Below are 57,671 nucleotides of genomic sequence, written 5' to 3'. Positions count from 1 at the left end.
AGCGCTCGACCGTGAGACTTTCGACTCGGCGGCGGGCCGCCTGCCCCATACGGAACCGCAGGTCATCGTCCCGGACCAGTTCCTCGACCCGACGGATCATGCCGTCGATGTCGTCACAGCCGAGCACAAAGCCCTCCAAGCCGTCGCGCACGGGCGTGCCGCTGTTCGGCGTGGTGACGACGGCAAGGCCAGTCGCCATCGCCTCCAGCACCGCGCCGGCGGAGCCTTCGCAGGCGGAAGGAAACAGGAAAAGGTCAAAGCGGTTGAGCCAGTCGCGCACCTCGGCCCGCGGCACGGCGCCGACGATCTCGACTAGTCCGCGCCGGCGCTCGATCAGGGCCGGGTCGACCGTAGCGGGGCCGACCATGACGAAGCTCACCACCTCCGGGTCGAACGCTCTTGCGATTTCGAGAAATGCCGGCGCGCCCTTGCGCAGGGAGACGGCGCCGACGAAGCCGACGACGATGGGGCCGCGCCGAGCGCGCCGGTCGTGATAGCGCAGCGCCGCCGCATCGACCGGATAGGGAATGACCGAAATCCGGTCGCGATCGATGCCTTCCGCGATCAGCCCATTGCTCACATAGTCGGACGCACAGGTGATGTGGCTCGCTGCCGCCCAGCTGCGGATCTCGACATCCCGCATGATGTCGGCGCCGTCACGGCGCTGCGGCCACCACCATTCCGGCCAGCGCTCGGCCTGGTGCTCTTCCTCGCGGAGCTCGACCGCGATCGGTGCGATCATCTGGTCGAGCACGACGGCGAGTTCATCGCGCCGCGCGGCCTCTGCCAGCGCGGGATCGACATTGCGGACGAAGCCGGCCAGGACATTGGCGTTTCGCCAGCCATCCGCGAGCACCTGGCGGGTGATCGCTTGCGAACGACGTGCAAAGATCGCCTCGGGCAGTTCTGCCCGACTCTCTCGAAGTCGCTCCCAGAGCGACGGCCATCCGGCGGCGACAACCCGGCTGTCGTCGAGCCCGGCGCAGCGCCGGGCCGCCAGCCGGCGGCCGGTCACGCCGCCAAACCGATGCATCAGCCGGGCGAACACGGCCTCGGCGGAGCGTGGCCACACGAACCAGTCCGTATGCACCGTATCGAGAATGCCGCTATGCGCCAGCGCCAGCGGCAAACCATAGTGGAGCCGCGAGCCATCCTGGACAACCGTCACGCGCGGTTCCAGGGCAGGCAGCGGCTGGCCGCGAGGGAGGCGAGGCCCGGCTTCGAGGCGGCTCATGAGAGATCGACGGTGTCTGGCCGCTCGCCCCGGCCAAGCACCCAGCGATAGACGGCCTCCATGTCCCGCGCCGCTCCGGACCAGGAAAAGCGCTGCGCGACGAGTTCCGCGCCCCGCGCGCCGATCGCCCGGCGCTCATCATCAGAGAGCGCGAATAGCTGCCGAAGCCCGACCGCGATGTTCCCTGGCTCCGGCTCGATCCGCAACGCCGCCCCATGTTCAAAGCCCGGCTCCAGATTGCATCGCGACGTCATCACCACCGGCAGCCTCGCCGCCCAGGCTTCGAGCACGGCGATCGGCAAGCCCTCGCTGACCGAGGGCAGCACGAAGGCTTCAGCGACAGCGAAACTCCGTGCCTTGGCGTCGCCAAATTGCGGCCCGACGAAATGAACCGCATCTCCCAGTTCCAGTTCGCCGACGAGGCGCTGCAACTCGTCGCGATAGCCGTCTTCGCCCCAGCCCGCGATGACGAGATGCCATTCTCGCTGCGATGCTCCCGAACTCACCTCGGCCCTCGCCGAGACGAGGCCGCGCAGCAGGTCCGGAATGCCCTTCTGTGGCGCCAGCCGACCGAGGAAGAGGAGGATTCGGGCCTGCTCCGGCACTTGGCGGCGCCAGGGCGGCGGCTCGCTTCCCCCATCTTCCCGCGCGAGGTCGACGCCGTTCGGGATGACACAGACCGGATTGACGAGACCGGCGGCGCGGATCGCTACGCGTTCCGAGGCGCAGAGCGCATGCAGGCAGGCCGCGCCGCGGAGGTGCCGCCGCTCGAAGGCCAGTCCGGCAAGTTGCTTCTTCCATCGCCGATGCGCGAGCGCCCAGGGATCCAGCATGCCGTGTGGGGTTACGACATAGGGCATGCGACGTCCCGACCAAGACATGCCGGCGACCGAGGGATACATCCAGAGCCCGTGCACATGCATCAGGTCGGGCGGGCTTGCGCGCAATGCCCGGCCGAGTTCCGGCGCATAGCCGAAGGCGGCCGGGCCGCTCACGGCAAAGGCGCGGGCCGGAACGTCCCGCTCACTCAGCCGATCGCGATCGAGGGCAGGATGATCGAGCCCGTAGACGCCGACCTCTACCCCGGGCCGGGCATGCAGTGCCGGCGCCAGCCCAGCGACGGCCTCGAACACGCCACCCGATTTTCGCGACAGATGCGCCATCACCTGGATGACCCGGATCGGCGAAGTCAGCTGGGGTTCCGGTCGCGCGATGAAACTGCTGAACATCGGCTCTCTCCCCTTCAATGTGTCGGAACATATTCCGGTAGCGCCGGCCGACTGGAGGCGCGTGGCGCCGTTTCCAGCTCGTCCAGATGCCGATCCACGGTCAGGATGTCGCCCGGCTGCAGGCGATCCTGCTCGCCGACGCGGATCTGCGTCGTTCCGTTGCGTGTCGTGCGGACGACGGCATAGGTCGCGTCTGGGACCCGCCGCACGCTACCCGTTTCCAGATCGTCATTGGCGGCCGCGACGCTAGCGGTGAGCGAGGCGATACGTTGCTCCGTCCGGGCGGCGGCCAGCTCGACGGCGCGCAACGCCGCCGCGTTCTCCGCGGCCCGCGTCTCCGTCAGCGCCGCGGCCCGCTGATCGACCTCGAGGCGGTTCTGCCGGGCGCGGGCGAGCAGGCCGATCACCTCGAGCCTGTCGCGCTTCAGGGCGGATTGCTGGCGCTGGCTGTCGCGCAGGCGCGAATAGGCGGTGAGCCCCTGGTCGGCGAGTTGCTGGGTGGCGCCAACATCCTGCGCGATCAGGACCAGGTCGCGGTCATGCAGCTTGAGGCTTTGTTGCAGGGTGTTGATCTCTTCGTCGAGGGTGCGCCGCTGCGCCTCGGAAGCCTCCTCCTGCGCAGCGATCGCATCCTTGCGCACACGGAACAGCGTGGATTCTGCCTCCACCATGTCGCGCGGCGCACCGGAGGCGACCAGTCCTTTGTCATCGAAGTCCGCGGCCTTCACCTCGGCCTCGAGGCGCCCTCGCTCGAGCCGTTGCGACCAGCGGGTGAGCCTCTCGTCGGCCAGATCCTGCCGAAGCGCCAGCAATTGCAGCGCCGCCCCAGTCACAGGGCTGGCTGGCCGGCGCAGTCCGCCGCCGAGCGCAACCAGCTCCAGCACGATCATCCCGGGTCTGTATTCGAAGCGGCCGGGTGCCTGGATATCGCCGGTGACGAAGACGGGAGCATGGCTGACGACATCGATCGTCACCGTCTGGTCGGCGGGAATTCGTCCGGCTAGCCCATCGGTGAGGCGCTGTGACGCCTCTTCCGGTGTCAACTCCGTCATCTCGATCCGCCCGAGCCGGGGATAGCGGATGGCGCCATCCGGACCGACGGCAAAGCGGCCGCTCAGCTCCTGCTGGCCGAAGACGGTGATCTGCAGCACGTCGCCGGCGCCCAGCCTGTAGGGCTCCTGCGCCAGCGCGCCACCGGCCATGAAGAGCATCCCGGCGATCCAGGCAGGCAGTCCGCCGCGCCGCAGGATCTGGAGCATGCTGCGCATCTAGGCCTCCCGGATCTGCGCGCCGGCCCGATCCGCCATGTCGGCGAAACGGCCAAGGCTCGATTTCGTCAGGCCCCTCTCGCGGAACCCTGCCCGCGACGCGTCATAGCTTTGATGTGCACGGCGCTCGACCTGGTTGAGGATGAGCGCCGGTACGGGGACACCGCAAAGGGCCAGCTTCTGAAGCGCGGCGAGCACGGCTTCCTGAGGCGTGCTCTCCCAACGGACGAGAAAGAGGACGGCATCGACGACACTGCCGATCCGAGCCGCGTCGGGGGTGGTGAGCGCGGGCGGGGCGTCGAGGATCACCACGTCGAAGCGCTCACGCAACTGCTCGACAAGCCGCTTCATTCCCGCGCCTTCAAGCTGCTCCTTCGTGTCGGCGCCAGGCCCGAGGCCGAGCACGACCTGCAGCGACGTCGCCGGGTCGCGGGTAAGAATGTCATCGATCCCCGCGCTCCTCCGGAAATACGCGTCGAGTCCATTCATGGGATCGGATCGGTGCCGCCGCGGCAAAGCCATCCGGCTCAGTCCCTGCCGGTAGGGATCCGCATCGACGAGAACGACGGATCTCCCGGCCAGCGCCACGGAACGGGCCAGCGCCAGCGCCGCCGTGGTCTTGCCCTCTCCCGGCACGGCCGAGGTGACGACGAAGGTGGCCGAGCGGCGGGTCGCCGGCGCAAGGCGCAGCATCCATTGCAGGCTGGCGATCGCCTCGGCGAAGGCATGCCCCGGCGGCTGTGCCCAGATCCCCGCCGTTCTGCGGCGGACGCGCCAGGGCAGGATAGGCAGCGAGCCCAGGACCGCGACGCCCGTCGCGGCCTCGATCGCCCGTCGCGAGCGCACACGATCGTCGAGTCGCTCGAGGATGAATGCCAGGCCGAGCCCGCCGGCAACGCCACCGAGCAGGCCCAGCGCCAGGGCGGGGCCGAGACGGAGACCGAAAGGCCGGCTCGGCGCCGTCGCCTCGGAGATAAGGCGCACGCCGGGATCCACCAGCCCGTTCTGGTCGACGATCTGCTTGGAGCGACCGAGCAGGCTCTCATAAACGGCCCGGTCGGCATTTGCCTCGCGAGTCAGCGCGTCCAGCTTCACCCGCGCCAGATCCAAAGCACCGTAATTCGCCTGGGCAATGCGAAGTTCCTCCTCCAGCGAGGCGACACGCCGGGCTGCGGCGTCGATCTCGTTGCGAAGGCTGGCGAGGATGTGCTCGACCTCCTGGTCGATCTGCCGGCGCACCGCCTCCAGTTCGGCCTGAAGGGCGGGAATCTCGGGACTCTGTGCGATGCCCGTATCCTTCAGCACACGCAGGCGGCGCTCGAACTGGGCCTGGCTGGCGCGCAGCTGCTGAATGATCGGCGAGCCAAGGACTTCACTGAAGCTGTCGAGACCGTTGCTGTCGGCGGCAAGGCGCGCTGCCGTCTTTTCGCGCGCCTCGGCCGTGGCATGGGCGGCGCGCGCCGCGATCAGTTCCGCGTTGAGCGCGCTCAGTTGCTGCGCCGCGAGGGTGACGCCGTCGATCTCCTGCAATCCGGACGAGGCGCGAAATCGTTCTGCGACCTGCTCCGAACGCTCCAGGCGCGCTGCGAGCACCTTGAGACGATCGGACAGCCAGTCGCTGACGCGCCGCGTCGCCTCCATCTGCACATCGTCCTGATAGTCGAGATAGGCCTGCGAATAGCTGTTGGCGACCCGCGCGGCGACGCCGGGATCCTCGGCGGTGTAGGCGATGTAGATCGTGTAGGAATGGCCGTCATTGACCACCTTGAGACCGGAGCGAAGTCGATCTTCTAGCGCTGCGGCCATCTTGTCCGCCGCGCTTATACCGGAAGATTGCGAGCGTGGCCGTGCGGTTGGAACGCCCCCGGTCTCAGAACCCTGCGTCTCGGCCGCGTCCAATCGCTTCGCGGCGGGCCCCGTCGCAGAGAGAGGGAACGGATCGACGCCCTCCTCTGCGAGCTTCGCCAGCACGCGGCGCGCCATGATGCGGGAGCCGATGCGGTCCAGTTCGGTGCGCAGAACGGGGTTCTCAGGCGGCAATGGCGTGACGACCTGGTCGATCGGCATGCCCTGAATGCGGCGCACGTCGAGGGCGAGGACGGCCTCGGCGCGATAGAGCCTGGGCTGCCTGGCATATAGCGCTGCGCCCAGGCCGAGGCCGGTGGTTGCAAGCAGGGCGAGCCAGACGGCCCGCCGCCGCAGCAGGGCGCCGATATCGCGCAGCGCCAGGTGTTCCCGCCCCATGGAAGGCGTGCTCTGGACGATCATCATGACCTCTGAAGACTATCCGCAGATGCACCCGAGGCGGCTCGAAGGCGTGGAGACTGCCTGACTTACGCTCGATGGGCGGGCGCGGTTCTCGGAATGCGGCCGGGCGAATGTCGAAACAGAATGGCTAGCCGTAGGCGCTTGCCGGCGACGGCTCCGGATTGGGATCCAGAAGCGATCGCAGACGGATGTTCGCACCGCCGCCCTCGCGATTGGCGGGAAGATTGAATAGGCGCGCCGTGGCCCGTCCGGCCGTCGAAAGGCTGTTAAGCTTGAAGGCGACTTCGGTTCGGTTGTGGGCCTGCAGCTTTCGCATGATGGCCCGGATGTGAACCTTGACCGTGCTTTCGCTGAGCTTGAGCTCATAGGCGATGATCTTGTTGGCCTTGCCCTGTCGCAACGCCGCGGCGACAGCCGCCTGGCGCGGGGTCAGCAGATCGTCGAGCGGGTCATCCTGCGCGCAGTCCTCCGGTGCCAGGATGATCTCGCGCGAGGCAATCAGGCTGCTCGCCGGAACGTAGGTGCCTCCTGCCCGGACCAGATTGACCACCTCCATCACGACGCGGAGGCCGATGCTGGACGGGATATATCCCCGAGCGCCGCGATCGAGCGCCATCAGAACCTGGCTCGCTTCCTCACGGTCGGCGAGCACGATGACCGGTATCCCGGCCCGCTCGCGCTCCAAGGTCGCAAGCGCGGCTCCCACCGACGGCTCATCGACGCCCTGCCCGCCAAGGCTCACAAGGACCGCAGAGACGCCGTCATGATCCGAGCCCTTTCGGATCCACTCCTCAACCGTGCCAAAGTCAAGGATGTCGAGGCTGGGTTGGCCGGAAAGCAGGCCTCGCGCCAGACATTCTCGCTCCAGCGCCCTGCGGTCGATCAGGGCGATCGTCAATCTGGATGAAGGAGGAGCCGACGGCGATGCTTCCAGCCCCGGCAATTGAACGGGTTCACTATTCCTCATGCCCGGCTCCATTTGGATGACCAGATGAAAATGGCTTATCGGCATTGCGGTATATGCAACCCTATACAACCAACCCAAGACGAATGCAACCATAAGAATGCACTCTCCCGAATCTTTGGTTGTATGGTTGTGCCAAATCTCGGCAGTGCCCCTGGGCGTCGGGTGGCCAATCTGAACGGGCCAAGTGCCATCCAGACGGTCTCTGTGGTCTGCTTGAACGGCGATTTCCGTCGATGCGGGAGGAAGCGCGTTCCGGCTCAGTCGTGGCCGCCGTCGGGCCTCGGGTGCTGGTGCCGCCATTCGGACGGCGGCATGAATCCGCCCTGCCAGATGCCGCGCTTGGCGACCCTGGCCCCCGTTTCGGCAGACTGATAGTCGCCATCCGGCGCGGTGCCGAAAACAACGGCGAAGCCGTCGCGGAGCATGGCGGCGCCGACGTCGTCGAGGCCGTTGACGCGACAGGTGGCCACCTCGCGGCCAAAGCGGTCGCGGGCGCGAGGCGAGCAGCGCAGGCCGCCCCGCGACACGATCTGATTCAAGGCTGACTTGGCGGCCTCGCCGCAGCGCCAGGGCTCGCCTTTCGCGTCGGCACAGGTCTGGCGCAACTCCGGCGCGTCGATGCCGTAGAGGCGTAGTTCGGCACGGTCGATGACGAGCGAATCGCCATCGCGAACCAAGACGAGCGAGCCATCCGCCGCGTGGATCTCGCGCAATGTCTGGTCGATATAGCCGATCAAAAGGAGGCCCAGCACCAGCAGGACCAGGAAGACCAGGGGCGGCGATTTGCTGCGGCGGTTCCGGGCGCGTCTCATGTACAGCGTCCGCTGGAGGCTGAATCAATCGGCGATTGGCTTGAAGGGCTTCGCTGTCCGCTACCTGGCGTGGGCAAGACGAGATCTCGCTCCGACTGGCCGGTCAGAATGATCGCCCCAAAAAGAAACGGGTCCGGCGCGATGACGCCGGACCCGTCTTGAACCAAAGCGAATTGGCTCAGGCGCTGCGAAGATTCGCGGCGGCCGACTTGCCGCTACGACGATCCGGCTCGACGTCGAAGCTCAGCTTCTGGCCTTCGACCAGAGCGCGCATGCCAGAACGCTCGACGGCGCTGATGTGTACGAAGACGTCGGGGCCGCCGCCATCCTGCTGAATGAAGCCATAGCCCTTCTCGGTATTGAAAAACTTGACGGTTCCAGTTGCCATTTCTCTTGTCCTTTGTGCATTGCCGTGGCCGTGGCCGCGCGGACGCCGCAGCGGCCGATCCGAGTTCCAGCGATGTCTTGGGACGAGCCGTGTGGGCTATATCAAGGCAGAGCTAAACTTTCGAATACAGTCCATATAGGCTGAAACGAACAAAACGACAAACCCGTGATGCGATCATGCACCGCCCTCCCGGCGGCAGTGATTTTGAAACAAATTTGAAGCTTTTCCGATCGCCTGCAGCTTGGCCTTCGGACTGGCTTCGCGGCGCCTCGTGGCCCGAGCAAGGACCCTCACATGCAACCATCCCGTGACATTGCCCGCCTGATCGAGATCATGGAGGCGCTACGCGATCCGGTGACGGGATGCTCCTGGGACAAGGTGCAGGATTTTCAGTCGATCGCCCCCTACACGATCGAGGAAGCCTACGAGGTTGCCGACGCGATCGAGCGCAACGATCTTGTCGATCTCGAGGAAGAGCTCGGCGATCTGCTGCTGCAGGTCGTCTACCATGCCCGCATGGCCGAGGAAGTCGGGGCTTTCGCCTTCGGCGACGTCGTCATGGCCATCACCTCGAAGATGATCCGGAGGCACCCGCATGTGTTCGGCAGCGAGGATGCGCGCAGCGCCGGGGCCGCCAAGGGCTTCTGGGACAAGATAAAGGCGGAGGAGAAGCGCCTACGGGCCGAGAAACGGCATCAGGCAGGACAATCCGACACCGAGCCGGTCAGCCTGCTCGACGACGTGCCGGTCGGCATGACGACGTTGGCCCGTGCCGTCAAGATCCAGCAGAAGGCCGGCACGGTCGGGTTTGACTGGAACGACCCGCGCGCCGTGCTCGACAAGATCAAGGAAGAGGTCGCCGAGATCGAGCAGGAACTCCACCGTACGCCGGTCTCCAAGGATCGGGTTCAGGATGAGATCGGCGACCTGCTGTTCGCTGTCGCCAACCTTGCCCGCCACGCCGAGGTCGACCCCGATGCGGCGCTTCGCGGCACCAACGAGAAATTCCGCCACCGCTTCCGCCATATCGAGGCGAGCCTGGCCGCGAAGGGCCGCAGCCCCGCCGAAGCCAGTCTCGATGAAATGGAGGCGCTCTGGGTCGAGGCCAAGTCGCGTCCGCGCGAGACGCGGTAGAGAGGCCGCGCCGGCAGAGCGGCGCAGCCTCTCATGACTTCCGGATCGGATCCCAGGGCTGCGGGTCTTTCTCCGCCTTGGCCTTCTCGGTCTCGTGCACCAGCTTGGCGCCAGGGAACTCGCGATGAAAGGCCGGCTCGTTCTTCTCGGCGACACGGATTCGCGCGATGGTGGTGCCGTCCTCCAGATCCTCGCGCGATAGCACCTCGCCGAGATCGTAGAGCCGATGAAGCCTTCCCAACGCATTGCCGCTCAGGGACAGCGAGTAGACCGGACGGTCTTCATTCAGCCGCTGCTCGACGAGATCCAGCAGCGTGCTCACGCCCTCCCCGGTCAGGGCGGAGATCGGCACGATGGCCGGCTTGCCCTTCTCGGTGTGGATGCGTCCTGCGGGTCGTGCATCCGGCGGCATCAGGTCGATCTTGTTCCAGACTTCGATCAGGCGGTCGGTCTTGCCGACCTCGACGCCAAGCTGCTCCAGCACGGACATGACGTCACGCGCCTGCGCCTCGCTGTCTTCATGCGCGATATCGCGCACATGCAGGATCAGCGTCGCCTCGATCACCTCTTCCAGCGTCGCGCGGAAGGCGGCGACGAGATGGGTCGGCAGATCGGAAATGAAACCCACCGTATCCGACAGGATCGCCTCGGTCCCATGCGGCAGCTTGAGCCGGCGCAGGGTCGGGTCGAGCGTCGCGAACAACAGGTCCTTGGCGAAAATCTCGGACTGGGTCAGCGTGTTGAACAGAGTCGACTTGCCCGCATTGGTGTAGCCGACAAGCGCCACGATCGGATGCGGGATCTTGCGGCGGTTCTCGCGCTGCAGACGGCGGGTCCGCACCACGGTTTCCAGCTCGTGTTCGATCCGCGTGATGCGTTCCTGCAGGGCGCGCCGGTCGGCCTCGATCTGGGTTTCACCGGGGCCGCCGAGGAAGCCGAAGCCGCCACGCTGACGCTCAAGGTGGGTCCAGCTGCGGACCAGCCGGCTCTTCTGGTAATTCAGATGCGCCAGCTCGACCTGAAGCGTGCCTTCCCGCGTCTGCGCCCGTTCGCCAAAGATCTCGAGGATAAGGCCCGTGCGGTCGATAACCTTGGTGCCCCATTCCTTTTCGAGGTTCTGCTGCTGCACCGGCGTCAGCGCATGGTCGACGATGACGAGGCCGACATGATCGGCCGCCACACGCTGCGCGATTTCCATCACCTTGCCCGAACCGAACAGGGTCGCCGGCTTGTACATCGGTAGGGGCACGGCAATGCCCTCGACGACGTCGAGTTCGATCGCCAGAGCGAGGCCGATGGCTTCTTCTACGCGAGCAGCCGAGCTGCGCGGGGCGCTGCGGGGATCCCCTTCGTGACGCCGCGTCCGTGCCGGACGAACCGGCACGAGAACCAGGGTGCGCTCGGGAATGCGCTTTGTTTCGATATGAGTATCGCTTGCCTCGGGCCCTTCGGCGCCTTCCGGCAGATCAGAATGGTCGGTCAATCAGGCTCCCGGCCGTTCGCCCTCTTCGCCCGGCTCGAAGAGCTGGACGGGTGCGCCCGGCATGATGGTGGAGATGGCGTGCTTGTAGACGAGCTGGGAATGGCCATCCCGACGCAACAGCACGCAGAAATTGTCGAACCAGGTTACGATGCCTTGCAGCTTGACGCCGTTCACCAGAAAAATCGTCAGTGGAATCTTGCTCTTCCGGACGTGGTTGAGAAACGTGTCCTGAAGATTCTGTGCGCGTTCTGCCATTCTATCTCTCACGCTTGCCGTTGTTGGGGACTATCGTCCCGAGGGCCGGATGCGATCCAGCCTTGCCTTCACTTTGCCCGGATAATCGCTTCGCGTCATCCAAGAAATCGAACCAGCCCTGTAGCAGTGGGCATCCCGTTGCAAGTTTTCAACCGTGCGAACGGGCCGGCGCCACAGTCGCGAACTCATGGAAACGACGGCGCAATTCCGTCGCGATCGTGCCGGGCGCGCCATTGGCGATCGGCTTGCCGTCGAGTTCTACGACCGGCATCACGACCGCCGTTGCCGCCGTGAAGAATGCCTCACGCGCGGCCTGCGCTTCCGCGATGCTGAACGGCCGCTCCTCGATCCGGTAACCGGCGGCTTTCGCCACCTCGAACAGGACCGTGCGGGTAATTCCGCGCAGGATCCCGCTCTCGGCCGGACGCGTGACCAGCTTGCCATCGGCCGTCACGATCCACGCATTGGTCGAAGAGCCCTCGGTCACCATGCCATCGGCATCGACGAACCAGGCCTCATAGGCACCCGCCTCCTTCGCCGCCTGCTTGGCCAGCACGTTCGGCAACAGCGACACGGTCTTGATATCGACCCGCTCCCAGCGATTGTCGGGCACGCTGATGACCGAAACGCCCTTCTCCGCCTTGCTGTCGCCGGCGCGGCTCGGCGCGGATTTCGCGGTGACCACGATCGACGGCGGCGTGCCCTCGGCCGGGAACAGATGGATGCGCGGCGCCACGCCGCGCGTGACCTGCAGATAGACCAAGCCTTCGCGCACCCGGTTGCGGCGCACCACTTCTCGCATCACCACGCCGAGCGCGGGCAGGCTCATGGGCATCGTGATGCGAAGCTCCCGGAGCGAGCGCTCCAGCCGCGCCATGTGCAGCGCCTCGTCTATCAGCCGGCCATTGCGGATTTCGCAGACTTCATAGACGCCATCCGCGAACTGGTAGCCGCGATCCTCGACGTGAACGACGGCCTCCGCATGACGGAGATAGAGGCCGTTCACATAGGCGAAGCGCGACATGGCATTCCTGCAGGGCGGTTAGAATCAGGCATCGGTCCCGCGAGCGGGGCCGTTATCGGACAGCGCAAGGGCTGCCGCGTCAACCAACGCCGAGCGATTTCAACTTGCGATGCAGCGCCGAGCGCTCCATGCCCACGAACTCCGCCGTGCGCGAGATGTTGCCCCCGAAGCGGTTCACCTGTGCCGTCAGATATTCGCGCTCGAAGATCTCGCGCGCATCCCGCAGCGGCAGCGACATCAGGTGCTCGCCGCCGCGATTGGGCGTGGTGGGCAGCATCTCGCCGACTTCCGGCGGCAGCATGTCGGCGGAGATGGCCTGACTCTCGTCACCACGCGCCAGAATCAACAGGCGCTCGATGTTGTTGCGAAGCTGGCGGATATTGCCAGGCCAGTCATGCGCCTGCAGAACGGCGAGAGCGTCCGAGCCGACGGTTCGGATCGGCAGGCCCGTCGAGCGGGAGATCTGCTCGATGAAGTGATTGACCAGTTCCGGGACGTCGTCGCGACGCTCGGCGAGAGCCGGGACCCGCAGCGGCACGACCGAGAGACGGTGGAACAGATCCTCGCGGAAGCTGCCTTCCGAAATCTCGTGCTCGAGGTCCCGCGCGGTCGAGGAAATGATGCGGACGTCGACATTGACCTTGGCCGTGCCGTTGACGCGCTGGAAGCTCTGGTCGATCAGCACGCGCAGGATCTTGCCCTGCGTCTCGCGCGGCATGTCGGCGATCTCGTCGAGATAGAGCGTGCCCCCATGCGCTTCCTCGAGCGCGCCGACGCTGCGGGCGGCCCCGGTGCCGTTCTCGGTGCCGAACAGCTCATGCTCCATGCGGTCGGGCGTGATCGCCGCCGCATTCAGTACCACGAACGGACCATCCATGCGCAGCGACGACGCGTGGATGGCGCGCGCCACCAGTTCCTTGCCCGAGCCCGACGGGCCCGAGATCATGATCCGGCTATTGGTCGGCGCCACGCGCTCGATCGTCTGGCGCAGATGGCTCATGGCGATCGAGGATCCGATCAGCCGGCCGGCGTCGCCGGCCCGCTCGCGGAGGTCGCGGACTTCGCGGCGAAGCTTGGATGCCTCCAGCGCCCGCTCGGCGATCATCAGCAGGCTGTCGGCCTTGAACGGCTTCTCGATGTAGTCATAGGCGCCGCGCCGGATGGCGGAGACCGCAGTCTCGATGTTGCCATGGCCGGAAATCATCACCACCGGCAGGTCGGGATGCTGGCCCTTGATGATGTCGAGCAGGGTCAGACCGTCGATCCGGCTGCCGGTCAGCCAGATGTCGAGGAAGATCAGGGTCGGACGGCGCTTTTCGATTTCGGCCAGCGCGGTGTCGGTATCGCCTGCGGTACGGGTGCCATGTCCCTCGTCCTCGAGGATACCGGCAACGAGCCCGCGGATGTCAGCTTCATCATCGATGATCAGAATATCGGACGGCATGATCTCTATCTTCGTCAGGCGTCTACGGGATTGGTCTGGTGATCTGCGGCAGCGCTGCCATCGCCGCCGTCATGATGGGGCCTTGGCAGTGTGATCCGCACCATGGCCCCGCGCCCCCCTGTGGCGACGGCGGGCGAATCGAGCAGATCGAGCTGCCCGCCATGTTCCTCAATGATCTTGCTGACGATCGCGAGGCCGAGGCCGGTGCCCTTTTCGCGGGTCGTCATATACGGCTCGAGCAGGCGATGCCGGTTCTCATTCGGCAGGCCGATGCCCGTATCGATGAACTCGACGATGTTCGATTCGCCTTCGATCCTGCCCCGGACCGTGATCTTGGCGCCGACAGCCTGCTCCGGCGGCAGTGCTTCGATCGCCTCGGTGGCGTTCTTCACCAGGTTGGTGAAGGCCTGCGAGATCAGACGCGGATCGAAGCGGCCGATCAGCGGTTCCTCCGGAAGATCGACCTCGAAGGCGATGTTCGGATTGGCGACTTCCATGAGGAACACCGCCTCGCGCGCCGCCTCGCCGAGATTGCGCTCTTCGAAGGTCGGCTTCGGCATCCGCGCGAAAGACGAGAACTCGTCCACCATGCGTCCGATATCGCCCACCTGGCGAACGATCGTGTCTGTGCACTGGTCGAAGATTTCGCGCCCTTCGACGATGTGCTTGCCGAAGCGGCGCTTGAGGCGCTCGGCCGAAAGCTGGATCGGCGTCAGCGGGTTCTTGATCTCATGCGCGATGCGACGGGCGATATCGGCCCACGCGGCGCTACGCTGCGCGGAAACAAGGTCGGTGATGTCGTCGAGGGTGATAACGTAGCCATGCTCGGCCGTGTCGGATTCCTCGGTCGTGACGCGGACGTTCACTGTCCGCTCGCGGCCGTCGCGCACGACGGAAACCTGGTCGCGATGCTCCGCGCGATGCGGCTCGTTCAGCGAGGCCTGGACCACGTTCTTCAGCTCCGGCGCCACCTCGCTCACCGATTGTCCGATCGGCGCGCTGTCGTGCAGTCCGAGAAGCCGCATGGCGCCGCGATTGGCAATCGTGACCACGCCCTGCGCATCGATGCCGACCACGCCGGCGCTAACGCCGGCCAGAACCGCCTCGGTGAACCGACGGCGGCTGTCGATCTGCTCGCTGGCGGCGACTAGCTCGTACCGCTGGTTGCGCAGCTCGGTCGTCATCGTATTGAAGGTCGCGCCCAGCGCGCCGAGATCGCCGTCAGCGCTACGGAACGGCACATGCACTTCGAGATTGCCGCGTCCGATCTCGTCGGCGGCATCGATCAGGCGCCGGATCGGCGCGACGAGCCTATTGGCGAAGCCGATGCCGAGCCAGACGGCCGAAAGCAGCACCACGAGCGCCAGTCCAAGATAGAGGAGCCCGAAGGCGATCTGGATGCCCCAACGGGTGGCCTCAAGGCTCTTGTACTCGTTCACGCTCGCGGTCGTGTCCGAGATGTAACGAATGACCTTCGGGTCGATCTCGCGGGTGATGTAGAGATAGACGTCGGTGTAGTTGTCGAGGCGCGCTATGGCGCCGACGACGTTGGTCGCGCCGGGCGCGATCAGGATGGGATCGGAACCGGCCTTGGCGGCCCGGTTCAGCGCGTCGATAGGCGGCGGCAGGTAGTTGGTCGAAAACTGGAAATTCGCCTGCGCGATCAACGAGCCGTCCGGCTTGACCAGGAAAACGCCCGGAATGCCGCGCAACGCCGCGATCGAGTTCATGAATGCCTGGAATCTGTCCGGATTCTGCTCCAGCAGCGTCTGCGCGCGCTCGAAATCCGACTTGAGCCCGAGAATATCGACTTTCAGCGTCCGGGCGTGCTCTTCGGCATAGGCCTGCGCGATCGACAGCGAAGTGGCGACGATGGCGCGCGTGCGCTCGGAGAACCAGTGATCGAGACCGCGATTGAGGGTGATCGAGGCGACGACGGCGATGAGGATCGCCGGCACGACCGCAACGATGCTGAACAGGCCGACAATACGGATATGGAGCCTGGCCGCGGCGCGCCCGCGCCGCCGGGCGCGGATCAGCAGCGCCACTTCCAGCACGAGTTCTATGACCAGCAGGCCCGTCAGCAGGCCGTTGACGGCCAGCGCCCAGAAGACGACCTGCTCGGAAGGCTGGATCGGCGTCAGCCCCATCAACAGGAAGAAGCTGAAGCAGGCGCAGGTCAGCGCCAGAATGACGGTGATGTATCCCGCTGCGCGCAGCGTGAAACGACGCCGACGGCGCTCGGAAACGTCGTTCATTTCAGCGGCTGGCCGCGTTGGTCCGGCGGTTGCGATCACCTCGCGCCCCCGTCGAATCGACAAGCCCGGCTGATTCTATTTCGGTCGTATGAGCCCTTCATGAACCGGACCCTGGGACCGAATTGCAACAGCATTGTGGCGAGCGAGCAACAGCCCGCCCGCCATCCCGGGGTTGTCAGCGCGAGTTGCGGATCACCTGGACGTCGAGATCGCGGATCTTCTTGCGCAGCGTGTTACGATTAACGCCGAGAAGCTCCGCCGCCTTGATCTGGTTGCCGCGCGTGGCCGCCAGCGCCGTGCTGATCAGCGGGTATTCGACGTCGCGCAAAATGCGATGATAAAGGCCGGGTGGCGGCAATCCGTCGCCGAAACCGTGGAAATAGGTCGAGAGATGCCGCTCGACCGAGCTCATCAACGTGTCTTCCATCTCGGCCCCGTTCGAGGCAAGCACGGCGGCCGGCTGGTCCAGCTCGGCGTCGATGATGTTCTCGGTGATGGTGTCCTGCGGATAGAGCGCCGCCAGACGGCGGATCAGGTTTTCCAGCTCGCGGACGTTGCCCGGCCAGCGATAGCGCTTCAGGCGCTCGACAGCGGCGGTCTCGATCTGCTTGTGCGGCAGGCCTTCCTTCTCCACCAGGGCGAAGAAGTGCCGGACGAGGTCGGGAATATCCTCCGAACGCTCTCGCAGCGCCGGCAGGCGGATCGGCACGACGTTCAGGCGGAAGAACAGGTCCTCGCGGAACAGGCCCTGGTTGATCAGGATGCGCAGGTCCTTGTTGGTCGCGGCGACGATGCGCACGTCGGTCTTGATCGGCGTGCGGCCGCCAACCGTGGTGTATTCGCCCTGCTGCAGGACGCGGAGCAGTCGGGTCTGCGCCTCCATCGGCATGTCGCCGATTTCGTCGAGGAAGAGCGTCCCACCCTCGGCCTGCTCGAAGCGGCCGGCTGAGCGTGCCTGCGCGCCGGTGAACGCGCCCTTCTCGTGGCCGAAGAGTTCGCTTTCGATCAGGTCCCGCGGGATGGCGGCCATGTTGATGGCGACGAACGGTCCGGTGCGGCGCTTGCCGTAATCGTGCAGGGCGCGCGCGACGAGTTCCTTGCCCGTACCGGATTCGCCCGCGATCATCACGGTCAGGTCCGTCTGCATCAGGCGCGCCAGCACGCGGTAGATATCCTGCATGGCCGGCGAGCGGCCGACGAGCGGGATGTTCTCGTTGCCGTCGTCCAGTTGCGCGTCCTTGCCGCGCAACTTCGGCTCGGCCAGCGCCCGGCCGACGATCGAAATCAACTCCTTCAGGTCGAAGGGCTTCGGCAGATATTCATAGGCGCCCCGTTCCGAAGCGCGGATCGCCGTCATGAAGGTGTTCTGCGCGCTCATGACGATGACCGGCAGTTCCGGCCGGGCGCGCTTCATGCGGGGTAGCAGGTCGAAGGCGTTCTCGTCCGGCATCACCACGTCGGTGATGACCAGATCTCCCTCCCCCTGGCTGACCCAGCGCCAAAGGGTCGCGGCATTCGAGGTAAGCCGTACTTCGTAGCCCGCCCGCGACAGGGCCTGGTTCAGAACCGTTCGGATGGCCGCATCGTCATCGGCCACGAGGATGGTGCCGCTCGCCATATCAATCGTCCTTGTCTGCGGGCATGGCGCCCGGGAAAGCCGGCATCAGCACCCGGAAGGTGGTGCGGTTCTGCTGGGAGTCACATTCGATCACGCCGCCATGGTCACCGATGATCTTGGCGACGAGCGCCAGACCGAGGCCCGTGCCGTTGGTCTTGGTGGTGACGAAGGGGTCGAACAGATGCGGCAGCATGTCGGCGGGAACACCCGGCCCGTTGTCACGCACCGTGAATTCCAGCGGCAGCGTCACCCGGTTGGTCGAGCCCGGCACGGAAAGCCGGATGCCCGGCTTGAAGGCTGTCGAGAGCAGGATCTCGCCATCGTCGACATTGCCGATCGCCTCTGCGGCGTTCTTCACGAGGTTCAGGAAGACCTGAACCAGCTGGTCGCGATTGGCGTAGACCGGCGGCAGCGAAGGGTCATATTCTTCGATGATGCGGATGTTGCGGGCAAAGCCGGACTGTGCCAGCCGCTTCACATGCTCCAGCACGACATGGATGTTGACCGGGGCACGCTCGACGGGGCGCTCATCGGAGAAAACCTCCATGCGATCGACCAGCTTCACGATCCGGTCGGTCTCGTCGCAGATCAGGCGGGTCAGCGCCCGGTCGTCGTCGTCGACGGAGGATTCAAGCAGCTGCGCGGCGCCGCGAATTCCGGAAAGCGGATTCTTGATCTCGTGGGCGAGCATGGCCGCCAGGCCCGTGACCGAGCGGGCGGCGCCGCGATGGGTCAATTGCCGGTCGATCTTCTCGGCCATCGTCTTTTCCTGCAGCAGGACGACGACGGCATTCGGTCGCTCAGGAACCGGCGAGGCATAGATGTCGACGATACGGTCGGCGCCGTTACGCGGCGTTCCAACATCGACGCGATATTCGTTGACCGCGGCGCCGCGCGTGCGGACCTGTTCGATCAGGGCGAGGAGCGGGCTGCCGAAAGGGACGAAATGCTCCAGCGGCTGACGTCGCAGGACGGCGATCGATGCCTGGAAGAAATCCTGCGCGGCGCTATTCGCCTCGGCGACGTGGCCGGCGCCGTCGATCATGATGATGGGGTGGGGCAGCGCGTCCAGCAGCATGGATGCAGGGCCATTGCCGCTGGCGATGCTGGTGTCGATGGGCGCCAAGTTCTTGTTCACGCGGCTCTCCTCATTTCGGCCTCGCCAAGGTGCCGGCGCAGGAGCGCGACGACGCGCTCCGGTTGGTGTTCCGTCAGGATGGCGAGGCGGGCCGACGGCTCGATGACATCGCTGCCGAGCGCCTCAAAAGTCCAACTCAGATGCTTGCGGGCGTTGCGCACGCCGAGGATCGGCCCATAGAGGGCGATCATCTCCTCGAAATGGCTTACCACCAGCTCGATCAGCGCGTCGCCGCGCGGCGCCTCGGGCATGACGCCGGTCGCGGCGAAGCTCGCGAGATGCCCGGGCAGCCAGGGACGGCCATAGGAACCGCGGCCGACCATGACGCCGTCGGCACCGGATTGGCTGAGCATCGGGCCAAGGCTTTCCGGGCTCAGGCAATCGCCATTGGCGATCAGCGGGATCGACACCGCCGCCTTGACGGCCGCGATCGCCGCCCAGTCGGCGGTGCCCTTGTAGAATTGGCAGCGGGTGCGGCCATGCACGGTGACCATCGACACGCCGGCCGCCTCAGCGCGCCGCGCAAGCTCGGGCGCATTGATCGTCTTGTCATCCCAGCCGAGCCGCATTTTAAGCGTTACGGGGACAGGGCTGGCGCCGACCGTCGCCTCGACCAGCGTCAGCGCATGGTCGAGATCGCGCATCAGCGCCGAACCGGAATAGCCGGTGGTGACCCGTTTCGCCGGGCAGCCCATGTTGATATCGATGATGTCGGCGCCGGCATCTGCGGCAGCGCGCGCGCCCTCCGCCATCCAGTGCGCCTCGCGCCCCGCAAGCTGGACAACATGCAGACCGTTGCCCGTCGCCTCGGCGCGCATGGCGGTTTCCGCATTGCCGCTGGCGAGCTCCTCGCTGGCGACCATCTCGGATACGACGAGGCCGGCGCCGAACGACGCCGCGACGCGCCGAAACGGCCGATCGGAAACCCCGGACATAGGCGCGAGCAGCACGCGATTGGCGATGGTGACGTCGCCAATGTCGAGAGGCTCTGCCAGGCGGGAGATCGGATTGGAAAGGTCAGACAATTGACTATCGAATAGGCACGGGTTCAGATGCCTACATATTAGTCACAGATCGAGTGACGGCAAGAGACTTGTTGCGTTGCGAAGTGGAATCTCCGATCCATGCGGTCGATGTCGCGCCGGACCGGTCGGGGTCCGGTCCCAGCCGAGGATCCCTCGCCCATGACCGAAACCATCCCCTCTCCGCGCTTTGCGGCTTTGATCGTCGCGGCGGGACGGGGCGTGCGCGCCGGCGGAGAGGTGCCGAAGCAGTATCGCAAGCTGGCCGGCCAGGCGATCCTGGAGCGAACCACGGCGCGCTTCTTGTCGCACCCTCGGATCGACGAGGTGCTCGTCGTCATCCATGCCGACGATGCGGCGCTCTATGAGGCGGCCGTCGGCGGCCAGCCGGGCCTGCTTCCCTTCGTAACCGGCGGTGCCACGCGGCAGGAATCGGTCCGTCGCGGGCTCGAGGCGCTGGCGGAGCGCGGCATCACGCATGTCCTGATCCATGATGCCGTTCGACCGTTCGCCTCCCCTGCCCTGATCGACCGCGTCATCGACGGTCTCGCCGCCTCCGACGCCGTGCTCGCCGCCTCGCCCGTCACAGACACGCTGAAGCGGGCCGACGCCGGCGCCATCGTCAGCGGAACCGTGTCACGCGACAATCTCCACGCCGCCGAGACGCCGCAGGGCTTCCGCCTCGCAGCGATCCTGGATGCGCATCGCCGCGCGGCGAGCGCGCCGGAGCATTTCACGGACGACGCCGGCATCGCCGAGTGGGCCGGCATTCCGGTCAGGCTCGTGCTGGGCGAGCGCTCCAACATCAAGCTGACCCTGCCGGAGGACATCGAGGTGGCCGATACCCGCCTGCGCATGGAAGAGCAATTGCGGGCCGGCGAAACCCGCGTCGGCACCGGCTACGACGTCCATTCCTTCACGGAAGGTTCGTCCGTCTGGCTCGGGGGCGTCGAGATCCCGCATGATCGCAAGCTCTCCGGCCATTCCGACGCCGATGTCGCCCTGCATGCGCTGACGGATGCCGTGCTCGGCGCGATCGCCGACGGCGACATCGGCGATCATTTCCCGCCCTCCGACCCGCAATGGCGCGGCGCCTCCTCGGATCGGTTCCTCGCCTTCGCGGCCGAGCGGGTGCGCGCCCGCGGCGGAGTCATCGTCAATCTCGACCTCGCCATCATCGCCGAGGAACCCCGGATCGGCCCGCATCGCGACGCCATGCGGGCGCGGATCGCCGAAATCGCCGGGATCGGCGCCGGCCGCGTCGGCGTGAAGGCGACGACGAACGAGAAGATGGGCTTTATCGGCCGCGGCGAAGGCATCGCCGCGATCGCGACCGCCGCGATCCGCCTGCCCTTCACGGAGGAAGACGCATGACCGACCTCACGCCCCTGCAGGGCGATGCCCAGGCGCTGATCGAGCTTTGCATCGCCCGCGGCCTGAAGATCGCCACGGCCGAATCCTGCACCGGCGGCCTGATCGCCGGCGTACTGACAGAGATCTCCGGCTCCTCCGCCGTCGTCGATCGAGGCTTCGTCACCTATTCCAACGCGGCGAAGGCCGAGATGCTCGGCGTGCCGAAGGAACTGATCGAGCGTGTCGGCGCCGTCAGCCAGGAAGTCGCGCTCGCCATGGCGGCTGGCGCGCTGGCGAAATCCGGCGCGGACCTTGCCATCGCCGTCACCGGCATTGCCGGCCCCACCGGCGGCTCGGCCGAGAAGCCGGTCGGCCTCGTCCATTTCGGCGTCATGCGGCGCGGCGCTCCGGCGCGTCATGCAGTGCGTGTCTTCGCCGACCGCGACCGTTCCGGCGTGCGCTTCGCGACCGTCGCGGAGGCTTTGAAGCTGTTGCGCGAAACGGCAGCCCAAGAGGCCTGAACCGATGATCGTCCGCGAGCGCCCGAACTGGTTCGGCATGATGCTGGTGTGGCGCGGGTCGGTGCTGCCGGTGATCCTACCGCAGCTTCTTCTGACCGCCGCATTCGCCACGCTGGTGACGCTGCTGCACGGCCAGTTGTTCTCGTTCAAGGTGACGCTGACCTTCGTGCCGTTCTCGCTGATCGGCATCGCCATCGCGATCTTCCTCGGCTTCCGCAATAGCGCCAGCTACGACCGTTTCTGGGAAGCGCGCAAACAATGGGGCGCGCTGCTTATCCATGCCCGCTCGCTCGCCCGCCAGGCGATGACGCTGCAGGACGACCCCGAGGCGGCGCGCGCCATCATCCGCGCGACGATCGCCTTCACCCACGCGCTGCGCCATCAGCTGCGCCGCACCGATCCGCTGCCGGAACTGCGCGCCTTCCTGCCGGCAGATTTCGTCGATGGCGAGCTGGCGCGGGCCCAATTCCGCCCGGCCCTCATCCTGCTCCACATCGGCAGAGAGATCGCCGACCTCCGCCGCTCGGGAAAGATCGATCCGATCCTCGTCGCGGCTATGGAGCGGCATCTCGATGCGCTGTCGGACGTGCTCGGCGCCTGCGAACGTCTCGCCGGCACGCCGCTGCCCTTCACCTATTCGGTGATCCTGCACCGCACGATCTATCTCTACTGCTTCCTGCTGCCCTTCGGCCTGGTCGATTCGATCGGCGTGCTGACGCCGCTGATCGTCGCGTTCCTCGCCTATACCTTCTACGCGCTGGAAGCGCTCAGCGACCAGCTGGAGGAGCCCTTCGGCACGGATGCCAACGATCTCGCCCTCGACGGCATGGCGACCATGATCGAGACGACGCTTAAGGAGATGCAGGGCGAGACCGAGCTGCCGGCACCGGTCAAGCCGGTCGGCTATGTGCTGACTTGAGGCGGGTTAGTCCGCGAGGAAGCCGACCAGGCGGTTGGTGACGGCGAGCCGGCGCGACAACAGCGCCGCCATGGCCGTGTGGAAGCCGACCGCGGCCTCGGGAAGATCGGACGCCAGACGCTCGAGATCCTCGCGGGAGAAGCGCCAAGCGACGAGGGCATTTCGCGCCACGATCGACGCCGTGCGCGGCTCGTGCAGATAAAAAGAGATCTCGCCCACGGCGTCCCCCGGACCGACCGTCGCCAGCGATACCGAGATGCCACCATCGCCGGCCATTTCGACCGTGGCGGTGCCGGATTCGATGAAGAAGATGTCGCTCGACGCCCCGCCCTGCACGATCAGCGGATCCCCCTCCGCAATGTCGAGCTTCTGGCAATAGGCGCCGATCGTCGTCGCGAGCGTATCCCGTTTGAGGAAGGCGCGCAGCAGACTGTGGAGTGTCCAGCCTTCGGCGGGGACCAGAACGGCTCCCAGCTCCGACAGCAAGGCGTCCTCGCTCCAGCGCAGCCCTCTTTCCAGATCTGGCTCGATTCGAACGGAGCTGCCTGCCCCGATGGCGAGGCCGTTGCGGATCAACGCTTGTCGCAGCCGTTCCGAAACGCCGGTCAGGATGACGGTGAACTCGCGCTTCGAGGCCACCTGGCTCAGGCGGATGAAGCTCTGGACGGCCGAGGAATCCATGCCGGAAACGCGGTGGAAGTCGATAAGGAGGAAACGGCCGCCGTCCTCCATCCGGCCCTGGACCCGTTTGCGCAACCGATCGGCGGTGCCGAAGAACAGGAAGCCCTGCAGGCGGACAATCACGATGCCCGCGCCATGCTGGCGCAGCAATTGCTGCCGCTCGCCGGATACCTGCCCGCTGGTGTGCCAGTCGGCGCCCGTCAGCTCGTGGCGGACGATATCGACCCGGCCATACTGGAAGGCGAACAGGAAGATCGCCGCGATCAGGCCGACCAGGATGCCGACGGGAAAGCTGACCAGCACGATGACGAGCGCGATCAGGAGGATCACGGCATATTCGAACGGGTCGAGCCGCCGCCGGGCGCGCACGAGCCAGTCATACATGAGAGACCCGCCGACCCAGACCAGCACAGCGCCGAGCAGCAGCGCCGGCACGGCGGCTATGAGGACGCTACCGAACCACAGCGCCGAAAGCATCATCACCACGACGATGACGCCGACCCAGCGGCTGACCGCGTTGAGCTGGTGGATGATCAAGGTCAGCGAGACCGAGGAATAACCGGGCAAGCCGCCGCCGAGGCCGACAAGAAGATTCATCAGACCGTTGGAGCGCATCTCCTGATTGAGATCCATGTCGCGGTCGGCATGGAGTTCAATCCCGGTCGTATTCATCAGGAGAGCAACGATGGTGATGACGATCATGATCGGCAGCGTGATCATGCCGTGGAGGACGGCGTACCAATCGACCGAAGCCAGAGCGGAGAGCCGGACCGGTGGCCAGAACTTTCCGGCCTCCGGCATTCGGATCAGCCAGCCGGCCGCCCGGAACGGCTCGTAGCCCTCGCCGCGCGCCAAGACGACAAGATTGAAGATGACGAGCACCGCGAGCAGCACGGCCGGCACGGCGAAGACGTTCTTGAACAACCGTTCGGTCGCGAACAGCACGACGACGAGCGCGATCATCAGCCCGAACTGCAGCATCAGCGGCGGTTGCAGAAGTTGCGGCAGCAGCGAAAAGGAAGGCGTCTGATTGGTGGTGACGCTGATGCCGCCGAGCAGGATCAGCCAGCCGGTACCGGTGAGAAACCCGGCGATGACCGGATAGGGCGCAAAGCGGATCAGGCCGCCAAGCCGGCAATAGCCCAGGATGAGCGTCACAAGCGCCGTCGCCATCGTGGTCACCGCCACGGCCGCGAAGATCGTCGCCGCCCTTGCCTCGCCCGAGACGGTGGGATCGATCGCCGCGGCAACCGCCGAGACGATCGAGACCATGGCGACGATGGGAATCTCCTGGGCGATCGGGATGATGTCGCTCTTCGAACCGCCCAGCACGGCGAAGATCGTCATCACCGTCGTCGAGAAGAGCGCCAGCCCGAGGGCTATCGGCATCAAGCCCTGCAGCTCACCTGAGAACAGCAGGCTGCCATGGCCGATCGTCACGACAACCGCCAGAAACCCACACACGATTCCGGCGACAAGCACCGAGACGAAACGACCGGAGGATGACTGATTCATTTGGCTTCGGACCGGAGGACGAGCACGGCTGAATTTGTCTGGGACAAATCCGGGCAAGTCAATGACGTGCACGTAAGCTCGCGCAAAAGCTTTGCGCCTGCCCGAGGCCGGTCCATCGGGCCGCTGGGTCATTCCGTGTTTCATGGAAAAACGGAATGACTCTAGCTCTTTGTCGGGTCGCGTTGTCTTCACGCGAACCGCTATCCACTTCGCTCGAAAACGCTCTAGGCGGAAGGCAGCACTGCCGCCCCGTAGATCGCGTCGGCGCGCTTTTCGAAGGCGTCGGCGAACTTGCGGAACGCCTTGTCGAAGACGGTGCCCATCAGTGCCGAAAGCGTGCGCGAACGAAACTCGTAGTCGATCGTGAAGCTGATGTTGCTGTGGCCGCCGTCGAGCGCGGCGAAGGTCCACAGATTGTCGAGATGCTTGAACGGACCGTCGAGATATTCGGCCCGGATCGTGCCAGCATCGCGGTCGAGCACCACCTTGGTGGTGAAGGTCTCGCGGACGATCTTGTAGGCGACCGTCATGTCGGCGATCAGCACCTCGCGGGCGCCATCCGGCTTGCGGCCGCGGATGACAAGCCGCTCGCAGAGCGGAACGAACTGCGGATACTTCTCGACATCCGCGACGAGCGCGAACATCTCCTCGGCGGAGTGACCGACACGTCGTTCGGTCGCAAAGCTCGGCATCGTCGACCTCAGCCCTGGTGCTGCGCCCGACGGGCCGCACGCAGACGATCGAAATCCTCGCCAGCATGATGCGAGGACCGCGTCAGCGGGCTCGACGAAACCATCAGGAAGCCCTTGGCATAGGCGATCGTCTCGAAGGACTTGAACTCCTCCGGCGTGACGAAGCGGATGACCGGGTGATGCTTGCGGCTCGGCTGCAGATACTGGCCGATGGTCATGAAATCGACCTCGGCGACGCGCAGATCGTCCATCAGCTGCAGGATCTCGTTCCGCTCCTCGCCGAGGCCGACCATGATGCCGGACTTGGTGAACATGTTGGGATCGAGTTCCTTCACCCGCTGCAGCAGGCGGAGCGAGTGGAAATACCGGGCGCCGGGCCGAACCTTCAGGTACTTCGACGGCACGGTCTCGAGATTGTGGTTGAAGACATCCGGACGGGCCTCGACGACGACTTCCAGCGCGCCGGGCTTGCGGAGGAAGTCGGGCGTCAGGATCTCGATCGTCGTGCCGGGCGCGGCGCGGCGAATGGCATAGATCACGTCGGCGAAATGCTGCGCGCCGCCATCGGCGAGATCGTCGCGATCGACCGAGGTGATGACGACATGCTGAAGGCCGAGCTTGGCGACCGCCTCGGCGACCTTCTCCGGCTCGGCGCGATCAAGCGCCTCGGGCATGCCGGTGCGAACGTTGCAGAAGGCACAAGCGCGCGTGCAGGTGTCGCCCATGATCATGAAGGTGGCGTGCTTTTTCGACCAGCACTCACCGATATTCGGGCAGCCGGCCTCCTCGCAGACCGTCACGAGGCCGTTCTTCTTCACGATATCCTGGGTCTCGCGGTAGACGGGCGACCCCGGCGCGCGAACACGGATCCATTCGGGCTTGCGCAGCAGCGGCGTTTCCGGCCGGTTGGCCTTTTCCGGGTGGCGAGGGCGAAGGTCCTTGCCGGGACGGGTATCCAGAACGACGACCATGGAAACTCCGATCTTCCCTTACGCGCGGCGTAGGAGGCTGAGCAGGAACAGGAGAACGATCGCGCCAACCGTCGAGACGACGAGGCTGCCGACGAAGCCAGCAAAATGGATGTTGAAAGCCCCGGCCAGCGCGGCGCCGATCCAGGCGCCGACGAGACCGACGATCAGGTTGATGATCAGGCCTTGGCGGCGCTCCATGACACGGGACGCGATCCAGCCGGCGAGAATGCCGATCAAGATCGTCGCAAAGATGCCGACACCGTTCATGCTGAGCCCTGGCCGTTCCTGTTTCAGAACATATGGTGGAAGTCCATGCGCAACACCAGCTTTGTGTCGCGCATGGCCGTCATGCAATCAGTTTGGCGATTCCGACGACGATGACCGCGCCAACCGCCGCGATCACGATCTGGTTGACGAACTCGTTGCCGAGATCGACCGGGATGTTGAAGTAGCGGACGAGGAACCCGCCCACCACGGCCCCGATCAGCCCCGTGATGATGTTGCGGATGAAGCCGCCGCCTCCGACGACGATGCTGGCGAGCCAGCCGGCGATCAGGCCGATGGCGACCCAGATCAGGATCGCCTTCATTTGAGGGTCCATCGCGCCGCGTGCCTAGATGTGGATCGCCCGGCCATACGCCGCCAGCACGCTCTCGTGCATCGTCTCCGACAGGGTCGGATGCGGGAACACGGCGTAAATCAGCTCTTCCTCGGTGGTTTCGAGGTTCATGGCGATGACGAAGCCCTGGATCAGCTCGGTCACTTCCGCGCCGACGAGATGGGCGCCGAGCAACTGGCCGGTCTTCTTGTCGAAGACAGTCTTGACCAGGCCCTCGGGCTCGCCGAGCGCGATCGCCTTGCCGTTGCCAATGAAGGGAAACTTGCCGACGCGCACGTCGTAGCCGGCTTCCTTCGCCTTCTTCTCGGTCAAGCCGACCGACGCGATCTGCGGGTTGCAGTAGGTGCAGCCCGGGATCTTGGCCTTGTCCATCAGGTGCGGATGCAGGCCGGCGATGGCCTCGACGGCGATGACGCCCTCGTGCTCCGCCTTGTGCGCCAGCATCGGCGGGCCGGCGACGTCGCCGATCGCCCAGATGCCGGGGACATTGGTCTTGCCGATGCCGTCGATGACGACGCAGCCGCGGTCCGTCTTGACGCCGAGCTTCTCGAGGCCGAGGCCCTCGATGTTGCCGACGACTCCGACCGCCGAGATCATCTTTTCGGTGGTGATGTCCTGCGTCTTGCCGTCCGCCGTCTCGATCGTGGCGGTAACGGAATTGGCCGTCTTGGTAACCTTGGTCACCTTGGCGCCGGTCAGGATCTTGATGCCCTGCTTCTCGAAGCGCTTGCGGGCATGCGCCGCGATTTCCTCGTCCTCGACGGGCAGGATCTGCGGCAGCACCTCAACCACGGTCACGTCGGAGCCCATGGTGCGATAGAACGAGGCGAACTCGATGCCGATCGCGCCGGAGCCCATGACCAGCAGCGACTTCGGCAGGCTGTCGGGCACCATGGCCTCGAAATAGGTCCAGATCTGCTTCTTGTCCGGCTCGATGCCCGGCAGCGCGCGCGGACGGGCGCCCGTCGCGACGATGATGTTCTTGGCCTCGTAGTCACCGCCACCCAGCGCGTTCTTCGGCGGGTTCTCGGCCGCCTTGACGCTGATCTTGCCGGGAGCCGTGATTTCGGCCGTACCCCAGATGACGTCGACCTTGTTCTTTTTCAGCAGGCCGGTGACGCCCTGGTTCAGCTGGCCGGCGACGCCGCGCGAACGCTTGGTGATGGCGGCCATGTCGTAGCCGACCTTGTCGGCCGAGAGGCCGTAGTCGGAGGCGTGCTCGAAATAGTGGTAGACCTCGGCCGAGCGCAGCAGCGCCTTGGTCGGGATGCAGCCCCAGTTCAGGCAGATGCCGCCCAGATGGCTCTTCTCGACAACGGCCGTCTTGAGGCCGAGCTGGGCTGCGCGGATGGCGGCGACATAGCCGCCCGGGCCGGATCCGATGATGATGACGTCGTAGGCCATGTTCGTCTCGCTGCGCGTTGAAGGTCTTGCGGCCCCCTTCCCGCCTGGAGAAGGGAGCCGGAACGACGGTGTTGGCTAGACCAGCATCGCCATGGGCTTCTCGATGTAGCCCTTGAAGGCCTGCAGAAGCTCGGCCCCGAGCGCGCCGTCGACGACGCGGTGGTCGGTCGAGAGCGTGACCGACATGACGGTCGCGACCTTGATCTCGCCATTGCGCACGACCGGCTGCTGGATACCCGCGCCGACCGCCAGGATCGTCGCATGGGGCGGGTTGATGATCGCCGCGAAATCCTTGACGCCGAACATGCCGAGGTTGGAGACCGAGGTGGTGCCGCCCTGGTATTCTTCGGGCTTCAGCTTGCGATCGCGCGCCCGCTTCGCCAGATCCTTCATCTCGTTCGAGATGGTGGACAGCGACTTCTGGTCGGCGTTGCGCACGACCGGCGTGATCAGGCCACCGGGGATCGAGACGGCGACGCCGACATCGACGACCTTGTGGACGAGCATGCCGCCATCGGTCCAGGAGGCGTTGGCGCCCGGAACCTTCTTCAGCGCCAGCGCCATGGCCTTGATGACCATGTCGTTGACGGAGACCTTGTAGCCGGGCTTGCCGTCGGCATCCTTCGGCGCGGCGCCGTTGATCTGCTCGCGCAGCGCCAGCAGCGCGTCGAGATCGCAATCGACGGTGACGTAGAAGTGCGGGACGTTCTGCTTCGATTCCGTCAGGCGGCGGGCGATCGTCTTGCGCATGTTGTCATGCGGCACGAGATCGTAGGAGCCTTCGGCGAAGAGCTTGAGCGTCTGCGCGTCGGTCGGTCCGGCGTGAGCGGGAGCCGCCGGGGCGGCAGCCGCCGGAGCCACGGCGGCAGAAGCCGGCGCAGCCTTGGCGGCGCCGCCCTTCTTGGCTGCCTCGACGTCGGCCTGGACGACACGGCCATGCGGACCGGTGCCGGCAACCTTGGCGATATCGATACCGGCTTCCTTGGCGATGCGGCGCGCCAACGGCGAGGCGAACACGCGCTCGCCCGAAGCGGCGGCAGGAACAGCCGCCGGGGCCGGTGCGGCAGCAGGCGCCGGCGCAGCGGCGGGAGCCGGAGCGACCGCAGGCGCAGCAGCCGGAACCGCGGCAGCGGCCGGAGCAGCCGCGGGCGCCGGAGCGGCGGCAGGCGCGGCGCCGATGGCGCTCGCATCCTCGCCATCGGCGAGCAGCACGGCGATCAGCGCATTGACCTTCACGCCCTGCGCGCCTTCCGGCACGAGAAGCTGGCCAACGGTGCCTTCATCGATGGATTCGACTTCCATCGTCGCCTTGTCGGTCTCGATCTCGGCGATGACGTCGCCCGACTTGACCTTGTCGCCAACCTTCACGTTCCACTTGGCGAGGTTGCCCTCTTCCATGGTCGGCGAAAGCGCGGGCATCAGAATATTGATCGGCATAAAGCACCTATTGGCGTGTGTCTGTCGTGCCCAGATCGGTCGGACGGTCCCATTCCGCGTCGAACATGGCCTTGATCTGTTCCAGCGCCTGCTCTTCCGAGCAGACGCCGTCCCTGGCAAAGCCGTGCGCCACGTGACGAGCTATGTCGACCAGCAGGATGCCCCAAGTAGACGGGCTGTCAAAGGCCGTGCGGAAGCTGACATCCAGCCCCTTGTCGACGATCCAGGCGCGGAACACCTCCGCCGCATCTTCCGATTCCAGGGCGCCGGGCGGGATTTCCAGCTCGCGTTTGTGACCGGCCATGACGCTACCGGTACGTTACGGCTTTGACGGCCGCGATCACTTCGCCGACGTTCGGCAGCGCGAGCTTCTCGAGGTTCGCGGCGTAGGGCATCGGAACGTCCTTGCCGGTGACCTTGAGAACCGGCGCGTCGAGGAAATCGAACGCCTTTTCCATCAGCTCGGACGCGATGTGCGAACCAATCGAGTTCTGCGGCCAGCCCTCTTCCACCGTCACGCAGCGGCCGGTCTTCTTGACCGACTCGATGACCGTGTCGATGTCGAGCGGACGGAGCGTCCTGAGGTCGATCAGCTCGGCGTCGATGCCCTGCTCGGCGAGCTCGGCCACGGCCTTGGTCGCATAGGTCATGCCGATACCGAACGAGACGATCGTCACGTCCTTGCCTGTCTTGTGGATGCGCGCCTTGCCGATCGGCAGGACGAAGTCATCCAGCTGCGGCACGTCGAACGAGTGACCGTAGAGGATCTCGTTCTCGAGGAAGATCACCGGGTTCGGATCGCGGATCGCCGCCTTGAGCAAGCCCTTGGCGTCGGCCGCCGTGTAGGGGACGATGACCTTGAGGCCCGGGATGTGGCTGTACCAGGACGAATAATCCTGGCTGTGCTGGGCCGCGACGCGGGCCGCGGCGCCGTTCGGGCCACGGAACACCATCTGCGCGCCGAGCTGGCCGCCCGACATGTAGAGCGTCTTGGCGGCCGAGTTGATGATCTGGTCGATCGCCTGCATGGCGAAGTTGAACGTCATGAACTCGACGATCGGCTTCAGGCCGGCGAGCGCCGCACCCGTCGCGAGGCCGGCGAAGCCGTGCTCGGTGATGGGGGTGTCGATGACGCGGTCGTCGCCGAATTCCTGCAACAGGCCCTGCGTGATCTTGTAGGCGCCCTGGTACTCGGCGACTTCCTCGCCCATGACGAAGACGTCGGCGTCGCGGCGCATTTCCTCGGCCATCGCGTCGCGCAGCGCTTCGCGGACCGTGGTCGAGACGAAGGTGGTGCCGGCGGGGATGGCCGGGTCGGCTGCGACCTGGACAGCGATCGGCGCGGCGGCGACAGGCGCAGGCGCAGGCGCGGCGGCCGGAGCCGGGGCGGCAGCGGGAGCCTCGGCGGTAGGCGCAGCGACAGGCTGCGGCGCCGGCTGGGCGCTGGCGGCGGCCGAAACGTCCTCGCCGTCGGCGGCGATCACGGCGATCGGCGTGTTCACCTTCACGTTCTCGGTGCCTTCCGGCACCAGAAGCTTGGCGATCGTGCCTTCGTCGATGGCTTCGACTTCCATCGTCGCCTTGTCGGTCTCGATCTCGGCGATCACATCACCGGACTTGACCTTGTCGCCTTCCTTCTTGAGCCATTTGGAGAGCGTACCCTCCTCCATGGTCGGCGAGAGGGCCGGCATCAGAATATCGATGGGCATGGCTGTCTCCCGACCTTACTTCACGATGTCCGTCCAGAGCTCGGATGCATCCGGCTCCGGATCGTTCTGGGCGAATTCCGCCGCGTTGTTGACGATGTCACGCACCTCGGCGTCGAGCTTCTTCAGCTCGTCCTCGGTCGCCCAGCCCTTCTCCAGCAGGCGCGAACGCACCTGCTCGATCGGATCGTGCTCGTTGCGCATCTTCTGGACTTCGTCCTTCGACCGGTACTTGGCCGGGTCGGACATGGAGTGGCCGCGATAGCGGTAGGTTTCCATCTCGAGGATATAGGGGCCCTTGCCGGCGCGGCACCAGGCGACGGCTTTGTCGCCGGCGGCCTTGACGGCGCGGACGTCCATGCCGTCCACCTTCTCGCCAGGGATGCCGAAGGAGAGACCGCGACGGGAGAAGTCGGTCTGCGCAGAGGAGCGCGACACGGACGTGCCCATGGCGTAGCGGTTGTTCTCGATGATGTAGACGACGGGCAGCTTCCAGAGCTGCGCCATGTTGAAGCTCTCGTAGACCTGGCCCTGGTTCGCGGCGCCGTCGCCGAAATAGGTCAGGCAGACATTGTCGTTCTTGCGGTAGCGGTTGGCGAAGGCGAGGCCGGTGCCGAGCGATACCTGGCCGCCGACGATGCCGTGGCCGCCGAAGAACTGCTTCTCAATCGAGAACATGTGCATCGAGCCGCCCTTGCCGCGCGAATATCCGCCGCGCCGGCCGGTCAGCTCCGCCATCACGCCATTCGCGTCCATGCCCGCGACGAGCATGTGGCCGTGATCGCGATATCCGGTGATGGTCTGATCTTCACCCGTCCGAATCGCCATCTGCATGCCGACGACGACAGCTTCCTGGCCGATATAGAGGTGACAGAAGCCGCCGATGAGGCCCATGCCATACATCTGGCCGGCCTTTTCCTCGAAGCGGCGGATAAGGAGCATTTCGCGGTAGGCGAAAAGTTCCTGCTCCTTGGAGAAATTATCTGCAGGCGCCGGCTTCGCCGACTTTACCGCTGCAGTCTTCCGTCCGGCGGCCGGCGCAGATTTGCTGCCGACTTTCGCTTTGGCTACGGCCATGCCTTGTTCTCCGGGGCGTGTCCCAAACTGATGCGGGACGTTAGCCGAAGCCGATTGGCATTCCAAGATGCACGCCAAGCATCGGAGCCATGCGCCAACTACATGACTTGACTACCAAAATCCTAATGAACTGAAATTTGGTTCATCGCATATTTAGCCACCGCTTCAATGCTGCGGGGTCTATTGCGATGCAGCAATCCCGATCACCAATTCGTCCGCCTGGACGACATTGAGCTTGGCACGGGCCCTCTCGTCGATCATGTCGGGATCAAGGCTCTCCGGCCGGAGGAGCTGCGCGCGCGCCGCCAGCGACAGCCGCTCCGCCTTCATTTCCGCCAATTCCTTTTCGAGGCCAATGGCTTCGCGCTCCATGCGCTCGCGTGACCAGATGCCGTAATCGCCGTTGAAGGAATGATAGGCGAAGTAGCCCATCACGGCGAGCGAGCCGAGCGGCAGAATGAGTCGCCGGAGCTTCGAATGCTTGCGCTGTTTGGTCGTCATGCGAGGATCTGAACGCGGTGCAACATGATGAATAAAGCATGGCGCAAGACGATTAACGCCGGGTTTCCGTCCATGGTCGCCGCGTCTGCGACGGGAGGAAAAAGAGGTCGAGGCGGGATACGCACCGCTTTCTTCCGGCGGATCCCACGCCGAAACGCCCTTCCCTATCGCAGCCATGCGTTGAAGCGCCCCCTCCTAGAACCGTCCCTGCCATAGAGAATCCTTGGCTATTGGCCCCACTCAGAGTATGGGAGGGCCAACTCGCATTCCGCATGACCCTTCACCGCTCGCGATCCAACCGGTCGCGGCCCGGAATGCTTCTCCAATTTCAGGCTTCCGTTCCTTATGGTTTCGCTCGTCCAGAATCCGGCCCTCGCCCGCGCCATCGCGGAAAAAGGCTATCAGTCCCTCACCCCGGTCCAGGCGGCCGTCGTCGAGCCGCAGGTCGGCGAGAGCGACCTGCTCGTCTCGGCCCAGACCGGCTCGGGCAAGACAGTCGCTTATGGCCTTGCCTTCGCAACCACTCTGCTCGGCACGGAAGAGCGCTTCGGCGCGGCGAACGAGCCGCTGGCGCTCGTCATCGCCCCGACGCGTGAACTCGCGCTTCAGGTGCAGCGCGAACTCGCCTGGCTCTATGGCGAGACGGGCGTGAAGATCGCCTCCTGCGTCGGCGGCATGGATGTTCGTCGCGAAGCACGCGCGCTGGACATGGGCGCGCATATCGTTGTCGGCACGCCCGGCCGCCTGCGCGACCATCTGGAACGCGGCCGCCTCGACATCTCCAAGCTCAAGGTCGTCGTGCTCGACGAGGCGGACGAGATGCTCGATCTCGGCTTCCGCGAGGATCTCGAGCTCATCCTCGACGCCGCGCCGCAGGAGCGCCGCACCCTGCTCTTCTCCGCGACCCTGCCGCGCGAGATCGTCCGCCTGGCGCGCCAGTATCAGCGCGACGCCATGCGCATCGACACGATCGACCAGAGCCAGCCGCATGGCGACATCGAATATCGCGCCTTCCGCGTCGCTCCGAACGAAATCGACCTCGCCGTCGTCAACGTGCTGCGCTTCTATGACCAGCCCGCCGCCCTCGTCTTCTGCTCGACGCGCGAATCGGTGAAGCGCGTTCATGCCGGCCTGCAGGAGCGTGGCTTCCAGGTTGTCGCCCTTTCGGGTGAGCTGAGCCAGACCGAGCGCATGCATGCGCTGCAGGCGCTGCGCGACGGCCGGGCACGCGTCTGCGTCGCGACCGACGTCGCCGCCCGCGGCCTCGACCTGCCCGATCTCGGCCTGGTCATTCACGCCGAGTTGCCGACCGGCCCCGCCGTGCTGCTGCATCGTTCGGGCCGCACTGGCCGCGCCGGCCGCAAGGGCGTCTCGGCGATGCTCGTGCCCTACACGAATCGCTCGAAGGCGCTCCGCCTGATCAACGCCGCCGGCGTCGACGCCTACTGGACCGCCGCGCCTTCGGCCGACGAGATCCGCGCCAAGGACCACGAGCGGCTGCTCGAAAGCGTGCTGCGCGTCGAGCCACCGTCCGAGGAGGATGCGGTTCTGGTGCGCGAGCTGGTCGGCCAGCGCTCGGCCGAGGAGATCGCCGGCGCGCTCATCCGCATGCACCGCGCCCGCCTGGCGGCACCGGAAGATCTGTTCGATCCCGGCCCGCAGCAGGAGCGTCGTCCGCCGCGCGAAGGCCGGGAAGGCAAGCCGCGCCGGCACGAGCGGGAGGAACGCTATGGCGACGCACCGCGCGAGCGTGGTCCGCGCCCGCCGCGCGAGCGCGACGGCGGCTGGCCCGAAGGCGGCCCCGGCAGCCAGGGCGGCCGGCCCGAGCGCCCGCAGCAGGACATGGTCTGGTTCCGCATGAGCGTCGGCCACCAGAAGAACGCCGATCCCAAGTGGCTGCTGCCGCTGATCTGCCGTCGTGGCCACGTCACCAAGAACGAGATCGGCGCGATCAAGATCTTCGAGCGCGATACGCGCTTCGAGATCGTCGCCGAGGCGGCTGAGAGATTCACTGTCGCGCTGCGTCGTGGCGGCGAGGAAGAGATCCGCATCGAGCCGGCCGATGGCGCCCCGGCGGGCGGCGGCGGCAAGCGTCCGCCCCGTGGCGACGGCCCCGGCAAGCCGCGCGGCGGCTTCAAGCCGGGTGGCAAGCCCGGTTTCAAGGGCGGCTTCAAGGCCGGCGGCAAGAAGCGCGACCGCGCCGAAGGCTGAGCCGGCCCGACATAGTTGAATACAAGGAAGCCCGCGACATCGTCGCGGGCTTCTTTTTTTTCGGCGGGGGCGATCCTCGTAAAGAAAAGGCCCCGCTCGCGGACGAGCGGGGCCTTTTCAGTTCGGTTCGGCGGAACGGATCAGTCCTTCAGGCGCTCCAGGGCGGCCTTGATCTTCGCCGTCAGCTCCTGCGCCTCGGCGAGACGCTCGCGCTGCTCCTCGATCACCTCTTCCGGCGCGCGCGAAACGAAGTTCTCGTTGCCGAGCTTTGCCTCGATCTTGGCGATCTCCTTGGCGGCCTTGTCGAGCTCCTTGCCGAGGCGGCCGCGTTCGGCATCGAGATCGATGACGCCGGCGAGCGGCAGCGCGATCGTCGCTTCGCCAAGCACGGTCTGCACGGCGCCCTTCGGCGCCGCGTCGGCGGCGGTGATCTCCGACGCGCGGGCGAGACGCTTGATCAGCGCGTCATGTGTGGCGAGACGGGTCGACGTCTCGGCCGAGGCCCCGACGATGATCAGCGGCACCATGGCGCCTGGCGGCACGTTGATCTCGGAGCGGACCGAGCGGACCGACGAGATGAGGTCGACGAGCCAGTTGATCTCGGCCGCGGCCGCCTCGTCCTCGAAATCGAGCGACGGCCATTCGGTCAGGACCAGGAGCTGGTCGCGGCTGGATCCCTCGTCCACCGTGCGGTCCCAGAGCTCTTCAGTGATGAAGGGCATGAACGGGTGCAACAGCGTGACGATGCGGTCGAGCGTCCAGCCGATCGTGGCGCGGGTCTCGGCCTTGGCGGCCTCGTCCTCGCCGTTCAGCACCGGCTTGACCAGCTCGAGATACCAGTCGCAGAACGAGTTCCAGACGAAGCGGTAGAGCGCGTTGGCGGCGTCGTTGAAGCGATAGGCCTCGAGCGCCTCGGTGACGGCGCGCGCGGTGCGCGTCGTCTCGGTGGCGATCCAGCGGTTCAGCCGCTCCTTGGCCGTCGAGGGCTCGAAGCCGGCAACGCGCGTCGCGCCGTTCATCTCGGCGAAGCGCGAAGCGTTCCAGAGCTTGGTCGCGAAGTTGCGATAGCCCTCGACGCGCGAGGTCGCCAGCTTGATATCGCGCCCCTGCGCCGCCATGGCGGTCAGCGTGAAGCGGAGCGCGTCGGCGCCGTATTCGTCGATCAGCGTCAGCGGATCGATGACGTTGCCCTTCGACTTCGACATCTTGGCGCCCTTCTCGTCGCGGACGAGGGCGTGGATGTAGACGTCCTTGAAGGGCTCGACCGGCGTGCCGTTCTCGTCCTTCATGAAGTGCAGGCCCATCATCATCATCCGGGCGACCCAGAAGAAGATGATGTCGAAACCGGTGATCAGCACGCTGGTCGGATAATAGCGGGCGAGTTCGTTGGTTTCGTCCGGCCAGCCGAGCGTCGAGAAAGGCCACAGCGCCGACGAGAACCAGGTGTCGAGCACGTCCTCGTCGCGCGTCAACGCAACTGTCGAGCCATAATGCGCGGTTGCGAACGACGCCGCCTCGGCCTCGTCATAGGCGACGAAGACCTTGCCGTCCGGGCCGTACCAGGCCGGGATCTGATGGCCCCACCAAAGCTGGCGCGAGATGCACCAGGGCTGGATGTTTTCCATCCACTCGAAGTAGGTCTTTTCCCAGTTCTTGGGCACGAAGTCGGTGCGGCCCTCGCGAACCGAGGCGATCGCCGGCTGCGCCAGCGTATGCGCGTCGACATACCACTGCTCGGTCAGGAACGGTTCGATCGGCACGCCGCCACGGTCGCCATGCGGCACGGTGTGGCCGTGGTCCTCGATCTCGGCGAGATAGCCCTGCTCTTCCAGCATCGCGACGACGGCGTTGCGCGCCGCGAAGCGGTCGAGGCCGTCGAGCGCCGCGATGGTGTCGGAAAGCGCCGCCGTCTTCGGCAGATCGGCGAGGAAATCGGCATTGCCGGCGATGATAATGTTCGCCTGGCGGTCGAGCACCGAGATCATCGGCAGGTTGTGCCGCTTGCCGACCTCGAAATCGTTGAAGTCGTGCGCCGGCGTGATCTTGACTGCGCCCGAGCCCTTCTCGGGATCGGAATATTCGTCGGCGACGATCGGAATACGCCGGCCGACGAGCGGCAGGATCGCATGCGCTCCGGCCGCAACGAAGGCCTGGTAACGCTCGTCTTCCGGATGCACGGCAACCGCCGTATCGCCCAGCATCGTCTCCGGACGCGTGGTCGCAACGGTAATGTAGGTGGTCGCATCGTCCGGATCGAAGGTCTTGCCCTCGATCGGATAGCGGAAGTGATAGAGCTTGCCCTTGGTCTCGACCTGGATGACCTCGAGGTCGGAGATCGCCGTCTCCAGCTTCGGGTCCCAGTTGACGAGGCGCTTGTCCTTGTAGATCAGGCCGCCGCGATAGAGCTCGACGAACACCTTGAGAACGGCCTTCGAAAGGCCCTCGTCCATGGTGAATCGCTCACGCGACCAGTCGGCCGAGGCGCCGAGGCGCTTCAACTGCCCGATGATCGTGCCGCCGGATTCGGCCTTCCACTTCCAGACCTTCTCGACGAAGGCGTCGCGGCCGATATCGCGCCGGTTCGGCTCCTGCCGCTCGGCCATCTGACGTTCGACGACCATCTGCGTCGCAATGCCGGCATGGTCGAGGCCGACCTGCCAGAGCACGTCCTTGCCGCGCATCCGCTCGAAGCGGACGAGAACGTCCTGCAGCGTGTTGTTGAGCGCGTGGCCCATATGCAGCGAGCCGGTGACGTTCGGCGGCGGGATCACGATGGAGAAGGGCTTGGCGCCGGGCTTCGCGCCCGCGCCGGCCTTGAAGGCACCCTGGCCTTCCCAAGTCTCATAGATGCGCGGCTCGACCGCGGCCGCGTCATAGTTCTTGTCGAGCATGACCGTTTCCGGATGAGGAATTTGAACTGGTGTAAATCGGATGGCCGAGGGTGAGTCAACCGCGCTGCGGCGGAAGCCAAGCACCGCCTGCGTCAGATCCTGCATTTAGGGAGCTGGACTGCGTTCGGGAAGGGCGACCGCGATCCCCCCGAAACGACGTTCGGCTGCGCCGACTCAGCGGCCGCGCGAAACCCGCTCGATCTCGTCCCGTACCAGCCGTTCGACGAGCGGCGGCAGGTTGGTGTCGAGCCAGCTCTTCAGCATCGGCCGCAGCATGTCCTTGACGAGATCTTCGAGCGTGCGGGCATTGCCGGCGAGAACGGTGCTGGCGAGGCTGCCAAAGGCGGAACTCACGATCGCGTCGGCGGCCGGCGACAGCAGCGGCGCACCGGCCGGCAATTCATCGACGGGCGACGCGGCGGGGCGAACCGGGAGCGTGGCGCGCGGCGGCTCGGCCGCCCGGACCGGCTCGGGAGCGCGCGCGGGCACATGGGAAACGGAGGGCGGCGCAACCGGGCGCAGCATGCGCGGTTCGCTCAGCGGGGCCTGCGCAGGCTCCGGCTCGATGCGCGGCAGATCGACCCGAAGCTCGGGCGCTGGCTGTGGCGCGGCGAACTCGGCCACGCGAGCGCTGAACAGCGCGTCGATATCGGCGGCGGAAACGGGAACGCTCGGAAGCGTGGACGGCACGGGCGCCGGATCCGGCGCCTTCGGCACCACGGCTGCAGAAGCGCCGAGGCCGAGCTCATCTTCGGAGATGATGCGGCGGATGGAGGCGAGGATCTCCTCCATCGAAGGCTCTTGTGCCGCACTGACTTTGGCCATCGCTACCCCACAACCCACCGAACCCTGGCGAATCGCCCAGAAAATCAGACGATTTCACGGGCCAGAGTAGCGAAAAGGACGACCGGCCGGAACAAGGCCGGTCGCTTTTCCCCGACTGGAGAACCGACTAGCGACCGTCCGGCGTACGCAAGCCGATCCACTTATCGCGGACAGCCTGGTAGTGCTGCTTCGGCTCGTAGCGCTGGACCTTGAGGCCGAGATTATCGGCCGAGAGCGAGCCCGTCGTCGACATCAGCGTATAGGAAGCGACCACTTCGGTGCGCTGCGCCAGGATCAGTGTCTCGCGCGCCTGCAGCAGCGACTGCTGCTGGTTCAGCACGTCGAGCGTGGTGCGCTGACCAACCTTCTGCTCCTCGATCACGCCCTCGAGAGCGAGCTGCGAGGCGCGGATCTGCTCCTGAGCCGAGGTGATCGAAGCGCGTGCGGCTTCGAGCTGGCCGAAGGCCGAGACGCCGGCGGCGCGAACCTGATCACGGGCCGAGTCGAGCTGGATGCGATACTGGCCCAGCGTTTCCTTGGCCTGTCGGGTCTGCGAGTAGACCACGCCGCCTTCATAGATTGGCACCGTCAGATTCGCGGTGATCGTGGCCGAATCGCCGAAAGAGCCGGTCAGCGACGAATCGTCCGTATGCGCCAGCTGGCCCTGCAGCGACACGGTCGGCAGCAGCTGTCCCTCGATGACCTTCACGTTGAAGGCGGCGGTGTCGACGTTGTAGCTCGCAGCGCGGATTGTCGGATGCCGCGACTGGCCGGCGGAAACCGTGGCGCTCTCGGACTTCGGCAGGAGGCGCGAGTTGACCGACGGAATCTGAAGGCTCTTCGGCGCGGTGCCGATGATCTGGACATAGGTCGCGTTGGCCGAGTTCAGGTTCGCGATCGCCACGTCGTATTCGGTCTGCCCCTGACTCAGGGCGGCGTCGGTCTGCGCGAGGTCGGTGCGCGTGCCTTCGCCGACCTTCAGGCGATCGGCAGCGGCGCGCTGCTGCTCGCGCAGGAAGGCGATGTTCTGCTCGCGAAGGCTGACGATGCCCTTGTAGTAGAGGACGTTGGTGTAGGCCGCAACCGCATCCAGCAGCACATCCTGCTCGGTCGAGCGAAGAAGCTCGCGCCCGGCCAGAACCGCCGATTCAGCCTGCTTCACGGAGTTCTGGGTACGGAATCCGCGAAAGATCGGCTGTTCGATGGTGAGGCTGTAACCGCGCGGCCAGGTCGTCGACGAACTGACCGGAAGCTGAGACGAGGAACGACCCCGTGCATAGGACGGACCGACATAGGCATTGCCCGTGAGCACAGGGCGATAGCCCGACAGCGCCTGGGGAACGTTTTCGTCGGTCGCGCGCAGCTGGGCGCGCATCGCATTCAGCGTGGGGTTGTTGTTATACGTCTGCGAAAGAGCGGATGTCAGAGTTTCGGCATACACCGAGGGGGCAGCTACGATAACCGCAGCCATAGCTACGGTTGCCAGATAGACCCGGGAAAAAACCACGTTCGAAACCTCGGCGTTGCGAGGCGACGCCCCCCTACCGGACGTCCACCGTCGGACAATACATCGTTAATTTACGCGAGCCCCGGTGACGGTCAAATGGCATGGGGCTCGAACAGTTCGATAATGCGCGCCGTGCGACGGGAAAGCCACAGCTGCCGCCCAAAATAATAAGCGGCAACTATGACTTATCCGATTGTTTTAAAAGGGGAATTAGAATACGAACGCCTTGGGTCTGGCAAAGCCGGGCAGCGTGCGGACAGAGGTGTTGAAGGCGGGACGACCGCTGACGGAACCACCGGAACGGGTATAGATCGTGGCTTTCGCCGCCAGACCGTTCGCCCCGACAACGGCGATGATTCGTCCACCCTCGCCGATCTGGTCGATCAGCGCCTGCGGCAGGACTTCGATCGCGCCTTCCAGCAGAATCACGTCGAAGGGCGCCTTGCCGGCAAGGCCGGCTTCCATCGGGCCGACCACGACCTCTACATTCGAGACGCCGAGAGAGGCAAGATTCTCACGCGCGGCGGCCGCGAGACCCTCGTCCGATTCGAGCGCGACCACCGAGGCGGCGAGATGGCTCAGGATGGCGGCGGAGTAGCCGGTCGTCGAACCGATATCGAGCACGCGATCCGTAGGCCCCACCTCGGCGAGCTGAACCAGCTTGGCCAGCGGTCCCGGTTCCATGACGTAGCGCGGCGTCGCGCCGGGGGCGGACACGAGGATATCCTCGTCGATATAGGCAAGCGGCTTCAGATGATCCGGCGCGAAGACTTCGCGCGGCACGGCCGAGAACGCGTCGAGCACATCGTACTCGGTGACGTCGACGGTGCGAATCTGACAGTCCACCATCGTGGTTCGCGCCTTGGCGAAATCGACCATGATTCCGGACCCTTTATCGTATGTGGCAATGGACGATCCAATACCGGGCGTTCGGCAAGGTGACAAGCCATTCCGCGCGGCGCTGGCGCCGCAGCACGTCGCGGATCCGCTATCAGATCCCCCTCGCCATCGACCATCATCGTCCTGTTACATGGGCTGTCCATACGACGCCGTGAAACGACGCGTAGAGATCCCCGGATGCACGGCCGTCGTTCGATCAGGCTAATCTGAAAAAGGATAGAGACGATGGTACGCAAGACACTGTATGGCGCCGCATTTGCCCTCCTGAGCCTTTCCACCATCCAGGCTGCTGTTGCAGAGCCGAAGATCGACAATAGTGCACTTGAATCGACTGATTTTCGTCCGCACGCGCGCACGTTCGGCCTCGTCTATACGATGCCGGCCGAGGTCAACGAGACCTTGCACCGCTCGCTCGGCGGCATGCTGAACGAAAGGCTGCTGACGCTCGGCCTCGAGACGGAGGCGATCCGCACCAACATCCCGCATGTGACGGTCGTCCACATCCACAACGCCGACCCGACCACGCCGGCCAAGATGCTGGAAGCGTTGCCGACGCCGCCGAAGCCGCTCAACGTCACGCTCAAGAAGTTCTACACCACCGAAGCCGCCAAGGGCGCCGGCCAGCCCTGGTGGCTCGATCTCGGCGTCGTCAAGGAAGGCGACGGCTTCGAGCAGATGATGGCCTACAACACTGCCGCCACCGCCGCCCTCACCCCGCTGCGCGACGGCCCGCTGCCGCGTGTCACCGGCCCTGTCTTCGGCAAGATGGCGGATGCCGGCAAGGAACTGGTCAAGACCGTCGGCGTCAGCGGCGTCAATGTGGTGAAGAACGGCGAGGAAGTCCGCTCGCACAATCCGCACAACACGCTCGTCTACAGCACCAAGACGTTCTCGCCGGAAATCCAGGCCTCGATGGGCGAACTGGCGGATGAGTTCAACCAGATCCTCCCGGAAGGCATCCCGGCAACCTTCAAGACGGTCTCGATCGTCGAGCTTGCCTTCTCGGGCAACGTCACGCGCGAGATCTACCGCGTCGACCTCGAGACCGGCGCCGTGCTCGACGTCGCCACCGGCAAGACGGTCACGCGCTGATCGCCTTCCGGCGGGGCGGGGCGGTCGCGGATCGCCCTGCCTTTCCGGCTGCCGCCGGCGGCTTCGGCCGGCGATTTCCTCCACAGCCTTGCGACGGCGTCGTCGACGTTCGGACTAGACGCCGCCGCCGCGAGCTTGTAGAAGCCGCCAGACGGTCTCGGAAGCTTGGTTTCCGGATCGACACGCAGCTCGGGTGGCCCGTTTGCTTCCTGGCGCTGTGCCTGCCGGACAGGTCGTTCGAAATCGGATTTCGGATGGACTGTCAGCGAGATGGCCTCGTGGCGGAATGGTTACGCAGAGGACTGCAAATCCTTGCATCCCGGTTCGATTCCGGGCGAGGCCTCCACTCTCCGATCAGGCGGAATTTACGGCTCCTGATCCCCCAGCGCTCCGCAATCCCGACACCGGTTTTCCCCCGCATGCCTGCGCTTTGAAACGGCTGCGTTGGTTTTTGACCTTCCCGTACGAGAAGGAGGGCGATAACGGCGATTGCATGCCGCGTCGCCCGAGGCGATAAGTCGGCCATGCTCGATCCGGACCTTGCTCCTCGCCATGGCGGCGCTCTCGCGGCGGCTTCCCAACGCTACGGCGTCGCGGTCGGGGAGTGGCTCGACCTGTCGACCGGCATCAACCCGCACCCCTACCCCGTCCCCGCGTTCCCGCCCGCCGACTTCCACCGCCTGCCCGATCCGGCTGGCCTGGGCACGCTCGTCGATGTCGCCCGGGGCGCCTATGGCGTCCCGCCGGCCAGCGCGATCGCGGCGGTGCCCGGCTCGGACTTCGCGCTCCGGCTGCTGCCGCTCCTCTGCCCGGCCGGCGACGTCGCGATCCTGTCGCCGACCTATTCCGGCCATGCCGAGGCCTGGCGCCTGGCCGGGAGGACGGTCAGCGCCGTCGCCTCGCTGGAAGACGGTTCTCGCCGCGCTCCGATCGTCGTCGTCGTCAATCCGAACAATCCGGATGGTCGGATCGTCGAAGCCGATGCACTCGTCGCGACCGCGCGGACGCTGGCCGCGCGCGGCGGCGTCCTGATCGTCGACGAGGCCTTTGGCGACGTCGACCCGGCCCCCGGCGTCCTGCCGCGAAGCGCGGGCGAACGAATCGTCGTGCTGCGCTCGTTCGGCAAGTTCTACGGGTTGGCGGGCCTGCGGCTCGGCTTCGTCGTCGGTCCCGACGACATCGTGGGCCGGTTGCAGGCACTTGTCGGGGACTGGCCCGTCTCGGGACCTGCGATCACGCTCGGATGCCGGGCCCTGCTGGACACTGCCTGGCAGGCGCAAACGCGGATCCGGCTGCGGGCGACACGCCTGCGGCTCGAAAACTGTCTTCGGGCGAGTGGCCTGGATGTCGTCGGCGGCACCGACCTATTCGTCCTCGTCGACACCCCGCGCGCGGTGCCTTTGCACGAAGCGCTCGCCCGGCAGGGCATCTGGACCCGAATCTTCTCCGACCAGCCGGGACGGATCCGTTTCGGTGTGCCCGACGAGATCGGCCTCGCGCGGCTGGAGAAGGCACTGGCGCTGCGCTAGACGCGCTGCCCGACCAGAAGGTTTAGAGCGCGGCCTGCGGCGTGACGATCAGCCGTCCCTCGAGGGTCTCGATGGCGGCGCGGATGCCGAAGGTCGCCGCCAGGTTTTCGTGGGTTAGAACCGCCGCCGGCGCCCCTTCCGCCGCGATCCGCCCGTCCTTCATCAAGACGATCCGATCGCCATAACGGGCGGCCAGCGAAAGATCGTGCAGGACGGCGACGATGGCGGCGCCCGCCTTGGCGCGGGCCCGCAGGAGATCGAGCACGAGGAACTGGTAGCGCGCGTCGAGGGCGGCCACCGGCTCGTCGGCGAGGATGATCTGCGGCTCGCCGGCCAGCACGCGCGCCAGCGCCACGCGGGCGCGCTCGCCGCCGGAGAGCATCGTCACCGTGCGGTCGGCGAGGTCAAGCGTGCCCGTCGCCTCCAGAGCGGCCAGCACGGCGACGCGATCCTCGCCGCCGAGTTCGCCGGCGCCGGTTCCATGCGGAATGCGGCCGAGCGCCACCACATCGGCGACCGAAAGCGGCCAGTGGAAGACATGGCCCTGCGGCAGATAGCCGATCTTGCGGGCCCGCAGCCGCGGCGCGACTGCCTCGACCTTCTGGTCGCCTAGATAGACAGCTCCATCGCCGTCGAGCAGGCCTGCCAAGCGCCGCACCAGCGTGGTCTTGCCGGCGCCGTTCGGTCCGATCACCACCACCATCTCGCCGGCCGCAACGGACAGATCGACACTGCCGAGGATGGGGCGATGGCCCAGCGTGGCGCCGACGTTCACGGCGCGCAGGAGAGCGCTCATCACGCCACCTCCCCGGTCAGCCCACGGCGATGGCGGAAGACGAGCACGATGAAGAGCGGCGCGCCGATCAGCGCCGTCACCACACCAACCTTGATCTCGTTCTGCGCCGGAATGATGCGGACCAGGATATCGGCCGCCGTCAGCAGCGCCGCTCCGGAAAGCGCTGCCGGCCACATCAGCCGCGCCGGGTCATGGCGCACGAAGGGGCGCACGAGATGCGGCGCGACGAGACCGACGAAGCCGATCGTGCCGGCGACCGCGACACCGCCGCCAACCGCCAGTGCCACGCCGAGCACGACGCGCAGCCGCACCCGGTTCAGCCTTATGCCGAGGCTCGCCGCCGCGTCCTCGCCCAACGTCAGGGCGCGGAAGGCACGGCCATCGATGGAAAGCAAGATGCAGCCGGCAATGATGAAGGGCAGCGCGATGAAGACATGCTGCATGCTGCGATCCTCCAGCGAACCGAGCAGCCAGAAGGCGATTTCCAGCGCCGCGAAGGGATTGGGCGCCAGGTTCAACGCCAGAGACGTCGCGGCGCCCGCTAGGCTCGAAATTGCAAGACCGGCGAGGATGATGACGAGCAGGCTGGCGCGCGGGCCGGCAATCAGCAGCAGAAGGCCGACCGAGAGCAGCGCGCCCAGCATCGCCGCCATCGGCAGGAAAAACGACAGCGCATCGAACACGCCGAAGGCGATGACCAGCACCGCTCCGAAGGCGGCGGCCGAGGGCGCGCCGAACAGCGACGGCGACGCCAGCGGATTGCGCAGCAGCCCCTGCAGCGCGGCGCCGGACAGGCCGAGCGAGAAGCCGATCGCCACCGCCAGAATGGCGCGCGGCAGACGGATCTCGCGGACGATCAGGCGGGATGCCTCATCGCCGGTGCCGAGCAGCCCGTCCACCACCGCGCGGAGTGACAGCAGAACCGGCCCGACACCGAGCGACAGCAGGAACAGGACGATCACGAGCGCGACGAGGCCGGGCACGAGCCAGCGGCTCGCAGCCCTCGCTCGCAACAGATCCGGCCTCGCTGCGGTCAATGCGTCCATCTCAATCCGACATAGCCTGAACGGCCGGCATTGTTGTAGCCGAACGCGTCCTGGTATTCGACGTTCGTCAGGTTCTCCAGCCGCGCATAGAGCGTCGTCTCGGGATTGAGCTTGTAGGACGCGGTCAGATCAACCTTGGTGTAGGCATCGAGCGGAACCAGAGCCGCAGCCGTCTTCGCGTCATTGTTGTAGCGGTCGCCGACATAGGTCGCGATGACGCCGAACTCGAAATCCTCGATGCCGGTATAGGTCAGCGTCAGCGAGCCGCTATTCTCCGGCCGCCGCGAAAGCGGCAGGTTAGTGTCAAGATTGACGGCGTGCAGATAGGTGTAGGAGCCCGTCGCCTTCAGCACGGATGGCCAGAGGATCGCATCGGCCGACAGTTCGAGGCCCGATGTCTCGGCGCTCTTGATGTTGTAGTAGCCCGACTTCGGATAGTCCGGCAGCAGCTTCGACTGATACTCGATCAGGTTGGTGAAGTTGTTGTAGAAGCCGGTTGCCGAGAAGGTCAGCCGGCCGTCGAACAGCTCCTGATCGATGCCGACGTCGCCGCCATAGCTCTGCTCGTCGACGAGATCGGGATTGCCATATTGGCCGTCGAACAGCTGGAACATCGTCGGCCGCTTGGCGGCGTTGCCGAAGCTGCCGCGAAACTTCGTGCCGGTCTCGTCGATCAGATAGGCCGCCGTGGCGCGCCCGGTCAGGAATCCCTGCCCGTCGACGTCTTCGTCATAGCGCCCGCCGAGCGACAGGTTCAGCCGGTCGAACAGGGTGAACTGCTGCATCGCGAAGACGGCGAGCAGCGTGCGCTCCATGTCGAAGCTGCTGGCGGTCGCGACGCTGGTGGTCGTGCTTTGCGTCGCCGCCTCCTGCTCGGCGCGGGCGCCCCAGATCAACGTGCCCGCCTGTCCCATGTCGAGCGTGCCCTGATATTCGAGGCCGACATCGCTGCCGTCCGTATCGGTCGAGCGCGGGTTCGGCTCGATATAGGCGCTGGTCGTCTGGGAGCCGAAGAACGAGAACTGGTTGTTGAGCTTGCCGTCGTAGCCCTCGAAATTGAAGCGGGCAAAGCCGGTGAGAACATCGCGGTCGCGCTCATAGCCCGGCAAGTCATACTTGGCGGCCGAGCCGCCATCGACCTCGGACTTCTGGTGATAGGCGGTGACCCCGAAATCGAACGCCTGCCCCTCGCCCGAATTGTAGCTGGTGCGCGCGGTGCCGGCGAACTTCTTGGTGCCGTCCGCCTCGCCATTGTCGCGGTCGCCGACGCGGGAGAAGCCGTTGGTGTCGAACAGCGTGCCGCTGACCGAGAGGCTGACCGGACCGATGCTGCCGCCCGCCGCGGCGTTGCCGCCGAAGGTGTTGTAGCTGCCGCCCTCGGCCGCGACCGTCATCGACATGGCGCCGGTGCGCTTGCGGGTGATGATGTTGATCACGCCGCCCAGTGCATCCGAGCCATAGAGCGCGCTCTGTGGTCCGCGCAGGATCTCGATTCGCTCGATGTCGGTCGGCGAGAAGACGGCAAAGTCGAAGCTGTTGCGGGCGCTGGCGGGATCGTTGACGCGGACGCCGTCGATCATGACGAGGGTATGGCCCGCCTCGGCGCCGCGGATGCTCACTTCGGTCGTGCCGCCAGGGCCGCCCGACTGGGTGACCGTGACGCCTGGCACCTGGCGCAGGACATCGACCAGCGAGCCGGGCGAGGCGTTGTTGATCTTGTCGCCCGGGATGACCGTGATCGCGCTGCCGGACTTGGTGATATCGGTCGGGCTGCGATAGGCCGTCACGACGATCTCTTCCAGATCGTCGGCGCGGGCCGCATGGGCGGCCAGAAGAATGGGAAGAGTAGCAAGAAGCGAAAGAGCGGCGCGCCCCCGGCGCCGTTCAAGAAAACTCATCAGGCAGACCTCGGTTTGGATCGATCTGGTCGTCGCGCCCGTCACGTTTGTGTACCGGACCCCGCGCGGCGGCTTTGCCGCCCGCTCGAGAAGCGGTAGACGAGGACCCATGTCACTGCAAGCGGGAGCGCACCTCATGCGCGCATGGGTCAACAGGTTCGGTCTGATTGTGGCCGCATGGGCACTCTCCAGCTCCGCGCCGGCCGAATCGGCACCCGCCCCCGCGCCACAGCGGATCGTCTCGATCAACGCCTGCGCCGACCAACTGCTGCTGGCGCTCGCCGACCCGGCGCAGATCGCGGCGCTGTCGATCTATGCGACGGACCCGGCCTATTCCTATCTCGCCGACCAGGCGAAGGCGTTTCCGCACGATGCCGGCGTGGCGGAGACGGTGATCCAGCACGAGCCCGACCTCGTCTTCGCCGGCCGCTTCACCAAGCGCGAGACGCGGTCGATGCTGAAGCGCCTCGGCTTCAAGGTGGTCGAGCTCGACACGGTCAAGTCCGTCGACGATTCGATCCAGCAGATCCGCGACGTCGCAGCCATGCTCGGCCACCCCGAGCGCGGCGACGCCCTGATCGCCCGCATCGTAGACGCGCGGGCGAAGGCGGCGGCAGCCGTTCCCGCCGGCGCCCGGGAGCCGACCGTCGCCGTCTACCAGCGCCGCGGCTATGTCACCGGCCAGAACACGCTGACGGGCGAGTTGCTGCGCCTTGCCGGCTTCGCCGACATGGGCGGCCAGCTCGCCGGCAAGACAGGCGGCTTCGTGCCGCTCGAACGCATCGTCTCCTCCAGGCCGGATCTCCTGGTCGTCGCCGACCCGCATGTCGTCGCCGCCGATCAGGGCAGCGCGCTGCTGGCCCATCCGGCGCTGCGCGAGCTCTATCCGCCCGAGCGGCGCATCGCCCTGCCCGGCCGGCTGACGATCTGCGCGGGGCCGTCGCTGCCCGAAGCGATCGAGACGCTGGCGGCCGAACGCGCGCGCCTTGGCGGCGGTTCGTGACGGCATGACCGAATTTCCCTTCGACATCCGGCTGCTACTCCTGATCGCCGCCATTGCCATCGACGGTCTCGTCGGCGATCCCGACTGGCTGTGGCGCCGCCTGCCGCATCCGGTCACCTGGTTCGGCGCGCTCATCGGCTTCTGCGACCGGACGTTCAATCGCGACACGGCCGCTTCGGGCGTTCGCCGCGCCGCCGGCGTGGCCGTGGTGATCGTCCTCGTCGCCATCGCCTGGTTCGCCGGCGTCGCGATCGAACGCGTCCTCGCCGGCGTCCCCTATGGCGTCGTGCTGGTCCCGCTCATCGCCTCGGTGTTCCTCGCCAGCCGCAGCCTCTACGACCATGTCGCCCGGGTGCTGAACGCGTTTCATTCCGGCGGCCTCGAGGCTGCGCGGCAAGCCGTGTCGATGATCGTCGGCCGCGACCCCGACAGCCTCGACAGGGCCGGCGTCGCCCGCGCCGCCATCGAATCGACGGCCGAGAACTTCTCCGACGGCGTCGTCGCGCCGGCTTTCTGGTTTGCCGTCTTCGGACTGCCGGGCCTGTTCACCTACAAGATGATCAATACGGCCGATTCGATGATCGGCCATCGCTCGGCCCGGCATGAGGCCTTTGGCTGGGCCGCCGCCCGGCTGGACGATCTGGTCAATCTGCCGGCCAGTCGCCTTGCCGGCTTCCTGATCGCGATGGCCGCGCCCTTCGCCGGTGGCACCATCCGGCAATCCGCGCTCGCCATGCTGGACGATGCGCGCAAGCATCGTTCACCCAATGCCGGCTGGCCGGAGGCGGCAATGGCTGGCGCGCTCGGCATCGCGCTTGCCGGTCCGCGCCGCTATGGCGAGAGGGTGGTCGAAGATCCCTATCTGAACGATGCCGGCCGGCATGAGGCCGGCCCCGGCGATATCGGCCGCGCGCTGAAGGTGCTACGTGCGGCGACGGTGCTCGGCGGCACCACCGTGCTCATGCTGTGGCTTTGGCTGAAATCCTGAGGATCGCCTCGGTATCGAGATGCTCCTCGAGGTGATCGGCGAGCCGGTCGAGCGTGCGGTCAACCTCTCGTTCGTAAGCAAGATCAGAGGTTTCCGCGCCGATCTTCGCAAGAAAATCACGACGGAAGGCGTCATCGCCGAAGACGCCATGCACATAGCTGCCGCGCACGCGGCCATCCGGCGAGACCGCCCCTTCGCCAAGTCCGTCGTGTTGCAGCCACGGGCGCGCGCAATCGGCCCCCTCGGTGCGGCCGAGATGGATCTCATATCCCGACACGGCGAGACCGGAGGCCGCGTCGCGGCCGGAGAACGGCGCCGTGGTCTTGTCAGCGGCGAGCGTGGTTTGGACGTCGAGCAGACCGAGGCCGGGCACGCTCGCAACCGGCCCTTCCAGCCCGTCGGGATCGGAAATCGTCTGTCCCAGCATCTGATAGCCGCCGCAGAGGCCGATGACACGGCCGCCGCGCCGCCGATGCGCCAGGATGTCGATGTCCCAGCCCTGCGCGCGCAGGAACGCCATGTCGGCGATGGTCGATTTCGAGCCGGGAATGAGGACGAGATCGCAGACCGGGATCGGCTCGCCCGCCCGCACCAGCACCACCGAGACACCGGGTTCCAGCGTGAGCGGATCGAGATCATCGAAATTGGCGATGCGCGGCAGGACCGGCACGGCGACCGTCAGCGTGCCCGGCCGCGCCGCCCCGCCGGAGAGATCGAGGATATCCTCCGCCGGCAGCCGGTGCGCCTCGGCGAACCACGGCACGACTCCGAGCGACGGCCAGCCAGTCGCGGCGCGGATCGCGGCGACGCCGTCATCGAACAGCCTGGCGTCGCCGCGCATCTTGTTGACGAGGAAGGCCTTGATCCGGTCTCGGTCCGCCTGCGGCAGCACGGCGCGCGTGCCGACGAGGCTGGCGATGACGCCGCCGCGATCGATGTCGCCGATCAGCACCACCGGCAGGTCGGCAGCTTCGGCAAAGCCCATATTGGCGATGTCGCCGACGCGAAGGTTGATCTCGGCCGGGCTGCCGGCGCCTTCAACGAGGATCAGGTCGGCGTCCTGCTTCAGCCGTTCGAAGCTTTCGAGGATGCTCGGCAAAAGCTCGCGCTTTCGCTGGCCGAACTCGCGCGCCCGCATGGTGCCGAAGCGACGGCCCTGCAGGATGACCTGCGAGCCGGTGTCGCTCTCCGGCTTCAGCAGGACCGGGTTCATGTGAACAGTGGGGAGCAGGCCGGCGGCACGCGCCTGCAGCGCCTGCGCCCGACCGATCTCGCCGCCATCCGCCGTCACGGCGGCGTTGTTGGACATGTTCTGCGGCTTGAACGGCGCGACACGAATGCCCTTCCGGGCATAGAGCCGCGCCAGGCCTGCGACGAGCACCGACTTGCCGACATTCGAGCCGGTGCCCTGGAACATGATCGCCGCGGTCATGGGGTCTAGTCCGCCACGAAGGAAGCTAGCCCCTCACCCAACCCTCTCCCGCAAGCGGGCGAGGGCTTTTCCGCCGCGCCTGTGACCGACCTCGCGGCCGATCGTTGGCGCCCCCTCTCTCGCGAGCGGGAGAGGGTCGGGATGAGGGTCTTGCTCAAACTCAAAACTCGATGCCCTGCTGCGCCTTCACGCCGGAGCGGAACGGGTGCTTCACCAGCTCCATTTCGGTGACGAGATCGGCGACCTCGATCAGCGCCTCGGGCGCGTTGCGGCCGGTGATGACGACATGCACGTCGGCCGGCTTCTCGGTCGTCAGGAATTGGACCACCTCGTCGACCGAGAGATAGTCATAGCGCAGCACGATGTTGAGTTCGTCGAGCAGCACCAGGTGATAGGCGCCGCTCCGGATCAGCTCCTTGGCCGTTTCCCAGGCATGCTTCGCGGCGGCGATGTCGCGCTGGCGGTCCTGCGTCTCCCAGGTGAAGCCCTCGCCGAGCCGGTTGATCGAGACGAGATCACCGAAACGCTCCAACGCCATGCGCTCGCCCGTATCGATCGCGCCCTTGACGAACTGGACGACGGCGACCGGCAGGCCGTGGCCGAGCGAGCGGAACGCCATGCCGAAGGCGGCCGTCGACTTGCCCTTGCCCTTGCCGGTATGGACGATGATCAGGCCCTTCTCGACATTCTTCGAGGCGAGGATCTTGTCGCGCACGACCTTCTTCTTGCGCATCTTCTCGGCATGACGGGCATTCAGCTCTTCTTCTGTCATTTCGATGGTCATGCGATTTCCTTTCCTGCGTCGCGGCGGGAAGCGAGCGCTGCCAGCCGTTCATACGCGCTGTTGGCGCGGGGCGACCAGAGGCCGCGATCCATGGCTTCGAGAAAGCGGTCTGCCATCTCGGTGAGGGCGGGTTCGTTGGCGTCGGCGATGAAATCGCGCACGCCGTCATCGGCGATATAGGCGTCGTAGAGCGCATCGAAATGATGATCGCCGACGGCGTGGGTCGTGGCGGCGAAGGCGAAGAGATAGTCGAGCGTCGCCGCCATCTCGAAGGCGCCCTTGTAGCCGTGGCGCATGCAGCCCGCGATCCACTTCGGATTGATCGCCCGTCCGCGCACCACGCGGCCGATCTCCTCCGCCAAGGGCCGCACGACCGGGCTTTCGGGGCGCGAATGATCGCCGTGATAGAGGCGGGGCGCGACACCCTTCAGCGCTTCGATCGAGGCCGCGAGACCGCCCTGGAACTGGTAGTAGTCGTCGCTGTCGAGGATGTCGTGCTCGCGATTGTCCTGGTTGTGCACGACGGCGTCGGTCGCGGCCAGCCGCGCGCGCAACCGGTCGCCGGCCGCCTCTCCCTCGGCGCCGCCGCCATAGGCGAAGCTGGACCAGGCGAGAAAGGCCTCGCCGAGATCGGCGCGGCTGTCCCAGATATTCTCATCGATCATCGCCTGCACGCCGGCGCCATAGGCGCCCGGCTTGGCGCCGAAGATGCGGGCGAGATCCTGCCCTGCCCCATGCGCCGCCGCGATCGGGTTGGCGTCGGCCGGTTCCTCGCGCGCGGCGATGGCGCGGATGGCGGAATCGATCAGGTCGATCTGTTCCGGGAAGGCGTCGCGGAACATGCCGGAAATCCGCAGCGTGACATCGACGCGAGGACGTTTCAGCTCGGAGAGCGTGAGCACGCGAAAGCCGGTGACGCGGCCGGTGCCGGTTTCCCAGACCGGCTCGGCGCCGATCAGCGCCAGCACCTGCGCGATGTCGTCGCCGCCGGTGCGCATGTTGGCGGTGCCCCAGGCGGAAATCGCCACCGAACGCGGCCACTCGCCCTCATCCTGCATGTAGCGCAGCACCAGCGCCTCGGCCGCCAGCTTGCCGATACGCCACGCCGCAGCGGTCGGCACGGCGCGGGTATCGACGGAGTAGAAATTCCTGCCCGTTGGCAACACCTCCGGCCGGCCACGCGACGGCGCGCCGGAAGGTCCGGGGGCTACGAAACGGCCATTGAGCGCAGTCAGGCAGGAGGCGATCTCCTCGCCGCCGCTTCGATCCAGCGACGGCGCGAGGGATTCGCTGATCCAGCCGAGCACGGGCGCGGTGTCGGGACCGGGCGCAGAGGCGGATGTATCGCCGCTCAGGAATGATCGGACCGCCTGCCTGGCTGCCAACTCGATCCGCTCGACCGTATCCCCATTCGTCCGCCAGGGCGCGTCGGTGGCACGCAGCAGCGTTTCCGGCCGGCTGCCAGCCCAATCGTCGGAGAGATTGCAGGCGAGCGGATCGAAACAGTCGAGGCCGAGATCGGTCGCGATGGCTCGATGCAGCGAGGCATCTTCCGGCCGGCCGCCGGAGCGCGGAATGCGGGCAATGGCGATCAGCGTGTCCAGGCGGTGCTCGTCCTGCGGCGAACTGCCGAAGATGTGCAGCCCGTCGCGAATCTGCAGTTCCTTGATCTCGCAGAGATGCGCGTCGATGGCGCGCAGCGCGCTGCCCTGATCGGCGTCGCCGCCAATGCCGAGGTCGCGGTCGATGCCATGGCGCACCGCCTGATCGAGGATCTCGCGTTCGAGATGATCGCGGCGACGCGGGTCGGCGCCTAGCGCCAGGTGATATTCGTCGATCAGCGTCTCGATCTCGGCGAAGGCGCCATGCGCCTCGGCCCGCGTCAGCGCCGGCATCAGGTGATCGACGACGACGGCCGAGGCGCGGCGCTTGGCCTGCGCGCCCTCGCCGGGATCGTTGACGATGAAGGGATAGATCAGCGGCGTCGGGCCGAGCACGACCTCCGGCCAGCAGGCATTCGACAGGCCGAGCGCCTTGCCGGGCAGCCATTCGAGATTGCCGTGCTTGCCGACATGGACGATGGCGTCGACGTCGAAGCTCCGCCGCAGCCAGGCATGGAAGGCCAGATAGTGGTGCGGCGGCACGAGATCGGGATCGTGATAGGTCGATTTCGGATCGATGCCATAGCCACGCGCCGGCTGGATGCCGACGACGACATTGCCGAAGCGATGGATGGCGAGCCGGAAAGCGCCATCGGCAAAGAACGGATCGGATTCGGCATCGCCCCAGCGCTCGGCGAGGCTGTCCTTTACGCTGTCCGGCAGCGCGTCATGAAAATCGCGGTAGTCGGCGAGGGAAAGGGATACCCCTTCACCTCTTCCAGAGGGAGAGGTCGACGGCGAAGCCGGCGGGTGAGGGGTTTCGCACTCACTGGACAGGTCCGAACCCCTGACCCGGCCCTGCGGGCCGACCTCTCCCTCTGGGAGAGGTGAAGATGAGCCCTCACCGACCCGCTTCGCCAGCGCATTGGTCGGGCCGGAGAGCAGCAGTTCCATCAGCGCCCTGCCCGTCTCCGGGAAATCAGGCAACGCATAACCGGCGGCCTTCATGGCGGTTGCGATGCGCGCGGCACTCTCCGGCGTATCGAGGCCGACGCCATTGGCGAGCCGGCCGTCGCGGTCAGGATAGTTGGAAAGCACGAGCGCGATCCTGCGATCGCACGGTGCCGCCGCGCCAAGCCGGATCCAGCGCTTCGCCTGCGCCGCCACGAAGGCGATGCGCTCGCGGTCGGCGCGATAGACGACGATGCGGCTGTCGGTCCGGCCGTCGCTCTCGATCTCCTCCTTGAAGGAGACAGCGCGGGTGCCGATGCGGCCATCCACCTCCGGCAGCACGACATTCATGATCAGGTCGCGCGGACCGAGCCCCCGGCTCGATTCCAGCCACGCCTCGCGGCTGGTGCCGGCGAAGACGACCTGCAGCACCGGCCGCCCGGCGCGGTCGAGCACGGTTGTCTCGTGTGCGCGGCCGGGACGCGAGATGGCAAAGGCCGTGGCATTGAGCACGATCGAAGGCGCGAGATCGTCGACCGCCTTTTCGACGAAGGCGGCGGCCGCCTCGTTCTTCAGGCTGGAGGCGAAGATCGCCGCGGTCGAAATCCCCTCGCGGTCGAGCGCCTCGATCAGCGCGTCGACGGGCTCGGTCGAGCCGCCGGGAATGACGGAGCGATAGAAGGTCAGCAGCGCCACGGGCCGGCCGGCCTCGCTGTGGCGCAAGGGCTCCGAGACCACGCCCTCGCCCGGCCGGTAGAAGCCGACTTCCGGCAGAACCTGCGGCTCCGGCGGCTGTTCGCCCTCGCCGATGACGTGTCTGCAATAGGCGAGCGCCCGGCCGATATTGACCGCGCCGCCCTCGGCGCAATAGCGCCAGAGTTTTTGAGCGATCTCCGGCGCCACGGTCGTGTAGGCCTCCAGCGCCGCGTCCCAGCGATCCTCACCCGGCACGACGACCATCTGCGGCCCGCCGGCGCGCGAAAGCGCCCGCAATGCCTCCAGCCCATAGGGCCAGTAGCCGACGCCGCCCATCATGCGGATGAAGACGAGCTTCGCCTTGGTGACCGTCTTTTCGAGGTAGAGATCGACCGAATAGGGATGCGTCAGCTGCATCAGATTGGCGAGACGCAGCGACGGCCCTTCCGGCTCGCGCGCGAAGGCCGAGGCGAAGGCGGCGAGTTCCGTATCCGCCGCCGACAGGATGATGATGTCGCCGGGCGACTGGTCGAGATCGACGGCGCTGCCGCCATCGTCGATCCGCTCCATTTCGCCGGCGACAAGATGCATGGCTCAGGCCTTGAAATGGGCCGAGATGGAAGCCGCGTCGAGGCCGCGCTCGCCGATCACCACGAGACGGCCGGCATTGCCGCCCGGCGCGAAATAGGTGTCGACGCGGGGGCCGACGGCCTGCACGACGGCGGGCGCCGCCTTGCCGGCGACCGACGCCCGGCCCTTGATGCGCAGCACGCCCTTTTCCGCCATGGCAGCGCGGACGCGACTGCCCAGCGCCTCGATCGACGGCAGTTCGGCGACATCGACGATGAAGGTGTCGAAATCGTCGTGATCGTGCTCCTCCCCTTCAAGGTCGTGATGGCTCTTGCGCTCGAAGGCGTCGTCTTCCGCCGCCGCCCCCACGCCGAGCAGCACCGATGCCGGCAGGCCCGATGCATTGGCATGAACGACGCGCGCTTCCTTGCGGGCATCGCGGGCGACGATCTCGGCCACTTCCTCGATCTGTTTGGCGTCGACCAGATCGGTCTTGGAAAAGACGATCAGATCGGCGCAGGAGAGCTGGTCTTCAAAGAGTTCCTCGATCGGATCCTCGTGATCGAGGGATTCGTCGGCGGCGCGCTGGGCGGCCACGGCCTCCTCGTCATGGGCGAAGCGGCCGGCCGCGACGGCCTCGGCATCGACGACGGTGATGACGCCGTCGATGGTGACGCGATGGCGGACGGTCGGCCAGGTGAAGGCGCGCACGAGCGGCTGCGGCAATGCCAGCCCGGATGTCTCGATGACGATGTGATCGGGCGCCGGCTCGCGGGCGAGCAGTTGCTCGATCGTCGGCAGGAAATCGTCGGCGACGGTGCAGCAGATGCAGCCATTGGTGAGCTCGATCACCGTATCCGGCTTGCAGTCGTCGTCGTCGCAATCCGACAGCAGCGAGCCGTCAAAGCCCATGTCGCCGAATTCGTTGACGATCAGCGCGATGCGGCGGCCTTCGGCGCCGGCGATCAGGTTGCGGATCAGCGTGGTCTTGCCGGCTCCCAGGAAGCCGGTGACGATGGTGGCGGGAATACGGGCGGTCAAAGGACGAACTCCGGGTTCGGATTGGGTTTCAGGCGCACCGGGAGGCCAGCGGCCACAAGAAAGACGGTCTGCACGGCGGCGGCGATCTTCTGGTTGAGGCGCCCCTGCTCATCGGCGAAGCGGCGGGCGAGCGCGTTCATCGGCACGATGCCGGAACCGACCTCGTTGGAGACCAACACGACCGGTCCCCTCGCTTCGGCGAGCGCGGCCGCCAGCGCGTCGCCCTCACTGACGACGTCACGTTCCGCTTCCATCAGGTTGGAGAGCCAGAGCGTCAGGCAATCGACGAGGATGACGCGGCCGGGATCGGCGAGATCAGCCAGCCGGGCTGTCAGGTCGAGCGGCTCTTCCACCGTCGTCCAGTCGAGGCCTCGCCGGTCGCGATGCGCCGAAATCCGCGCCTGCATTTCAACATCGCGGATCTCGGCGGTGGCGAGGTAGGTGGCCGGCAACCCGGTGCGGGCCACCAGTTCCTCGGCGAAGCGGCTCTTGCCGGAGCGGGCGCCGCCGAGGACGAGCGCCGTGCGCGGCGCGGAAGGTGCCACGATCTCAGGCCGTCCGGGACAGGCGCTGATAGAGCCAGCCGGAGAAGAGGCCCGACAGCGCCCATAGCAGCGCGCTGACCACCAGCGAGGCCGCGACGAACTCGCCGCCGAGGCCAGCCGGATAGGAGGCTTCGAGCGTCGGCGGCACGGGTGCGCCGATCACATGCGGCAGCACGCCGATGACAAGGCCGGCAGCCTTCAGCAGCCACGAACCGCTGAAAACGATCAGCGCAAGGCCGATCGCCGAGGCAGCGACGGTCGAGAGCCACCAGACCTGCCGCGAGGTGACCTCGGCGGCTGCCGTGCCGGGAAGCTCCGGCGACAGGCCGAGCGACGGCAGCAGCGATGCGGCGAAGAAGCCGGCCACGCCCCAGAGCACGCCGGTGCGCGCGTCGATCTTGCCGCCGCGGATCGACATCAGGCCGAG

Annotated in this window: 48 protein-coding genes and 1 tRNA gene (2 of these 49 running past the window's edge); 10 read left to right on the top strand and 39 right to left on the bottom strand. The window is 66.3% G+C overall.

Annotated features, from left to right (window positions below):
* The 7 genes from WFK98_RS08065 to WFK98_RS08035 form a co-directional block, all read right to left on the bottom strand.
* Positions 1-1,168, bottom strand: the 5' portion of a protein-coding gene (locus WFK98_RS08065) for a glycosyltransferase family 4 protein (protein WP_336799860.1). It extends 53 nt beyond the left edge of the window; 1,168 of the gene's 1,221 nt are visible here — the first part of the coding sequence; its start codon is at positions 1,166-1,168; the stop codon falls past the left edge of the window.
* A 62-nt stretch (positions 1,169-1,230) separates the two neighbouring features.
* A complete protein-coding gene (locus WFK98_RS08060; RefSeq protein ID WP_336799859.1) occupies positions 1,231-2,463 on the bottom strand; it encodes a glycosyltransferase in 1,233 nt (410 codons plus the stop codon).
* A gap of 14 nt (positions 2,464-2,477) precedes the next feature.
* Positions 2,478-3,731 (bottom strand): polysaccharide biosynthesis/export family protein, encoded by a 1,254-nt coding sequence (locus tag WFK98_RS08055; RefSeq protein WP_336799858.1) that lies wholly within the window; start codon positions 3,729-3,731, stop codon positions 2,478-2,480.
* The gene (locus WFK98_RS08050) at positions 3,732-6,002 is read right to left on the bottom strand and encodes a GumC family protein (RefSeq protein ID WP_336799857.1); all 2,271 of its coding nucleotides are present in this window, start codon (positions 6,000-6,002) and stop codon (positions 3,732-3,734) included.
* Between the two features lie 124 nt (positions 6,003-6,126).
* Positions 6,127-7,059 (bottom strand): response regulator transcription factor, encoded by a 933-nt coding sequence (locus WFK98_RS08045; protein ID WP_336799856.1) that lies wholly within the window; start codon positions 7,057-7,059, stop codon positions 6,127-6,129.
* Between the two features lie 164 nt (positions 7,060-7,223).
* Entirely contained in the window at positions 7,224-7,703 is a 480-nt protein-coding gene (locus tag WFK98_RS08040; protein ID WP_336799855.1) for a thermonuclease family protein, read from the bottom strand.
* A 253-nt stretch (positions 7,704-7,956) separates the two neighbouring features.
* A complete protein-coding gene (locus WFK98_RS08035) occupies positions 7,957-8,166 on the bottom strand; it encodes a cold-shock protein (RefSeq protein WP_266337491.1) in 210 nt (69 codons plus the stop codon).
* A gap of 294 nt (positions 8,167-8,460) precedes the next feature.
* Here WFK98_RS08035 and mazG point away from each other — a divergent pair, with 294 nt between their 5' ends.
* Entirely contained in the window at positions 8,461-9,300 is an 840-nt protein-coding gene (gene mazG / locus WFK98_RS08030; protein WP_336799854.1) for a nucleoside triphosphate pyrophosphohydrolase, read from the top strand.
* A gap of 31 nt (positions 9,301-9,331) precedes the next feature.
* Here mazG and hflX read toward each other — a convergent pair whose 3' ends face one another.
* The 8 genes from hflX to dusB form a co-directional block, all read right to left on the bottom strand.
* Positions 9,332-10,783, bottom strand: a complete 1,452-nt coding sequence (gene hflX, locus WFK98_RS08025) for a GTPase HflX (protein ID WP_442907387.1) — start codon at positions 10,781-10,783, stop codon at positions 9,332-9,334.
* Positions 10,784-11,038: an RNA chaperone Hfq gene (gene hfq / locus WFK98_RS08020; RefSeq protein ID WP_018181607.1), complete on the bottom strand. Its 255-nt coding sequence runs from the start codon at positions 11,036-11,038 to the stop codon at positions 10,784-10,786.
* Positions 11,039-11,186: 148 nt separating this feature from the next.
* The gene (locus tag WFK98_RS08015; RefSeq protein WP_336799853.1) at positions 11,187-12,062 is read right to left on the bottom strand and encodes a D-amino-acid transaminase; all 876 of its coding nucleotides are present in this window, start codon (positions 12,060-12,062) and stop codon (positions 11,187-11,189) included.
* Positions 12,063-12,141: 79 nt separating this feature from the next.
* Positions 12,142-13,506 carry a nitrogen assimilation response regulator NtrX gene (gene ntrX / locus WFK98_RS08010; protein ID WP_266337488.1) on the bottom strand — a complete coding sequence of 455 codons (1,365 nt, stop codon included), beginning with the start codon at positions 13,504-13,506 and terminating at the stop codon, positions 12,142-12,144.
* A 14-nt stretch (positions 13,507-13,520) separates the two neighbouring features.
* On the bottom strand, positions 13,521-15,764 hold the full coding sequence (locus tag WFK98_RS08005) for a sensor histidine kinase NtrY-like (RefSeq protein WP_266337487.1): 2,244 nt from the start codon (positions 15,762-15,764) through the stop codon (positions 13,521-13,523).
* A gap of 175 nt (positions 15,765-15,939) precedes the next feature.
* The gene (gene ntrC / locus WFK98_RS08000) at positions 15,940-17,382 is read right to left on the bottom strand and encodes a nitrogen regulation protein NR(I) (RefSeq protein ID WP_266337486.1); all 1,443 of its coding nucleotides are present in this window, start codon (positions 17,380-17,382) and stop codon (positions 15,940-15,942) included.
* A 1-nt stretch (position 17,383) separates the two neighbouring features.
* Entirely contained in the window at positions 17,384-18,460 is a 1,077-nt protein-coding gene (locus WFK98_RS07995; protein ID WP_266338169.1) for a two-component system sensor histidine kinase NtrB, read from the bottom strand.
* A gap of 56 nt (positions 18,461-18,516) precedes the next feature.
* Positions 18,517-19,545: a tRNA dihydrouridine synthase DusB gene (gene dusB / locus WFK98_RS07990; protein WP_336799852.1), complete on the bottom strand. Its 1,029-nt coding sequence runs from the start codon at positions 19,543-19,545 to the stop codon at positions 18,517-18,519.
* A gap of 159 nt (positions 19,546-19,704) precedes the next feature.
* On the opposite strand from dusB, the gene WFK98_RS07985 reads away from it, so the two are divergent.
* The 3 genes from WFK98_RS07985 to WFK98_RS07975 are packed head-to-tail and all read left to right on the top strand — an operon-like array spanning position 19,705 to position 22,335.
* Positions 19,705-20,916: a bifunctional 2-C-methyl-D-erythritol 4-phosphate cytidylyltransferase/2-C-methyl-D-erythritol 2,4-cyclodiphosphate synthase gene (locus WFK98_RS07985; RefSeq protein WP_336799851.1), complete on the top strand. Its 1,212-nt coding sequence runs from the start codon at positions 19,705-19,707 to the stop codon at positions 20,914-20,916.
* Entirely contained in the window at positions 20,913-21,416 is a 504-nt protein-coding gene (locus WFK98_RS07980) for a CinA family protein (protein ID WP_336799850.1), read from the top strand. The genes WFK98_RS07985 and WFK98_RS07980 overlap by 4 nt, the downstream gene beginning before the upstream one ends.
* Before the next feature lie 4 nt (positions 21,417-21,420).
* Positions 21,421-22,335, top strand: coding sequence for a bestrophin family protein (locus WFK98_RS07975; RefSeq protein ID WP_266337482.1), 915 nt, complete (start codon positions 21,421-21,423; stop codon positions 22,333-22,335).
* A 6-nt stretch (positions 22,336-22,341) separates the two neighbouring features.
* Here the strand turns inward: WFK98_RS07975 and WFK98_RS07970 are convergent, their stop codons facing one another.
* From WFK98_RS07970 to WFK98_RS07920, 11 genes are all read right to left on the bottom strand, one after another.
* A complete protein-coding gene (locus tag WFK98_RS07970; RefSeq protein WP_336799849.1) occupies positions 22,342-24,531 on the bottom strand; it encodes a SulP family inorganic anion transporter in 2,190 nt (729 codons plus the stop codon).
* Positions 24,532-24,755: 224 nt separating this feature from the next.
* A complete protein-coding gene (locus WFK98_RS07965) occupies positions 24,756-25,223 on the bottom strand; it encodes a type II toxin-antitoxin system RatA family toxin (RefSeq protein WP_266337480.1) in 468 nt (155 codons plus the stop codon).
* 8 nt (positions 25,224-25,231) lie between these two features.
* Positions 25,232-26,194, bottom strand: coding sequence for a lipoyl synthase (lipA, locus tag WFK98_RS07960; protein WP_266337479.1), 963 nt, complete (start codon positions 26,192-26,194; stop codon positions 25,232-25,234).
* An 18-nt stretch (positions 26,195-26,212) separates the two neighbouring features.
* Positions 26,213-26,461, bottom strand: coding sequence for a GlsB/YeaQ/YmgE family stress response membrane protein (locus tag WFK98_RS07955; RefSeq protein ID WP_336799848.1), 249 nt, complete (start codon positions 26,459-26,461; stop codon positions 26,213-26,215).
* Between the two features lie 79 nt (positions 26,462-26,540).
* Entirely contained in the window at positions 26,541-26,783 is a 243-nt protein-coding gene (locus WFK98_RS07950; protein WP_420909598.1) for a GlsB/YeaQ/YmgE family stress response membrane protein, read from the bottom strand.
* 24 nt (positions 26,784-26,807) lie between these two features.
* Entirely contained in the window at positions 26,808-28,217 is a 1,410-nt protein-coding gene (gene lpdA / locus WFK98_RS07945; protein WP_336799847.1) for a dihydrolipoyl dehydrogenase, read from the bottom strand.
* A gap of 75 nt (positions 28,218-28,292) precedes the next feature.
* Positions 28,293-29,654 (bottom strand): pyruvate dehydrogenase complex dihydrolipoamide acetyltransferase, encoded by a 1,362-nt coding sequence (locus WFK98_RS07940; protein ID WP_336799846.1) that lies wholly within the window; start codon positions 29,652-29,654, stop codon positions 28,293-28,295.
* A gap of 7 nt (positions 29,655-29,661) precedes the next feature.
* Positions 29,662-29,958, bottom strand: coding sequence for a DUF5076 domain-containing protein (locus tag WFK98_RS07935; RefSeq protein WP_266337474.1), 297 nt, complete (start codon positions 29,956-29,958; stop codon positions 29,662-29,664).
* Positions 29,959-29,962: 4 nt separating this feature from the next.
* Positions 29,963-31,363 (bottom strand): pyruvate dehydrogenase complex E1 component subunit beta, encoded by a 1,401-nt coding sequence (locus WFK98_RS07930; protein WP_336799845.1) that lies wholly within the window; start codon positions 31,361-31,363, stop codon positions 29,963-29,965.
* Between the two features lie 15 nt (positions 31,364-31,378).
* Positions 31,379-32,437, bottom strand: coding sequence for a pyruvate dehydrogenase (acetyl-transferring) E1 component subunit alpha (gene pdhA / locus WFK98_RS07925; protein WP_266337472.1), 1,059 nt, complete (start codon positions 32,435-32,437; stop codon positions 31,379-31,381).
* 180 nt (positions 32,438-32,617) lie between these two features.
* A complete protein-coding gene (locus WFK98_RS07920; protein ID WP_266337471.1) occupies positions 32,618-33,115 on the bottom strand; it encodes an FtsB family cell division protein in 498 nt (165 codons plus the stop codon).
* Positions 33,116-33,283: 168 nt separating this feature from the next.
* Between WFK98_RS07920 and WFK98_RS07915 the strand changes: the two genes are divergently transcribed.
* Positions 33,284-35,149, top strand: coding sequence for a DEAD/DEAH box helicase (locus WFK98_RS07915; RefSeq protein ID WP_266337470.1), 1,866 nt, complete (start codon positions 33,284-33,286; stop codon positions 35,147-35,149).
* A gap of 140 nt (positions 35,150-35,289) precedes the next feature.
* On the opposite strand, the gene WFK98_RS07910 is transcribed toward WFK98_RS07915, so the two are convergent.
* From WFK98_RS07910 to WFK98_RS07895, 4 genes are all read right to left on the bottom strand, one after another.
* Positions 35,290-38,040, bottom strand: coding sequence for a valine--tRNA ligase (locus WFK98_RS07910; RefSeq protein ID WP_336799844.1), 2,751 nt, complete (start codon positions 38,038-38,040; stop codon positions 35,290-35,292).
* Between the two features lie 174 nt (positions 38,041-38,214).
* On the bottom strand, positions 38,215-38,832 hold the full coding sequence (locus WFK98_RS07905) for a PopZ family protein (RefSeq protein WP_266337468.1): 618 nt from the start codon (positions 38,830-38,832) through the stop codon (positions 38,215-38,217).
* A gap of 160 nt (positions 38,833-38,992) precedes the next feature.
* On the bottom strand, positions 38,993-40,336 hold the full coding sequence (locus tag WFK98_RS07900; protein WP_336799843.1) for a TolC family outer membrane protein: 1,344 nt from the start codon (positions 40,334-40,336) through the stop codon (positions 38,993-38,995).
* A 246-nt stretch (positions 40,337-40,582) separates the two neighbouring features.
* Positions 40,583-41,251, bottom strand: a complete 669-nt coding sequence (locus WFK98_RS07895) for a protein-L-isoaspartate O-methyltransferase family protein (protein WP_266337465.1) — start codon at positions 41,249-41,251, stop codon at positions 40,583-40,585.
* A 246-nt stretch (positions 41,252-41,497) separates the two neighbouring features.
* Here WFK98_RS07895 and WFK98_RS07890 point away from each other — a divergent pair, with 246 nt between their 5' ends.
* The 3 genes from WFK98_RS07890 (at position 41,498) to cobD (ending at position 43,893) form a co-directional block, all read left to right on the top strand.
* A complete protein-coding gene (locus tag WFK98_RS07890) occupies positions 41,498-42,364 on the top strand; it encodes a hypothetical protein (RefSeq protein ID WP_336799842.1) in 867 nt (288 codons plus the stop codon).
* Between the two features lie 272 nt (positions 42,365-42,636).
* Positions 42,637-42,710, top strand: a tRNA-Cys gene (locus WFK98_RS07885).
* Between the two features lie 178 nt (positions 42,711-42,888).
* A complete protein-coding gene (cobD, locus tag WFK98_RS07880; RefSeq protein ID WP_336799841.1) occupies positions 42,889-43,893 on the top strand; it encodes a threonine-phosphate decarboxylase CobD in 1,005 nt (334 codons plus the stop codon).
* Positions 43,894-43,915: 22 nt separating this feature from the next.
* Here cobD and WFK98_RS07875 read toward each other — a convergent pair whose 3' ends face one another.
* Genes WFK98_RS07875 through WFK98_RS07865 form a run of 3 tightly spaced genes read right to left on the bottom strand, consistent with a single transcriptional unit; the run spans position 43,916 to position 47,633 of the window.
* Positions 43,916-44,689: an ABC transporter ATP-binding protein gene (locus tag WFK98_RS07875; protein WP_336799840.1), complete on the bottom strand. Its 774-nt coding sequence runs from the start codon at positions 44,687-44,689 to the stop codon at positions 43,916-43,918.
* Complete coding sequence (locus WFK98_RS07870; RefSeq protein WP_336799839.1) at positions 44,689-45,735, bottom strand: FecCD family ABC transporter permease; 1,047 nt, start codon at positions 45,733-45,735, stop codon at positions 44,689-44,691. The genes WFK98_RS07875 and WFK98_RS07870 overlap by 1 nt, the downstream gene beginning before the upstream one ends.
* Positions 45,723-47,633, bottom strand: coding sequence for a TonB-dependent receptor plug domain-containing protein (locus tag WFK98_RS07865; RefSeq protein WP_277614163.1), 1,911 nt, complete (start codon positions 47,631-47,633; stop codon positions 45,723-45,725). Before WFK98_RS07865 ends, WFK98_RS07870 begins: the two co-directional genes overlap by 13 nt.
* Positions 47,634-47,769: 136 nt before the next feature.
* Here WFK98_RS07865 and WFK98_RS07860 point away from each other — a divergent pair, with 136 nt between their 5' ends.
* Together WFK98_RS07860 and cbiB are read left to right on the top strand one after the other, a co-directional pair.
* Positions 47,770-48,636, top strand: a complete 867-nt coding sequence (locus WFK98_RS07860; RefSeq protein WP_336799838.1) for an ABC transporter substrate-binding protein — start codon at positions 47,770-47,772, stop codon at positions 48,634-48,636.
* Between the two features lie 4 nt (positions 48,637-48,640).
* Complete coding sequence (cbiB, locus tag WFK98_RS07855; RefSeq protein ID WP_336799837.1) at positions 48,641-49,624, top strand: adenosylcobinamide-phosphate synthase CbiB; 984 nt, start codon at positions 48,641-48,643, stop codon at positions 49,622-49,624.
* Here cbiB and WFK98_RS07850 read toward each other — a convergent pair.
* The 6 genes from WFK98_RS07850 to WFK98_RS07825 form a co-directional block, all read right to left on the bottom strand.
* Positions 49,596-51,056: a cobyric acid synthase gene (locus tag WFK98_RS07850; RefSeq protein WP_336799836.1), complete on the bottom strand. Its 1,461-nt coding sequence runs from the start codon at positions 51,054-51,056 to the stop codon at positions 49,596-49,598. The genes cbiB and WFK98_RS07850 overlap by 29 nt on opposite strands.
* 160 nt (positions 51,057-51,216) lie before the next feature.
* Positions 51,217-51,840 carry a cob(I)yrinic acid a,c-diamide adenosyltransferase gene (cobO, locus tag WFK98_RS07845; protein WP_266337456.1) on the bottom strand — a complete coding sequence of 208 codons (624 nt, stop codon included), beginning with the start codon at positions 51,838-51,840 and terminating at the stop codon, positions 51,217-51,219.
* Entirely contained in the window at positions 51,837-55,679 is a 3,843-nt protein-coding gene (gene cobN / locus WFK98_RS07840; protein WP_336799835.1) for a cobaltochelatase subunit CobN, read from the bottom strand. Before cobN ends, cobO begins: the two co-directional genes overlap by 4 nt.
* Before the next feature lie 3 nt (positions 55,680-55,682).
* Positions 55,683-56,699, bottom strand: coding sequence for a cobalamin biosynthesis protein CobW (cobW, locus tag WFK98_RS07835; protein WP_336799834.1), 1,017 nt, complete (start codon positions 56,697-56,699; stop codon positions 55,683-55,685).
* Complete coding sequence (gene cobU / locus WFK98_RS07830) at positions 56,696-57,244, bottom strand: bifunctional adenosylcobinamide kinase/adenosylcobinamide-phosphate guanylyltransferase (RefSeq protein ID WP_336799833.1); 549 nt, start codon at positions 57,242-57,244, stop codon at positions 56,696-56,698. The genes cobW and cobU overlap by 4 nt, the downstream gene beginning before the upstream one ends.
* 4 nt (positions 57,245-57,248) lie before the next feature.
* Positions 57,249-57,671, bottom strand: partial view of a CbtA family protein gene (locus WFK98_RS07825; RefSeq protein ID WP_277614161.1) — the 3' portion only. It continues 321 nt past the right edge of the window; the window shows 423 of its 744 coding nt (coding positions 322-744); its start codon lies off the right edge, out of view — the gene reads right to left on this strand; it ends in the stop codon at positions 57,249-57,251.

It is taken from the genome of Kaistia sp. MMO-174 (assembly GCF_037147815.1).
Classification (GTDB): domain Bacteria; phylum Pseudomonadota; class Alphaproteobacteria; order Rhizobiales; family Kaistiaceae; genus Kaistia; species Kaistia nematophila.
This window is presented reverse-complemented; position numbering and strand designations above follow the sequence as displayed.

Bases quoted from the DNA above. Each gene is read 5' to 3' on its own strand.
- WFK98_RS07900 (WP_336799843.1), bottom strand. From the start codon at position 40,336: ATGGCTGCGGTTATCGTAGCTGCCCCCTCGGTGTATGCCGAAACTCTG.
- WFK98_RS07920 (WP_266337471.1), bottom strand. From the start codon at position 33,115: ATGGCTGCGATAGGGAAGGGCGTTTCGGCGTGGGATCCGCCGGAAGAA.
- WFK98_RS08055 (WP_336799858.1), bottom strand. From the start codon at position 3,731: ATGCGCAGCATGCTCCAGATCCTGCGGCGCGGCGGACTGCCTGCCTGG.
- WFK98_RS07940 (WP_336799846.1), bottom strand. From the start codon at position 29,654: ATGCCGATCAATATTCTGATGCCCGCGCTTTCGCCGACCATGGAAGAG.
- mazG (WP_336799854.1), top strand. From the start codon at position 8,461: ATGCAACCATCCCGTGACATTGCCCGCCTGATCGAGATCATGGAGGCG.
- WFK98_RS08005 (WP_266337487.1), bottom strand. From the start codon at position 15,764: ATGAACGACGTTTCCGAGCGCCGTCGGCGTCGTTTCACGCTGCGCGCA.
- ntrC (WP_266337486.1), bottom strand. From the start codon at position 17,382: ATGGCGAGCGGCACCATCCTCGTGGCCGATGACGATGCGGCCATCCGA.
- hfq (WP_018181607.1), bottom strand. From the start codon at position 11,038: ATGGCAGAACGCGCACAGAATCTTCAGGACACGTTTCTCAACCACGTC.
- WFK98_RS08015 (WP_336799853.1), bottom strand. From the start codon at position 12,062: ATGTCGCGCTTCGCCTATGTGAACGGCCTCTATCTCCGTCATGCGGAG.
- WFK98_RS07930 (WP_336799845.1), bottom strand. From the start codon at position 31,363: ATGCCCATCGATATTCTGATGCCGGCCCTCTCGCCGACCATGGAGGAG.
- WFK98_RS07975 (WP_266337482.1), top strand. From the start codon at position 21,421: ATGATCGTCCGCGAGCGCCCGAACTGGTTCGGCATGATGCTGGTGTGG.
- WFK98_RS08045 (WP_336799856.1), bottom strand. From the start codon at position 7,059: ATGGTTGCATTCGTCTTGGGTTGGTTGTATAGGGTTGCATATACCGCA.
- cobD (WP_336799841.1), top strand. From the start codon at position 42,889: ATGCTCGATCCGGACCTTGCTCCTCGCCATGGCGGCGCTCTCGCGGCG.
- WFK98_RS07950 (WP_420909598.1), bottom strand. From the start codon at position 26,783: ATGAAGGCGATCCTGATCTGGGTCGCCATCGGCCTGATCGCCGGCTGG.
- ntrX (WP_266337488.1), bottom strand. From the start codon at position 13,506: ATGCCGTCCGATATTCTGATCATCGATGATGAAGCTGACATCCGCGGG.
- WFK98_RS07965 (WP_266337480.1), bottom strand. From the start codon at position 25,223: ATGCCGAGCTTTGCGACCGAACGACGTGTCGGTCACTCCGCCGAGGAG.
- WFK98_RS07985 (WP_336799851.1), top strand. From the start codon at position 19,705: ATGACCGAAACCATCCCCTCTCCGCGCTTTGCGGCTTTGATCGTCGCG.
- WFK98_RS07875 (WP_336799840.1), bottom strand. From the start codon at position 44,689: ATGAGCGCTCTCCTGCGCGCCGTGAACGTCGGCGCCACGCTGGGCCAT.
- WFK98_RS07995 (WP_266338169.1), bottom strand. From the start codon at position 18,460: ATGCTGCTGGACGCGCTGCCCCACCCCATCATCATGATCGACGGCGCC.
- WFK98_RS07910 (WP_336799844.1), bottom strand. From the start codon at position 38,040: ATGCTCGACAAGAACTATGACGCGGCCGCGGTCGAGCCGCGCATCTAT.
- WFK98_RS07860 (WP_336799838.1), top strand. From the start codon at position 47,770: ATGCGCGCATGGGTCAACAGGTTCGGTCTGATTGTGGCCGCATGGGCA.
- lipA (WP_266337479.1), bottom strand. From the start codon at position 26,194: ATGGTCGTCGTTCTGGATACCCGTCCCGGCAAGGACCTTCGCCCTCGC.
- pdhA (WP_266337472.1), bottom strand. From the start codon at position 32,437: ATGGCCGTAGCCAAAGCGAAAGTCGGCAGCAAATCTGCGCCGGCCGCC.
- WFK98_RS07895 (WP_266337465.1), bottom strand. From the start codon at position 41,251: ATGGTCGATTTCGCCAAGGCGCGAACCACGATGGTGGACTGTCAGATT.
- WFK98_RS07955 (WP_336799848.1), bottom strand. From the start codon at position 26,461: ATGAACGGTGTCGGCATCTTTGCGACGATCTTGATCGGCATTCTCGCC.
- cbiB (WP_336799837.1), top strand. From the start codon at position 48,641: ATGACCGAATTTCCCTTCGACATCCGGCTGCTACTCCTGATCGCCGCC.
- WFK98_RS08060 (WP_336799859.1), bottom strand. From the start codon at position 2,463: ATGTTCAGCAGTTTCATCGCGCGACCGGAACCCCAGCTGACTTCGCCG.
- WFK98_RS07890 (WP_336799842.1), top strand. From the start codon at position 41,498: ATGGTACGCAAGACACTGTATGGCGCCGCATTTGCCCTCCTGAGCCTT.
- cobO (WP_266337456.1), bottom strand. From the start codon at position 51,840: ATGACCATCGAAATGACAGAAGAAGAGCTGAATGCCCGTCATGCCGAG.
- WFK98_RS08035 (WP_266337491.1), bottom strand. From the start codon at position 8,166: ATGGCAACTGGAACCGTCAAGTTTTTCAATACCGAGAAGGGCTATGGC.
- WFK98_RS07865 (WP_277614163.1), bottom strand. From the start codon at position 47,633: ATGAGTTTTCTTGAACGGCGCCGGGGGCGCGCCGCTCTTTCGCTTCTT.
- WFK98_RS07870 (WP_336799839.1), bottom strand. From the start codon at position 45,735: ATGGACGCATTGACCGCAGCGAGGCCGGATCTGTTGCGAGCGAGGGCT.
- WFK98_RS07905 (WP_266337468.1), bottom strand. From the start codon at position 38,832: ATGGAGGAGATCCTCGCCTCCATCCGCCGCATCATCTCCGAAGATGAG.
- WFK98_RS08050 (WP_336799857.1), bottom strand. From the start codon at position 6,002: ATGATGATCGTCCAGAGCACGCCTTCCATGGGGCGGGAACACCTGGCG.
- WFK98_RS07980 (WP_336799850.1), top strand. From the start codon at position 20,913: ATGACCGACCTCACGCCCCTGCAGGGCGATGCCCAGGCGCTGATCGAG.
- lpdA (WP_336799847.1), bottom strand. From the start codon at position 28,217: ATGGCCTACGACGTCATCATCATCGGATCCGGCCCGGGCGGCTATGTC.
- WFK98_RS07915 (WP_266337470.1), top strand. From the start codon at position 33,284: ATGGTTTCGCTCGTCCAGAATCCGGCCCTCGCCCGCGCCATCGCGGAA.
- WFK98_RS07850 (WP_336799836.1), bottom strand. From the start codon at position 51,056: ATGACCGCGGCGATCATGTTCCAGGGCACCGGCTCGAATGTCGGCAAG.
- WFK98_RS07935 (WP_266337474.1), bottom strand. From the start codon at position 29,958: ATGGCCGGTCACAAACGCGAGCTGGAAATCCCGCCCGGCGCCCTGGAA.
- WFK98_RS07970 (WP_336799849.1), bottom strand. From the start codon at position 24,531: ATGAATCAGTCATCCTCCGGTCGTTTCGTCTCGGTGCTTGTCGCCGGA.
- cobN (WP_336799835.1), bottom strand. From the start codon at position 55,679: ATGCATCTTGTCGCCGGCGAAATGGAGCGGATCGACGATGGCGGCAGC.